This window comes from Streptomyces montanus, from assembly GCF_005786655.1.
Lineage (GTDB): Bacteria > Actinomycetota > Actinomycetes > Streptomycetales > Streptomycetaceae > Streptomyces > Streptomyces sporangiiformans.
The window spans coordinates 27,293-84,963 of record NZ_VBZC01000019.1; the positions used below are offsets into that span (position 1 = coordinate 27,293).

44 protein-coding genes and 2 pseudogenes are annotated in these 57,671 nt (G+C 70.2%); 22 read left to right on the forward strand and 24 right to left on the reverse strand.

The window, feature by feature from the left end; all coding sequences use genetic code 11:
- Nucleotides 1–884 precede the first annotated feature (884 nt).
- The 5 genes from FE633_RS18765 to FE633_RS18785 all read left to right on the forward strand — a co-directional run bounded on the left by FE633_RS18765 (nt 885) and on the right by FE633_RS18785 (nt 7,406).
- A complete protein-coding gene (locus FE633_RS18765; RefSeq protein ID WP_138046322.1) occupies nt 885–2,006 on the forward strand; it encodes an ROK family protein in 1,122 nt (373 codons plus the stop codon).
- A gap of 292 nt (nt 2,007–2,298) precedes the next feature.
- Nucleotides 2,299–3,630: an ABC transporter substrate-binding protein gene (locus FE633_RS18770; protein WP_138046323.1), complete on the forward strand. Its 1,332-nt coding sequence runs from the start codon at nt 2,299–2,301 to the stop codon at nt 3,628–3,630.
- Nucleotides 3,631–3,685: 55 nt separating this feature from the next.
- The gene (locus FE633_RS18775; protein WP_138046324.1) at nt 3,686–4,663 is read left to right on the forward strand and encodes a carbohydrate ABC transporter permease; all 978 of its coding nucleotides are present in this window, start codon (nt 3,686–3,688) and stop codon (nt 4,661–4,663) included.
- 19 nt (nt 4,664–4,682) lie between these two features.
- Entirely contained in the window at nt 4,683–5,561 is an 879-nt protein-coding gene (locus FE633_RS18780) for a carbohydrate ABC transporter permease (RefSeq protein ID WP_138046325.1), read from the forward strand.
- A gap of 3 nt (nt 5,562–5,564) precedes the next feature.
- Complete coding sequence (locus tag FE633_RS18785) at nt 5,565–7,406, forward strand: hypothetical protein (RefSeq protein ID WP_138046326.1); 1,842 nt, start codon at nt 5,565–5,567, stop codon at nt 7,404–7,406.
- A 32-nt stretch (nt 7,407–7,438) separates the two neighbouring features.
- Here the strand turns inward: FE633_RS18785 and FE633_RS18790 are convergent, their stop codons facing one another.
- Complete coding sequence (locus FE633_RS18790) at nt 7,439–8,734, reverse strand: MFS transporter (protein ID WP_138046415.1); 1,296 nt, start codon at nt 8,732–8,734, stop codon at nt 7,439–7,441.
- A 301-nt stretch (nt 8,735–9,035) separates the two neighbouring features.
- A complete protein-coding gene (locus FE633_RS18795; protein ID WP_138046327.1) occupies nt 9,036–9,701 on the reverse strand; it encodes a TetR family transcriptional regulator in 666 nt (221 codons plus the stop codon).
- A 181-nt stretch (nt 9,702–9,882) separates the two neighbouring features.
- On the opposite strand from FE633_RS18795, the gene FE633_RS18800 reads away from it, so the two are divergent.
- From FE633_RS18800 to FE633_RS18815, 4 genes are all read left to right on the forward strand, one after another.
- Nucleotides 9,883–10,758 (forward strand): shikimate dehydrogenase, encoded by an 876-nt coding sequence (locus FE633_RS18800; protein ID WP_138046328.1) that lies wholly within the window; start codon nt 9,883–9,885, stop codon nt 10,756–10,758.
- Nucleotides 10,759–10,888: 130 nt separating this feature from the next.
- Nucleotides 10,889–12,685: a bifunctional sugar phosphate isomerase/epimerase/4-hydroxyphenylpyruvate dioxygenase family protein gene (locus tag FE633_RS18805; protein ID WP_138046329.1), complete on the forward strand. Its 1,797-nt coding sequence runs from the start codon at nt 10,889–10,891 to the stop codon at nt 12,683–12,685.
- An 87-nt stretch (nt 12,686–12,772) separates the two neighbouring features.
- Nucleotides 12,773–13,987, forward strand: a complete 1,215-nt coding sequence (locus FE633_RS18810; RefSeq protein ID WP_138046330.1) for a sensor histidine kinase — start codon at nt 12,773–12,775, stop codon at nt 13,985–13,987.
- Nucleotides 13,984–14,640 carry a response regulator gene (locus tag FE633_RS18815; protein WP_138046331.1) on the forward strand — a complete coding sequence of 219 codons (657 nt, stop codon included), beginning with the start codon at nt 13,984–13,986 and terminating at the stop codon, nt 14,638–14,640. The genes FE633_RS18810 and FE633_RS18815 overlap by 4 nt, the downstream gene beginning before the upstream one ends.
- A gap of 117 nt (nt 14,641–14,757) precedes the next feature.
- Here the strand turns inward: FE633_RS18815 and FE633_RS18820 are convergent, their stop codons facing one another.
- From FE633_RS18820 to tkt, 7 genes are read right to left on the reverse strand one after another with little or no spacing between them, the layout of a single operon-like run.
- The gene (locus FE633_RS18820; protein ID WP_138046332.1) at nt 14,758–15,351 is read right to left on the reverse strand and encodes a histidine phosphatase family protein; all 594 of its coding nucleotides are present in this window, start codon (nt 15,349–15,351) and stop codon (nt 14,758–14,760) included.
- 11 nt (nt 15,352–15,362) lie between these two features.
- Entirely contained in the window at nt 15,363–16,241 is an 879-nt protein-coding gene (gene gnd, locus FE633_RS18825) for a phosphogluconate dehydrogenase (NAD(+)-dependent, decarboxylating) (protein WP_246113707.1), read from the reverse strand.
- Between the two features lie 16 nt (nt 16,242–16,257).
- Nucleotides 16,258–17,907, reverse strand: a complete 1,650-nt coding sequence (pgi, locus tag FE633_RS18830; protein ID WP_138046334.1) for a glucose-6-phosphate isomerase — start codon at nt 17,905–17,907, stop codon at nt 16,258–16,260.
- Nucleotides 17,900–18,832 (reverse strand): glucose-6-phosphate dehydrogenase assembly protein OpcA, encoded by a 933-nt coding sequence (opcA, locus tag FE633_RS18835; protein WP_138046335.1) that lies wholly within the window; start codon nt 18,830–18,832, stop codon nt 17,900–17,902. Before opcA ends, pgi begins: the two co-directional genes overlap by 8 nt.
- Nucleotides 18,829–20,472 (reverse strand): glucose-6-phosphate dehydrogenase, encoded by a 1,644-nt coding sequence (zwf, locus tag FE633_RS18840; RefSeq protein ID WP_246113700.1) that lies wholly within the window; start codon nt 20,470–20,472, stop codon nt 18,829–18,831. Before zwf ends, opcA begins: the two co-directional genes overlap by 4 nt.
- Nucleotides 20,469–21,638: a transaldolase gene (gene tal, locus FE633_RS18845; protein WP_138046336.1), complete on the reverse strand. Its 1,170-nt coding sequence runs from the start codon at nt 21,636–21,638 to the stop codon at nt 20,469–20,471. The genes zwf and tal overlap by 4 nt, the downstream gene beginning before the upstream one ends.
- A 19-nt stretch (nt 21,639–21,657) precedes the next feature.
- Complete coding sequence (gene tkt / locus FE633_RS18850) at nt 21,658–23,733, reverse strand: transketolase (RefSeq protein WP_138046337.1); 2,076 nt, start codon at nt 23,731–23,733, stop codon at nt 21,658–21,660.
- Nucleotides 23,734–23,879: 146 nt separating this feature from the next.
- On the opposite strand from tkt, the gene FE633_RS18855 reads away from it, so the two are divergent.
- Nucleotides 23,880–24,767: a helix-turn-helix domain-containing protein gene (locus FE633_RS18855; protein WP_138046338.1), complete on the forward strand. Its 888-nt coding sequence runs from the start codon at nt 23,880–23,882 to the stop codon at nt 24,765–24,767.
- A 54-nt stretch (nt 24,768–24,821) separates the two neighbouring features.
- On the opposite strand, the gene FE633_RS18860 is transcribed toward FE633_RS18855, so the two are convergent.
- Entirely contained in the window at nt 24,822–26,216 is a 1,395-nt protein-coding gene (locus tag FE633_RS18860) for a glycoside hydrolase family 16 protein (RefSeq protein ID WP_138046339.1), read from the reverse strand.
- Nucleotides 26,217–26,521: 305 nt separating this feature from the next.
- On the opposite strand from FE633_RS18860, the gene FE633_RS18865 reads away from it, so the two are divergent.
- The gene (locus tag FE633_RS18865) at nt 26,522–27,523 is read left to right on the forward strand and encodes a hypothetical protein (RefSeq protein WP_138046340.1); all 1,002 of its coding nucleotides are present in this window, start codon (nt 26,522–26,524) and stop codon (nt 27,521–27,523) included.
- Nucleotides 27,524–27,580: 57 nt separating this feature from the next.
- Here FE633_RS18865 and FE633_RS18870 read toward each other — a convergent pair whose 3' ends face one another.
- The 5 genes and pseudogenes from FE633_RS18870 to FE633_RS18890 all read right to left on the reverse strand — a co-directional run bounded on the left by FE633_RS18870 (nt 27,581) and on the right by FE633_RS18890 (nt 31,561).
- Nucleotides 27,581–28,141, reverse strand: coding sequence for a DoxX family protein (locus FE633_RS18870; RefSeq protein ID WP_246113701.1), 561 nt, complete (start codon nt 28,139–28,141; stop codon nt 27,581–27,583).
- Nucleotides 28,142–28,404: 263 nt separating this feature from the next.
- Nucleotides 28,405–29,352, reverse strand: a pseudogene (locus FE633_RS18875) (glycoside hydrolase family 16 protein); the annotation flags it as partial.
- 394 nt (nt 29,353–29,746) lie between these two features.
- Nucleotides 29,747–30,333, reverse strand: a pseudogene (locus tag FE633_RS18880) (MMPL family transporter); the annotation flags it as partial.
- A gap of 23 nt (nt 30,334–30,356) precedes the next feature.
- On the reverse strand, nt 30,357–31,136 hold the full coding sequence (locus FE633_RS18885) for an IclR family transcriptional regulator (protein ID WP_138046341.1): 780 nt from the start codon (nt 31,134–31,136) through the stop codon (nt 30,357–30,359).
- A complete protein-coding gene (locus FE633_RS18890) occupies nt 31,136–31,561 on the reverse strand; it encodes a MarR family winged helix-turn-helix transcriptional regulator (protein ID WP_138046418.1) in 426 nt (141 codons plus the stop codon). Before FE633_RS18890 ends, FE633_RS18885 begins: the two co-directional genes overlap by 1 nt.
- 264 nt (nt 31,562–31,825) lie before the next feature.
- On the opposite strand from FE633_RS18890, the gene FE633_RS18895 reads away from it, so the two are divergent.
- From FE633_RS18895 to FE633_RS18910, 4 genes are read left to right on the forward strand one after another with little or no spacing between them, the layout of a single operon-like run.
- Complete coding sequence (locus FE633_RS18895; protein ID WP_138046342.1) at nt 31,826–32,743, forward strand: SDR family NAD(P)-dependent oxidoreductase; 918 nt, start codon at nt 31,826–31,828, stop codon at nt 32,741–32,743.
- A gap of 2 nt (nt 32,744–32,745) precedes the next feature.
- Nucleotides 32,746–33,630: an amidohydrolase family protein gene (locus FE633_RS18900; RefSeq protein ID WP_138046343.1), complete on the forward strand. Its 885-nt coding sequence runs from the start codon at nt 32,746–32,748 to the stop codon at nt 33,628–33,630.
- Between the two features lie 10 nt (nt 33,631–33,640).
- Nucleotides 33,641–35,143 carry an o-succinylbenzoate--CoA ligase gene (gene menE, locus FE633_RS18905; protein ID WP_138046344.1) on the forward strand — a complete coding sequence of 501 codons (1,503 nt, stop codon included), beginning with the start codon at nt 33,641–33,643 and terminating at the stop codon, nt 35,141–35,143.
- A gap of 47 nt (nt 35,144–35,190) precedes the next feature.
- The gene (locus FE633_RS18910; RefSeq protein ID WP_119099179.1) at nt 35,191–35,646 is read left to right on the forward strand and encodes a MaoC family dehydratase; all 456 of its coding nucleotides are present in this window, start codon (nt 35,191–35,193) and stop codon (nt 35,644–35,646) included.
- A 107-nt stretch (nt 35,647–35,753) separates the two neighbouring features.
- On the opposite strand, the gene FE633_RS18915 is transcribed toward FE633_RS18910, so the two are convergent.
- The 4 genes from FE633_RS18915 to FE633_RS18930 all read right to left on the reverse strand — a co-directional run bounded on the left by FE633_RS18915 (nt 35,754) and on the right by FE633_RS18930 (nt 43,360).
- On the reverse strand, nt 35,754–37,421 hold the full coding sequence (locus FE633_RS18915; RefSeq protein WP_138046345.1) for a CehA/McbA family metallohydrolase domain-containing protein: 1,668 nt from the start codon (nt 37,419–37,421) through the stop codon (nt 35,754–35,756).
- Nucleotides 37,422–37,492: 71 nt separating this feature from the next.
- Nucleotides 37,493–39,337: a LamG-like jellyroll fold domain-containing protein gene (locus tag FE633_RS18920; protein ID WP_138046346.1), complete on the reverse strand. Its 1,845-nt coding sequence runs from the start codon at nt 39,335–39,337 to the stop codon at nt 37,493–37,495.
- An 88-nt stretch (nt 39,338–39,425) separates the two neighbouring features.
- Complete coding sequence (locus FE633_RS18925) at nt 39,426–42,338, reverse strand: glycoside hydrolase family 2 TIM barrel-domain containing protein (RefSeq protein WP_138046347.1); 2,913 nt, start codon at nt 42,336–42,338, stop codon at nt 39,426–39,428.
- Nucleotides 42,335–43,360: a carbohydrate kinase family protein gene (locus tag FE633_RS18930; protein ID WP_138046348.1), complete on the reverse strand. Its 1,026-nt coding sequence runs from the start codon at nt 43,358–43,360 to the stop codon at nt 42,335–42,337. Before FE633_RS18930 ends, FE633_RS18925 begins: the two co-directional genes overlap by 4 nt.
- A gap of 107 nt (nt 43,361–43,467) precedes the next feature.
- Here FE633_RS18930 and FE633_RS18935 point away from each other — a divergent pair, with 107 nt between their 5' ends.
- The 4 genes from FE633_RS18935 to FE633_RS18950 all read left to right on the forward strand — a co-directional run bounded on the left by FE633_RS18935 (nt 43,468) and on the right by FE633_RS18950 (nt 49,751).
- Entirely contained in the window at nt 43,468–44,238 is a 771-nt protein-coding gene (locus FE633_RS18935) for a DeoR/GlpR family DNA-binding transcription regulator (RefSeq protein WP_484422048.1), read from the forward strand.
- A gap of 39 nt (nt 44,239–44,277) precedes the next feature.
- Nucleotides 44,278–45,615 carry a 6-phospho-beta-glucosidase gene (locus FE633_RS18940; protein ID WP_138046349.1) on the forward strand — a complete coding sequence of 446 codons (1,338 nt, stop codon included), beginning with the start codon at nt 44,278–44,280 and terminating at the stop codon, nt 45,613–45,615.
- 44 nt (nt 45,616–45,659) lie between these two features.
- Nucleotides 45,660–48,710 (forward strand): alpha-mannosidase, encoded by a 3,051-nt coding sequence (locus FE633_RS18945; RefSeq protein WP_138046350.1) that lies wholly within the window; start codon nt 45,660–45,662, stop codon nt 48,708–48,710.
- 156 nt (nt 48,711–48,866) lie between these two features.
- A complete protein-coding gene (locus tag FE633_RS18950; protein ID WP_246113702.1) occupies nt 48,867–49,751 on the forward strand; it encodes a sulfotransferase family protein in 885 nt (294 codons plus the stop codon).
- A 32-nt stretch (nt 49,752–49,783) separates the two neighbouring features.
- On the opposite strand, the gene FE633_RS18955 is transcribed toward FE633_RS18950, so the two are convergent.
- Nucleotides 49,784–50,893 (reverse strand): ATP-grasp domain-containing protein, encoded by a 1,110-nt coding sequence (locus tag FE633_RS18955; protein ID WP_138046351.1) that lies wholly within the window; start codon nt 50,891–50,893, stop codon nt 49,784–49,786.
- 404 nt (nt 50,894–51,297) lie between these two features.
- Between FE633_RS18955 and FE633_RS18965 the strand changes: the two genes are divergently transcribed.
- Nucleotides 51,298–52,206, forward strand: a complete 909-nt coding sequence (locus tag FE633_RS18965; RefSeq protein WP_138046352.1) for a metallophosphoesterase family protein — start codon at nt 51,298–51,300, stop codon at nt 52,204–52,206.
- On the forward strand, nt 52,154–52,840 hold the full coding sequence (locus tag FE633_RS18970) for a 4'-phosphopantetheinyl transferase family protein (protein ID WP_138046353.1): 687 nt from the start codon (nt 52,154–52,156) through the stop codon (nt 52,838–52,840). Before FE633_RS18965 ends, FE633_RS18970 begins: the two co-directional genes overlap by 53 nt.
- 38 nt (nt 52,841–52,878) lie before the next feature.
- Here FE633_RS18970 and FE633_RS18975 read toward each other — a convergent pair whose 3' ends face one another.
- Nucleotides 52,879–53,106 (reverse strand): hypothetical protein, encoded by a 228-nt coding sequence (locus FE633_RS18975; RefSeq protein WP_138046354.1) that lies wholly within the window; start codon nt 53,104–53,106, stop codon nt 52,879–52,881.
- A gap of 262 nt (nt 53,107–53,368) precedes the next feature.
- Here FE633_RS18975 and FE633_RS18980 point away from each other — a divergent pair, with 262 nt between their 5' ends.
- Nucleotides 53,369–54,391: an alpha/beta fold hydrolase gene (locus FE633_RS18980; RefSeq protein WP_138046355.1), complete on the forward strand. Its 1,023-nt coding sequence runs from the start codon at nt 53,369–53,371 to the stop codon at nt 54,389–54,391.
- Nucleotides 54,392–54,433: 42 nt separating this feature from the next.
- On the opposite strand, the gene FE633_RS18985 is transcribed toward FE633_RS18980, so the two are convergent.
- The 3 genes from FE633_RS18985 to FE633_RS18995 form a co-directional block, all read right to left on the reverse strand.
- Entirely contained in the window at nt 54,434–55,792 is a 1,359-nt protein-coding gene (locus tag FE633_RS18985) for an NAD(P)/FAD-dependent oxidoreductase (protein ID WP_425473193.1), read from the reverse strand.
- Between the two features lie 109 nt (nt 55,793–55,901).
- The gene (locus tag FE633_RS18990; RefSeq protein ID WP_138046357.1) at nt 55,902–57,110 is read right to left on the reverse strand and encodes an MAB_1171c family putative transporter; all 1,209 of its coding nucleotides are present in this window, start codon (nt 57,108–57,110) and stop codon (nt 55,902–55,904) included.
- A 13-nt stretch (nt 57,111–57,123) separates the two neighbouring features.
- The gene (locus tag FE633_RS18995; RefSeq protein WP_138046420.1) at nt 57,124–57,654 is read right to left on the reverse strand and encodes a toxin-antitoxin system, toxin component; all 531 of its coding nucleotides are present in this window, start codon (nt 57,652–57,654) and stop codon (nt 57,124–57,126) included.
- Nucleotides 57,655–57,671 lie beyond the last annotated feature (17 nt).

Sequence of the window (57,671 nt, forward strand, 5' to 3'; positions counted from 1 at the left end):
GTGCGGGTTTCCTGAGAAAGGCTGTACGCGACGGCCGATGACGCACCGGCACACGCCCCCTCCCGTGCGCTGGCGACTGCGGGAGCCGGGGGGGCGACCCCTGAGGGGGCGCTGGACGACTGCGGGTGAGCGGGGGCGCCCCTCCAGGGTTCGCTGGGTGCCTGAGGGTGAGTGGGACGCGCCCCTTCAGGGGCGCGGGGAACTGCGCGACCAGCCACAATCGACCCGCACTCGAAGCACGAAGCCCACCCACCCCCACCTGCCCGAGGGCGACCGCGGGCACGGGGGTCTGGGGGCGCAGCCCCCAGGGATGGTGGGGGTCCCCCCTGCTCGAGCGAAGCCGAGAGCTTGGGGGAGGGTGGGGGCGGCGGGGGCGAGGAACCTCGGGGGCAGCGAGGGCACTTCGGACGCCCCTGCGCAAACCACCTGCGCGCACGAGGCGCACGCGCCCGGCGACCACAAGGCCACAACCCACCACACCCGGCCCGGCGCCGGAACCGGCGCGGGGTCCGGCGCCCGCGCGGAGGCGGGTCGTGGTGCCGCCGACGCCGATGCCGACGGCGACGAACGCGGAGTCCCGCACGGATCCCCTTTCGTCGTCGCGCGGTATGGCGATGCGTAGCGACGGCGGGCGAACCGTGTCCGGACAGGCGGGAGTCGACCTCGCGACAGGCGCCGCGGAGCGGCAGCGTCGACGCGCGAAGCGGTCGAAGGCGAAGCGGTCGGGAAGCCCCGGGACGGGCTTCTGGCGGATGCGGCAGGCGAGTACCGCTCAAATTCGTTAGGAAGTTTACTAACGAAGTAGGGTGCGTCAAGAGGCGGGGGAATGCCCCTGCCGCACGAACCCTGCGGCCCAACCGCTGTGGCGTGAACTGGGGGAGAGCATGCACCTGAGCGAGAGTGCCCGCGCGGTGTTCGCCGTGCTGGCCGCCGCGGGCACCGCGACCCGGCCCCAACTGGCCGCCGGTGCGGGCCTTTCCAAGCCGACCGTCTCCTCCGCCGTGGCCGAGCTCGAGGCCGCCGAGCTCGCCGCCTGCTCCGGCACCGTCTCCGGGGGCACCGGCCGTTCCGCCGCCGTCTACGGTCTCGGGCCGGCCGCCGGCGCCGTGCTCGCCGTCGATCTCGGCCCCGCACAGACCCAGGTGCGCGGCTGCGCACTGGACGGCACCCTGCTCGCCCAGAGCACCGGCTCCCGGGAGGAGGCCGCCGGCACGGTACGCGAGGCCCTCGACGCGCTGCCCGCCGACGCCCCGTTGCGCGCCATCGTCGTCGCCGTCGGTGATGTCACCGCACAGGACCGGGCGGGCACGGGTATGCGTCCCGCGACCGCCAAGGCGGGCCCCGTCTTCGACGCCGTGGCCGTCGCGCTGCCGCCGGGTGTCCCCGTGCATCTCGAGAACAACGTCAACTGTGCCGCGCTGGCCGAGTTGCACGAGGGTGCTGCCCGCGACCGTCACACCTTCGGCTACCTGCGGATCGGGGTGGGCATAGGCCTCGGCATCGTCGTCGGCGGCCGGGTGCTGCGCGGCGCGAACGGGGCCGCCGGAGAGGTGGCCCGGCTGCCCTACCCGTGGGACGAAAGACGCGAACCGGGCTATGAGGCGCTTGAAGAGCACATCGGCGCACGCTCCCTCCTGCGCCGGACCGTGGAGGCCTGGCAGGACGTCGACGGCCCGTGCCCGCGCACCACCGAACGGCTCTTCGCCCTCGCCGAGGAGGGTCACGCCACGGCCGCTGCCGTGGTCGGCCGCCACGCCGCCGAGGTGGGCCGACTGGCCGCCGCCGTGGCCGCCGTGCTGGACCCGGGACTGATCGTTCTGGGCGGCGCCACGGGCGCGGACCCGCAGCTCCTGCCCGGTGTACGGGCCGAACTGGCCCGGCTGAGCTGGCCCACCGAAGTGGTCAGCAGCACAGTCGGCGACAGCGGCACCGTGGCGGGCGCGAGCAGGCTCGCGGTCGCCCAGGGAATCCAAACCGTGATCTCGCCGATGGAATTCAAACCGTGACCGGTGGTACGCGAGAGAAGCATTGACGGGTTACCCGTTGGTCTGCCAATGTCCGGACAAGCGCTTTCCATGGCCGGCGGGACCCGGCCCAGGATGAGGCGTCTCGCCGTACGTGACGTACGGCAGCCGTACGAGGGCGCGCTCGTGCGACTGAGGCCCCCAGTGGCCGGAGACCCTCACCCGACAGTGCGGCGCGGCCGGGCGAGGCCGCGCGCCGGGAGGCGTACCCCAGGGAATAGACCCGAGCCGCTCGACGGCCAGGGGATCCGTCACGCACATCCAGGAGGACCCGGTGGGTCACCAGATATCGCGCAGAACCCTGTTCCGCACCGCGAGCGGCGTCGCCGCGGCGACCGCGCTCGGCGGCACACTCAGTGCCTGTGGCGGAGGAACCGGAGCCGGCACCTCAAGTGACAAGCTGACCATGACCTGGTGGGGCAGCGACGACCGGCACAAGGCCTACAAGAAGGCGCTCAAGTACTTCCAGGAGAAGAACCCGAAGATCAAGATCGAGGAGCGCTACTCGGGCTACGACGGCTTCTTCGACCGGTTCAACACCAACGTGGCCGGCGGCAGTGCCCCCGACCTGACGCAGATGGACACCGCGTTGGTGGCCCAGTACGCGCGCAAGGGCGTCATCGCCCCGATCGACGAGTACGTCGGCAAGTCGCTGGACCTGACCGGCTTCTCCAAGACGCTGCTCGCGGCCGGCACCGTCGACGGCAAGCTGTACGGCGTGCCGTCCGGCATCGGCGTCAACCAGCTGACCATCAACGTCAGCGGACTGGAGAAGCTGGGCCTGGAGCTGCCGGACCGGGAATGGACCTGGGCCGACCTCAAGAAGATCGCCGTCGAGGTCAACAAGAAGAGCGGCGGCAAGATGTTCGGCGTCGACGACGGTGGCGGCGGCACTCTCCAGGCGTTCGAGGTCTTCGCCCGCGAGAAGGGCCAGCCCTTCTTCTCCTCGGACGGCAAGAAGCTCGGCTTCACCGCTGACACCCTCCAGGAGTGGTGGGAGTACTGGGTCGGGATGCGCAAGGACAAGGCGTGCCCCGGGCCGGAGATCACCTCGGCCGCCCACAACAACCTCACCAAGAACGGCCTGGTCATCGGCAAGACGCTGATCACCTTCGACATCGGTGTCTACGGCGCGGGCGGTTCCATCACCGAAGCGAAGCTGGACTTCCTGCCCAGCCCGCAGGGCGACTGGTCGGGGGCCCGTGAGGGCAACTTCGTCAACGGCGGTGTGCTGCTGAGCGCCACCAAGGCCAGCAAGCGCATCGAAGACTCCGTGAAGATCATGAACTTCTTCGCCCAGGACAAGATGGCGATCGAGACCATGCAGCTGCAGCGCGGCATCCCGCCGACGGAGAAGGCCCGTTCCATCGTCGCCCCGGACCTGTCCGACATCGACAAGCGGAACATGGAGGCGGCCGACTACATCTCCAAGCGGGTCGCCAAGGCGTCGAACGCCCTGCCCGCGCCCGTGCCCCCGCCGAAGGGCGCTGACCAGATCTGGGACCTGCTCTTCCAGTCCAACCTCGCCGTCGCCTTCGGCAAGAAGTCGATCAAGGCGCAGATCGGGGAGTTCTTCGACCAGGCCGAGGGCATCCTGGGCGGCTAGGGCCCGGACCGCGCCGTACGTCTGAATCACGGGAGTTAGGGCCAGGGAGATGAGTATGACCACCGCGAAGGCCGACGAGGTCGTGAAGGAGCAGTCCGCTCCAGCGACCCCGTCCGATCAGCGGGAGCGCGACCGCATGCGCCGCCGCCTCGCCAGGAGGCGGGGTGGCGGCTGGTGGCCGTACCTCTTCCTGGCCCCCTGGTTCGCCGGCCTGTTCGGCCTGACGATCTACCCGATGCTCGACTCGCTGTACTTGTCCTTCACCGACTTCGATCTGCTGACGCCCGCGCAGTGGGTCGGCATGGACAACTACGAGCGCATGTTCACCGACGACCCCGTCTTCTGGGACTCGGTGCACGCCACTCTCCTGTACGTCGTCGTCTCCGTGCCGCTGAAGCTGGCGCTCGCCCTCGGTGTGGCGATGCTGCTCAACCGCGACCTGAAGGGCGTCGGTCTGTACCGTGCCGCGTTCTACCTGCCGTCGCTGCTGGGCGGGGCGGTGGCGATCGCCATCGTGTGGCGGCAGGTCTTCGGCGGTGAGGGCCTGTTCAACGAGTTCCTCGGCTGGTTCGGCATCAAGGGCCAGGACTGGATCTCCAGCCCCGACTCCGCGATCTACACGCTCGTCCTGCTGGCCGTCTGGCAGTTCGGCACCCCGATGGTCATCTTCCTCGCCGGTCTGAAGCAGCTGCCGAAGGACGTGTACGAGGCGGCCGCCATCGACGGCGCGAGCAACGTCACCCGCTTCTTCAAGATCACCCTGCCGCTGCTGACCCCGATCGTCTTCTTCAACGTCGTCCTGCAGATCATCGACGCGTTCAAGACGTTCACGCCTGCCTTCGTGGTCAGCAACGGCACCGGCGGACCGCTCAACTCGACGATGCTGTACTCCCTCTACCTGTACAAGAAGGGCTTCACCGACCTTCAGATGGGGTACGCCTCGGCGCTGGCCTGGGTGCTGTTCCTGGTCATCGCCGGCTTCACGGCGGTCAACTTCATCGCCAGCCGCTACTGGGTCCACTACGACGACTGAGCGAGGAGCCCTTCACCCCATGTCCGCCATCACCTCGAACGCGTCGCCGCTGCAGAAGCTCCGCTCGCTCACCGGCTCCCGCCGCATCTTCGTCCACACCCTTCTCGTCGGCGTGACGGTCGTCATGCTGTACCCGCTGTTCTGGATGCTGAGCAGCTCACTCAAGCCCGACACGGAGATCTTCACCCAGCCAGGGCTCATCCCGAACACGCTGCGCCCTGAGAACTACTCCGAGGGCTGGAGCAGCTCCGGCAACTCCTTTTCCCTCTACATCACCAACTCGCTGATCGTCACGATCGGCGCGGTGATCGGCAACGTGATCTCCTGCTCGCTGGCCGCCTACGCCTTCGCGCGCTTCGAGTTCCGCGGCAAGAAGATCTGGTTCGGCCTGATGCTCGGCACGCTGATGCTGCCCACGCAGGCCGTCCTGATCCCGCAGTACACGATCTTCTACAACCTGACGTGGATCAACACGTTCCTGCCGCTCATCGTGCCGAAGTTCCTCGCGGTGGACGCCTTCTTCATCTTCCTGATGGTCCAGTTCATCCGCTCCATCCCGCGCGAGCTGGACCAGGCGGCCATGGTGGACGGCGCCAATCCCCTGCAGATCTACTGGAAGATCATCCTGCCGCTGATGAAGCCGGCCCTGATCACCACCACGATCTTCACCTTCATCTGGACGTACGACGACTTCCTCCACCAGCTCGTCTATCTCCAGCAGAACAACCGCTTCACCGTCCCCCTCGGCCTGACCCTGTTCATGGACCAGACCAGCGGATCCTCCTACGGCCCGATGTTCGCGATGGCGACGCTCGCGCTTCTGCCCACGCTCATCTGCTTCCTCATCTTCCAGAAGAGGCTGGTCGAGGGACTGGCTACCTCCGGTATGAAGGGCTGAGCAGTGCATCTCCCTCACCAGCGCGGCCCGTTGCACGACCTGGCCGACGATCCGGCCGCCTACGACGCCGTGCTGGCCGATGTCGTCGGCCAGGCGCTCGCCCGCCTCACCTCCGAGGGCAGCCTCGAGAACCCGGCCGCCATCGAGGACATCGGCGACACCTCGCTCGGCATCACCTCGCTGCTGGGACTCGCCTGGCAGCGCACGAAGGACCCGCGCCTGCCGGAGGCCCTGCTGCGCAGCCTCCGCTTCCATCTGCGCGAGCGGGTGTTCACGGAGGACAACCCCGGCTACCCGAACCTGACGGTACGCAACTCCGGTCTGCCGTACGCCCGTTACGTACTCGCTCCCGGCGCGCACCCCATCGGAGACTGGCCGAGCACGGTGTGGGCGCTGCTGCAGGCAGTCAACGTCGTCGAGACCGCGGACGGGCTCATCCACGATGAACTGCGGTACGAACTGGTCGAGTTGGCGCACGGCTACTGGCGCTGGCTGACCGAGGTCACGGTCTTCAATCCGCAGGACGCCGCCAACCAGGCCATCGGCTGCGTGGTCGGCGGACTGATGCTCGCTCGCCATCTCCCCTCGGGTGAGGGCGAGTCGGTGCGCAAGCGGGCCATGGATCTGTACCTGAACGAGATCCGGGCCCGCCGCATACGGGACCGGGGTGCCGCGCTGCCTCCCGAGCACGGCGGCGCGTACGACAACAACTACGGGCCGATCTCCCTCTCCTTCCTCGCGCAGGCCCACCGGGTCAGCGGTGAGGAGGTCTTCGCCGAGGACGGCGACGCGCTGGCCCGCTACATCGACGCACGGCTCTGCGGCAGCGGGTTCGACATCGGTGGCCCGCGCTACAGCGAGCAGCACTCCGCGTTCGAAGCGGTCCTGGGGCTGCGGTACTTCGGCCGCCGGATCGGCGCCGATCTCGGCCGCTACAGCGGGGACACCCGCTGGGGCCGGCACGCGGTGGGCCAGGACGGCGGCGTCGACGGGCACTTCGCCTTCATGCTCGTGTGGCAGATCCAGGACACGGCCGGCTGGCACCGCACGCCGCGAACGGAACCCGTCCGCCATCAGCTGCGGGCGGGCACGGTCACGGTGTCGTTCGACGACCGGATGACTCCGTCCGTCATCGAGGCGGGCGGCACGGTGCTGGTGGCGGCCGCCGTGGAGCGCCGGCACGGGTTCGGGCCGGTGACGGACGGCTTTCTGCTCTGCCGTCCGATGGGCGCGGTGCGCGTACGGGACCACCGCTCGGGGGACCTCGCCGCGAAACTCGTGAGCAAGCCCGTGGTCGGGCGCGATCACGTGCTGCGCCATGTCCAGTCGCTCTACGTCTCCGACGGTACGCGGCTGTGGATGACGGTTGTCGTCGAACGGCTCGACGGGGAACGGTACTTGCTCGCCGGAATGCCGTATGTCGTCGCGGAGGCAGGCCGGTTCCGCAGGACCGGTGACCTCCCGCCCGTCGCCTCGGCCGGTGACGTGCGGCTGACGCACCCTCGGGCGGACGTTCCGGACTGCTTCGACGCCCGGCACGACGTCACCCAGCAACAGGCGGCCTTCGCGCTCGCCCTCGATCCGCGCGGCTACGGAAACCCCGACGAGGGCTGGAGCCACGTCCGCACGACCACCGCCCTCGAAGCGGGCCCCGCACCGGACGCACCGGAGGGACTCGACGTCTTCGCGGTTCGCTACGGGGCGGGGACGGAGCCCTTGAGCGTGCTCTGCGAGCACTCAGCGGAAGGGCTGACCGTGCGCACGGAGGCGTTCACGGCGGTGCTCGGCGGGCCCGACGCGCACGGCGAACCGGAACTGACGCTGGTTCGCGGTGCGCGTCGTTGACCTCGGGTGAGGCGCTGCCCGCCGGCTGAGACTCAGGCGGTGACTTTCTCCGCGGCGGGCGTCCCCTGCCCGGTCCGCTCACCGAGCTCCTCCGTCGGGACCTTGTGCGTCTCGCGCGCCGTGAGCGCGGCGATCACGGGCGGGACGCACAGCGCGGCGGTGAAGAGGGCCACGGCCGACCAGTTGTCGCCGTCCGGGCCCGCGATCTGTGCGGCGAAGGTCACGGCGAACCCGGCGATCGCGAAGCCGATCTGGGTGCCGATCGCCATGCCCGAGAGGCGGACCCGGGTGGAGAACATCTCGCCGTAGAAGGAGGGCCAGACGCCGTTCGCGGCGCTGTAGACGACACCGAAGGCGACGATGCCGAGGATCAGGACGAGCGCGTACGAGCCCGTGGAGACGGCCCACAGGTAGGCGAACATCGTCACGGCACTGCCGGCGGCCCCCAGGAGGAAGACCGGACGGCGGCCGACGCGGTCGGACAAGGTGGCCCACAGCGGGATCGCGCCCAGAGCGACCAGGTTGGCGAGCGCGCCCACCCACAGCATGGAGGAGCGGTCCATGCCCACCGAGTCGCTGGTCGCGTACGCCAGCGCCCACACGGTGAAGATCGTGCTGACCGAGGCGACGAGAGCGGCCGCGACCACCCGGAGCACATCCGCCCAGTGCTCACGCAGGAGCACGGCCAGCGGCATCTTCGGGACGCCTTCGGTGGAGGCCTGCTGGGTGAAGCTCGGGGTCTCTTGGAGCGTGCGGCGGATGACGTAGCCGGCCACGGCGACCGCGATGCTCAGCCAGAAGGGGATGCGCCAGCCCCAGGCGAGCAACTGGTCCTCGGGGAGCGCGGCGACCGGGATGAACACGAGGGTGGCGAGAAGCTGTCCGCCCTGGGTGCCACTGAGCGTGAAGCTGGTGAAGAAGCCGCGACGGTTCGGTGGCGCGTGTTCCAGCGTCATGGAGTTGGCGCTGGCCTGCTCGCCGGCGGCCGAGATGCCCTGCAGGACACGGCAGAGGACGAGCAGGACCGGGGCCAGCGTGCCGACCTGATCGCGTGTGGGCAGACAGCCGATGAGGAAGGTCGACAGGCCCATCAGGATCAGCGTGAAGACCATGATCTTCTTACGGCCGAGCCGGTCGCCGAAGTGACCGAGGAACAGCGCGCCGATCGGACGGGCGGCGTACGCGACACCGAACGTGGCCAGCGACAGCAGGGTCGCGGTGGCCGGGTCCGACTCGTCGAAGAAGACCTCCGGGAAGATCAGCGCGGCCGCGCTGCCGTAGATGAAGAAGTCGTAGTACTCCAGGGCACTGCCGATCCAGGCGGCCATGGCGGCTTTCTTCGGCTGGCCTGGGGGTGCGTCGGGTGTTGCGGCGGGGACTGGCACGACGTGCTCCTTCGAGGGAGCTCCAACATACGTGGAGTGAGCGGAGGGGAGAGGTGCCGGAGCCCTGGGGTGATGGGTCGGCCGCACCGGGCGCGCTACCCGGTTAATTAACCCACTGGATAGTTAGTAGTGGTTGGCTAGGGATGTTGCGCCCGCGTTTCCCGGGTGTCAAGAGGTGGTGCCGAGGGATCTTCTCGTGCCCGGCCGAGGACCCGGTCCGACAAGGCCTGGTCCGGTCGAGGGCTCAGTCCGCCGAGCGGTCCGCCGTCAGATAGGCGATGACCATGTCGCCGAGCATGGTCCGGTAGTGATCCCGCTGGTCGGCGGCGACCAGGTCCCGGCCGAAGAGCGCGCCGAAGGTGTGCCGGTTGGAGACCCGGAAGAAGCAGAACGAGCTGATCATCGCGTGCAGGTCCACCGCGTCGACATCGGCCGTGAACAAGCCCGACTCGCGCCCCGTCGCCAGGATGCGGCCGATCACGTCGAGCGCCGGCGAGCCGATGGCGCCCAGTGCCTCGGAGGCGGCGATGTGCTCCGCCTCGTGGATGTTCTCGATGCTGACCAGGCGGATGAAGTCGGGATGCGCCTCGTGGTGGTCGAAGGTGAGCTCGGCGAGTCGCCGGATGGCCGCGACCGGGTCCAGGTGCTCGACGTCCAGCTGCTGCTCGGCCTGCCGGATCACGGTGTAGGCCCGCTCCAGCACCGCTGTGAACAGCTGCTCCTTGCCGCCGAAGTAGTAGTAGATCATCCGCTTCGTGGTGCGGGTCCGGGCGGCGATCTCGTCCACCCGGGCCCCGGTGAAACCGGCCCGGGCGAACTCATGGGTCGCCACGTCGAGGATCTCGGCCCTGGTGCGGGCGGCGTCGCGGATGCGGCCCCCGGGTCGCGCCGGCTCTTCGACAGTGGTCATCGGATTCCTTCGGGAGACGTCCGGGCCCGTGACGTCGGGTGGGGCCCGATGTCCGCGATTGTAGAAGCAGGCGCCCGATGGACGGAGGCGCGGGGAGTCCAGACGGAAGGGGACTCTTCCCATCCGGTCCCGGTCTTGGTATGACTAACGAACCAGTTCGTACATTGGCCAGGAGGTCGCCTTGCCCCAGGACTCGTATCTGATCGGTCTGATCGGATCCGGCATCGGCCCCTCACTCAGCCCGGCCCTGCACGAGCGCGAGGCCGACCGGCAGGGGCTGCGCTACACCTACCGGCTGATCGACCTGGACACCCTCGGTGTCTCCCCGGAGGCCGTGGGCGACCTGCTGCGCGCCGCCCGCGACCTGGGTTTCGACGGGCTGAACATCACGCACCCCTGCAAGCAGCTCGTGGGCGAGCACCTGGACGCGCTCGCTCCCCAGGCCGAGGCGCTCGGCGCGGTCAACACCGTCGTCTTCGCGGACGGCCGCGCGATCGGCCACAACACGGACGTCACCGGGTTCGCGGCCTCCTTCGCTCGTGGCCTGCCCGACGCCCCGCTGGAAAGGGTCGTCCAGCTCGGCGCAGGCGGCGCGGGCGCGGCGGTCGCGCACGCCACGCTCACGCTCGGCGCCGGGCACATCACCGTGACCGATGCCCTGCCGGACCGTGCCGCCGAGCTCGCCGCGTCCCTCAACCGGCACTTCGGCGCGGGCCGCGCGGCCGCCGCGACCCCGGACCGGCTGGCCGCGCTGCTGGCCGGAGCCGACGGCATCGTGCACGCCACGCCCACGGGTATGGCAGCCCACCCTGGGCTGCCGCTCCCTGCCGGGCTGCTGCATCCCGGACTGTGGGTGGCCGAGGTCGTCTACCGGCCCCTGGAGACGGAGCTGTTGCGTGCCGCCCGCGCGGTTGGCTGCGCCACGCTTGACGGGGGCGGGATGGCCGCCTTGCAGGCGGCCGATGCGTTTCGCCTGTTCACCGGCCGTGAGCCGGACGCCGGTCGGATGCTGGCGGACATCGCCCAGCTGGGCGGTGTCGTGAGTGTGCGTGACTGAGCGCCGTGCGGCTGGAGCGGTATGACACCTGCGGGCCGTCTGTGGCTTGTCGCATCCACGCGGCGGAGCCGCATATGTCACAGCCCCGCGCCCCTGATGGGGCGCTGTGAAGTTTCGAAGGAGCACCACCATGCGTACCTCCATCGCCACCGTCTCCCTCAGCGGTTCCCTCACCGAGAAGCTCACGGCCGCGTCCAGGGCCGGCTTCGACGGGGTCGAGATCTTCGAGAACGACCTGCTCGCCAGCCCCCTCACCCCCGAGGAGATCCGCGCGCGCTGCGCCGACCTCGGCCTCACCATCGACCTCTACCAGCCGATGCGCGACATCGAGGCCGTGCCGTCGGACGAGTTCGACCGCAACCTTCGCCGGGCCGAGCACAAGTTCCGGCTGATGCGGCGGCTCGGCGCCGACACCGTCCTGGTGTGCTCCAGCGTCTCGCCGCTCGCCGTGGACGACGACGCGCTGGCCGCCCGCCAGCTGCGCCGACTCGCCGAACTGGCCCAGGACTTCGGCATCCGCGTCGCCTACGAAGCGCTCGCGTGGGGCCGTCATGTCAGTACGTACGACCACGCCTGGAGCATCGTCGAGCAGGCCGGTCACCCGGCGCTCGGCACCTGCCTGGACAGCTTCCACATCCTTGCCCGCGGTTCCGATCCCAAGGGCATCGAGGACATCCCCGGCGAGAAGATCTTCTTCCTCCAGCTCGCCGACGCCCCGCTGATGGCGATGGACGTCCTCCAATGGAGCCGCCACTACCGCTGCTTCCCCGGGCAGGGCGGCTTCGACATCGCCGGGCTCGTCGGGCACGTGATCCGTGCCGGATACCAGGGACCGCTCTCGCTCGAGGTGTTCAACGACGTGTTCCGGCAGGCCGAGGCCGGGCCGACCGCCGTCGACGCCCGGCGTTCGCTGCTGGTCCTCCAGGAGGCGGTGGGCCTCGCCGAGCCGCCCGCGCCCGTCGTACCCAGCGGCATCGCCTTCGCCGAACTCGTCACGCCCGACGCCGAACCCGTCTCCGCGGTCCTCGAGGCGCTCGGCTTCACCCGCACGGCCCGGCACCGCGGCAAACCCGTGGACCTGTGGCAGCAGGGCGAGGCCCGCGTCCTGCTCAACACGGGCCCGGCAGCCCGCCGCGACGGCACCTCGCTCGCGGCCATCGGCCTGGAGTCCCCGGACCCGGCCGGCGCGGCCCGGCGCGCCGAGGCACTCCTCGCCCCCGTACTGCCGCGCCGCCGCGCCCCCGAGGACGCCCCGCTCGACGCCGTCGCCGCCCCCGACGGCACGGAACTGTTCTTCTGTGTCACTGAAGGCGACGAACATCCCAGCTGGACAAGCGACTTCGAGCCCGCCGAGCGTCAATCGCCGCCAGGTGAAGGCGTCCACCACATCGACCACCTCGCCCTCACCCAGCCCTGGCACCAGTTCGACGAGGCGGCGCTCTTCCACCGCAGCGTCCTCGGGCTCGGCGCGCAGGAGAGCGTGGACGTGGCGGACCCGTACGGACTGCTGCGCAGCCGCGCCGTCACCAACGCCGACGGCAGCGTACGCATCGCCCTCGGCGTCGGCCCCGCCCCCACCGCCGACGAGGGCGGCCGCGCCCAGCACATCGCACTCGCCACCGACGACGTGGTCACGGCCGCGCGCCGATTCCGGGCCGCGGGCGGACGGTTGCTGCCGATGCCCCCGAACTACTACGACGACCTCGCCGCCAGGTACGAGTTCACCGACGACGAGCTGGCGACATACCGCGAACTCGGCATCCTCTACGACCGGGATGCGGGCGGCGAGTTCCGCCACTGCTATACGGAGACCGTCGACCGGGTCTTCTTCGAACTGGTCCAGCGTGACGGGGACTACCGCGGCTACGGCGCGCAGAACGCCCCGGTGCGGCTCGCGGCACAACACGCGCGCCGACCGGTCGGCTGAGCCACGGCTGACCAAGGCAGGGCTCAACTCGCGTGGTACCGCACGAGTTTGACCCCCGCCCGCCGCGACCGGCGTTACGCTGCCGCGATGCGGATCCGCCCCCGAGGCCCCTTCTGGTCCATCTCCGCGGCGTCGCGGAGCTCCACCAGAAGGGGTATCGCCGTCGACACGCTGATCGCGGCGGCGCTGACCAGTGTGGCCCTGCTCCTGGGACCGGAGGCCGCGCGCCAGGGGCAGAACCCGCTCGACGCGACCGCCTACACACTGGTGGTCCTGGTCCATCTGCCGCTGGTGCTCCGCGGCCGGGCCCCCGTCGTGGTCTGCTGCCTCGTGCACGCGAGCTGGCTGGTGTACATCACCGCCGGCTACTGGCCCGTCGTGTGCAGCTTTGGCCCCATGCTCGCCGTCTACACGGTCGCCTCCCTGCGCCCCTTGCGTATCTCCGTGCCGTGCGCGGCCCTGATGGGCGGGGTCTGGATCTACGCGGGCGCGGTGAGCCACCATGTCTCCTGGCCGTCCGTCGTCGGGCAGGCCGTGGTCTATCCGGCGGTGCTGTGGCGGTTCGGCGTCGTCGCCCGCCGCTCGGCCGAACTGACCCTGCAGCTGCGCCGGGAACAGGCCGAGCGGGCCCGTCGCGAGGTGGCCGAGGAACGGGGCCGGATCGCCCGAGAGCTGCACGACGTGGTCGCCCACCACATGTCCGTGATCTCCGTGCAGACCGGTCTCGCCCGGTTCGTCTTCGACACCGACCGCCTGACCGTGCGTACCGCGCTCGACACCATAGACGCCACCGGCAAGGAGGCACTCGAAGAGCTGCGCCGCATGCTCACGGTGCTGCGCACCGCCGACGACGGCACCTCCGGTGCCCCGGCCGGTCCGATGCCCGGCCTCGCCCGCCTCGAGGAGATGACCGAACGCGTACGCACCGGTGGCGTCCCGGTCGCCCTGACCGTCGAGGGCACCCCGCGCCCGCTCGCCCCCGGTGTCGAACTGTGCGCCTACCGGGTGGTGCAGGAGGCGCTCACCAACGTCCTCAAGCACGCGCCCGGCGCGAGTGCGGAGGTACGGCTGAGGTACGAACCACATCAGGTGTCCGTTTCGGTCACGGACGACGGAGAGGGGGTGATTCCGGACAGAGTACGAGCGGACGGGGGACACGGCTTGATCGGCATGCGCGAACGGGCCAAGCTCTACGGCGGGCAGATCAGCATCGGCCCGCAGGAGCAAGGTGGCTTCGCCGTGCGGCTGCTGCTGCCGACCTCCGCGCGGGCCGCAGCGCAGGGGGACGACGCCACCACATGACCACCGTGCTCGTCGTCGACGACCAGTTCCTCATCCGGGCCGGACTGGTGGGGTTGCTGCGCGCCGCACCCGGCATCGAGGTGGTCGGCGAGGCGAGCGACGGCGCGGAGGCCGTGGCGCTCGCCGCCGAGACCGCCCCCGAGGTGATCCTGATGGACATCCGGATGCCCGGCATGAACGGCATCGACGCCACCGAACGCATCCTCGCCCAGGCTGCCGACCCCACGCCCCGGATCCTCGTGCTGACCACCTTCGACCTGGACGAGTACGTGTACGGGGCGCTGCGCGCCGGAGCCTCCGGATTTCTGCTCAAGGACTCCGGCCCGGAACGGCTGCTCGCCGCGGTGGCCGCGGTCGACGGGGGCGACGCGCTCTTCGCGCCCAGCGTCACCCGCCGCCTGGTCGAGGCGTACGCGCGCCAGACCGCCGGCGAACAGCCCACCGATCTCGATGTGCTGACCTCCCGCGAACTGGAGGTCCTGAAACTGATCGCACGCGGCCTGTCCAACCTGGAGATCGCCGACCGCCTCTACATCAGCGAGGCGACCGTGAAGACCCACCTCAACCGCACGATGACCAAGCTGGACCTGGACAGCAGGGCACAGGCCGTGGTGGTGGCGTACGAATCGGGGCTCGTGACCCCGGGCGGATAGCGGCGGTCGATGTCGTTGCAGTTCTTGGTGGCGTAGGCGTACGTGCCCGTTTCGTGGCCGAGGCACTGGCCTTGCCGGTCGTCGCAGCGGCCACTCCTCCCTCCAGCAGTGATACCTCTACGCGGTGGCGTTCCACTCCGCGAGCACCGGGCGGCCGTGCTCGGTGGAGAGACGGCTGACCGTTCCCGTCTCGAGTCGGAACAGGCGCCCGTCCTCGGGCGGGAGGCCGAGGCGGCGGGCGGTCAGGACCCGGAGGAAGTGGGCGTGAGCCACGAGGGCCACGTCGCCACCGCCAGGCCCCAGCGCGCTCGACACGCGGGCCAGCACGCGGTCGGCGCGCAGGCCGACGTCGGCCGCCGACTCGCCCGGGTGGCCGTCCGGGCCGGGCGGCACGCCGTCGGTCCAGAGGTACCAGTCGGGGCGCGTGCGGTGGATGTCGGCGGTGGTGACGCCTTCGTACGCGCCGTAGTCCCACTCGTGGAGATCGGGTTCCCGCACGGCCGCCGTCAGCCCCGCGAGTTCCGCGGTCCTGACGGCCCGGTCGAGCGGGCTGGTGAGCGCGCGGGCGATGGTCCGCCCGGCGAGCAGCGGGACGAGCGACTTGGCCTGTTCCTCGCCGCGCTGGGTGAGGGGCAGGTCCGTCCAGCTGGTGTGCTGTCCGGACGCGCTCCACTCGGTCTCGCCGTGGCGGATCAGCAACAGGTCTCCCATGACCCCGACCGCTATTCCGCCGACTCGACGGCGTGGCCGCCGAACTGGTTGCGCAGCGCCGCGACCATCTTCATCTGCGGCGAGTCGTCCTGCCGGGAGGCGAACCGCGCGAAGAGGGAGGCCGTGATCGCCGGCAGCGGCACCGCGTTGTCGATGGCCGCCTCCACCGTCCAGCGACCCTCACCGGAGTCGTCGGCGTAGCCGCGCAGCCTCTCCAGGTGCTCGTCCTCGTCCAGGGCGTTGACGGCGAGGTCGAGCAGCCAGGAGCGGATGACCGTGCCGGCCTGCCAGGAGCGGAAGACCTCGCGCACGTCCGTGACGGAGCCCACGGTCTCCAGCAGCTCCCAGCCCTCGGCGTAGGCCTGCATCATCGCGTACTCGATGCCGTTGTGGACCATCTTGGAGAAGTGGCCGGCACCGACCTTGCCGGCGTGGACGAAGCCGGCGTCGCCCTCGGGCTTCAGCGCGTCGAAGATCGGCTGGACCTTCGCGATGTGCTCGGCGTCGCCGCCCACCATCAGCGCGTAACCGTTCTCCAGTCCCCAGACGCCGCCCGAGACGCCCGCGTCGACGAAGCCGATGCCCTGGGCCGCGAGCTCCTCCGCGTGCTTCTCGTCGTCCGTCCAGCGGGAGTTGCCGCCGTCGACCACGGTGTCGCCGGGCGCCAGGAGACCCGCGAGTTCGTCGATGACGGACTGGGTCGGGCCGCCGGCCGGGACCATCACCCACACCACGCGCGGGCCCTCGAGCTTGTCCACCAGTTCGGCCAGGCTGCTGACATCGGCGCGATCGGGGTCGCGGTCGTAGCCGATGACGGTGTGGCCCGCGCGGCGGATCCGCTCGCGCATGTTGCCACCCATCTTGCCGAGGCCGATGAGGCCCAGTTGCATCGCTGTCATATCAGTTTCACTGCTTCCTGAGGGTGCGGTAGGTGGCGACCAGGGCGGCGGTCGACGGGTCGAGGCCGGGGACCTCGGCGCCTTCCGTCAGCGCGGGTTCGACGCGCTTGGCGAGGATCTTGCCGAGCTCTACGCCCCACTGGTCGAAGGAATCGATGTTCCAGATCGCGCCCTGGACGAACACCTTGTGCTCGTAGAGCGCGACCAACTGGCCGAGGACGGACGGCGTCAGCTCGGGGGCCAGGATCGTGGTCGTGGGGCGGTTGCCGCGGAACGTCTTGTGCGGCACTAGTTCCTCGGGCACGCCCTCCGCCCGTACCTCGTCCGGCGTCTTCCCGAAAGCCAGCGCCTGCGTCTGCGCGAAGAAGTTGGCCATCAGCAGGTCGTGCTGGGCCCTGAGCGCGGGGCTCAGCTCGTCCACCGGGTTGATGAGGCCGATGAAGTCGGCGGGGATCAACTTCGTGCCCTGATGGATGAGTTGGTAGTAGGCGTGCTGCCCGTTGGTGCCGGGTGTGCCCCATACGACCGGTCCGGTCTGCCAGTCCACCGGATGGCCGTCGCGGCCTGTGGACTTGCCGTTGGACTCCATGTCCAGCTGCTGCAGATACGCCGTGAACCTCGACAGGTAGTGCGAGTACGGCAGCACCGCGTGCGACTGCGCTTCGAAGAAGTTGCCGTACCAGATACCCAACAGCCCCATCAGCAAAGGCGCGTTGGACTCGGCGGGCGCGGTGCGGAAGTGCTCGTCGACGATCCGGAAACCCTCCAGCATCTCGCGGAACCGGTCCGGGCCGATCGCGATCATCAGCGACAGACCGATCGCAGAGTCGAACGAGTACCGCCCGCCGACCCAGTCCCAGAACGCGAACATGTTGGCCGTGTCGATACCGAAGTCCGCGACCTTCTCCGCGTTCGTGGACAACGCCACGAAGTGCGCCGCGACGGCGTCCGGGCCGGCCTTCAGCTCGGTCAGCAGCCAGTCCCGCGCCGACGTCGCGTTCGTGATCGTCTCGATGGTGGTGAAGGTCTTCGAAGCGATGATGAACAGCGTCTCGGCCGCGTCCAGGTCCCGTACCGCCTCGTGCAGATCCGCGCCGTCCACATTGGAGACGAAGCGGACCGCCAGCTCACGGTCGGTGAACGAGCGCAGCGCCTCGTACGCCATCGCGGGGCCCAGGTCCGAGCCGCCGATGCCGATGTTGACCACGGTGCGGATCCGCCTGCCGGTGTGGCCCCTCCACTCGCCGGAGCGGACCTTCTCGGCGAAGGCGCTCATCTTGTCGAGCACGGTGTGCACCGCCGGTACGACGTTCTCGCCGTCGACCTCGACGACCGCGTCCCGCGCTGCGCGCAGCGCGGTGTGCAGCACGGCGCGGTCCTCGGTCGTGTTGATCTTCTCGCCGCGGAACATGGCGTCGCGCAACCCGAACACATCGGTGGCGGTGGCGAGTTCCTGGAGCAGGGCGAGCGTCTCGTCGGTGATCAGGTGCTTGGAGTAGTCGATGCGCAGATCGCCGGCGCGCACGGTGTAGCGCTCCGCGCGCCCGGGGTCCGTGGCGAACAGGTCGCGCAGCTGAGGGTGGAGCATGCTGTCCGCGCGGTGGTCCTCCAGCGCTGTCCACTCGGGGCGGCGGATGAGCCTGGGCGTGTCAGGCACGGCTGGTTCCTTCCTTGCCGTCGGGGCGCAGGGCGACGGCGTACATCTCGTCCGCGTCGAGGCGGCGCAGCTCCTCGGCGATCAGCTCGGAGGTGCTGCGGACCTTCAACGCGAGGGTGCGCGGGGGCTGGCCTGGCAGGGAGAGGGTGGCCAGCGGGCCCTCGGGGCGGTCGATCAGGATCTCGCCGTTCTCCGTGCCGAGCCGTACGGCCGTCACGACCGGTCCGGCGGTGACGACACGCTCGACCGGCACCCCGAGCCGGGTGCCCAGCCAGCGGGCCAGCAGCTCGGCGCTCGGGTTCTCGGCCTCACTCTCGACGGCGGCCGAGATCACCTGCGCACGCGCCTGGTCGAGAGCCGCGGCCAGTATCGAGCGCCACGGTGTCAGCCGGGTCCAGGCGAGGTCGGTGTCGCCGGGCGTGTACGAGGCGACGCGGACCTCCAGCGCGCGGAGGGGCTGCTCCACGGCGTACATATCGGTGATCCTGCGCTGGGCCAACGCCCCCAGCGGGTCCTTGGCGGGGAACTCGGGCGCGTCCACCGGCCACCAGACGACGACGGGCGCGTCCGGCAGCAGCAGAGGGAGGACCACCGAGTCGGCGTGGTCCCCGACCTCCCCGTACAGCCGGAGCACCACCGTCTCGCCGGTGCCCGCGTCCGCGCCGACCCGGACCTCGGCGTCGAGGCGCGAGTTCGTCCGGTCACGGGGCGAACGGGAGACGCGCCTGATGACGACGAGCGTGCGCGAGGGGTGCTCGTGCGAGGCCTCCTCGGCCGCCTTGATCGAGTCGTACGCGTTCTCCTCGTCCGTCACGATGACCATCGTCAGAACCATGCCCACGGCGGGTGTGCCGATGGCGCGGCGGCCCTCCACCAGGGACTTGTTGATCTTGCTTGCCGTGGTGTCGGTCAGGTCGATCTTCATGGCCTGCGCCAGCTCCGTCCGTCTCGTGCGAGCATCTCGTCGGCTTCCCCGGGTCCCCAGCTGCCCGAGGCGTACTGCGCGGGCCTGCCGTGGGAGTCCCAGTGGTCCTCGACCGGGTCGAGGATCCTCCAGGACTCCTCCACTTCCCTGTGGCGCGGGAAGAGGTTGGCGTCACCGAGCAGCACATCCAGGATGAGGCGTTCGTACGCCTCGGGGCTGGACTCGGTGAAGGACTCGCCGTAAGCGAAGTCCATCGTGACGTCCCGGATCTCCATCGACGTACCCGGCACCTTCGATCCGAAGCGCACCGTCATGCCCTCGTCGGGCTGGACGCGGATGACGATCGCGTTCGCGCCCAGCTCCTCGGTGGCGGTCGAGTCGAAGGGGGAGTGCGGGGCGCGCTGGAAGACGACGGCGATCTCGGTGACGCGGCGGCCGAGGCGCTTTCCGGTCCTGAGGTAGAAGGGGACACCGGCCCAGCGGCGGTTGTCGACCTCCAGCTTGACCGCCGCGTAGGTGTCGGTCGTGGAGGCGGGGTCGATGCCGTCCTCCTGGAGGTAGCCGCGCACCTGCTTCCCGCCCTGCCAGCCCTCGGCGTACTGCCCGCGGACGGTGTGCCGGCCCAGGTCGTCCGGGACCCTGACGGCCTTGAGGACCTTCAGCTTCTCGGCCAGCAGGGACTCGGCGTCGAAGGCGGCGGGCTCCTCCATCGCGGTCAGGGCCATCAGCTGGAGCAGGTGGTTCTGGATGACGTCCCGGGCCGAGCCGATTCCGTCGTAGTACCCGGCCCGGCCGCCGATGCCGATGTCCTCGGCCATGGTGATCTGCACATGGTCGACGTACGACCGGTTCCAGATGGGTTCGTACATCTGGTTGGCGAAGCGCAGCGCCAGGATGTTCTGAACGGTCTCCTTGCCGAGGTAGTGGTCGATGCGGAACACCTGGTCCGGGTCGAACACCTCGTGCACGATCGCGTTGAGCTCGCGCGCGCTCGCCAGGTCGTGGCCGAACGGCTTCTCGATGACGGCGCGCCGCCACGAGCCCTCCGGAGCGTCCGCGAGCCCGTGCCTCTTCAACTGCTGGACGACCTTCGGGAAGAACTTCGGCGGTACGGAGAGGTAGAAGGCGTAGTTGCCGCTGGTGCCCCGGGAGGCGTCCAACTCCTTGACGGACGCGCGCAGTTGCTCGAACGCGGCGTCGTCGTCGAAGTCACCCGGGATGAACCGCATGCCCTCGGCGAGCTGCTGCCAGACCTCCTCGCGGAAATCCGTACGGGCGTGCTCGCGCACCGCGTCGTGCACCACCTGCGCGAAATCCTGGTCCTCCCACTCGCGGCGTGCGAACCCGAGGAGCGAGAAGCCCGGCGGGAGCAGGCCGCGGTTGGCGAGGTCGTAGACGGCCGGCATCAGCTTCTTGCGGGCCAGGTCGCCGGTGACGCCGAAGATCACGAGCCCGGAGGGGCCGGCGATCCGGGGGAGACGGCGGTCGCGGGGATCGCGCAGGGGGTTGGTCCAGTCGCCGGCCGGGGTATCCGCCGCCGTCGGCGCGACCGGCGCTTCGGCGGCGACACCCGCGGCGGGCGCCCTCTCCGCCGTGAGCGCTTCGACCAGTGCCTCGACAGACGTGTCGCTCTTGCTCATTCCGCCACGACTCCCTTGCCGCTCAGCGACGCCGCGACGGCGTCCAGCAGATCGCCCCACGCGGCCTCGAACTTGGCGACGCCCTCGTCCTCCAGCTGCCGCACGACCTCGTCGTAGGCGATGCCGAGCCGTTCGACGGCGTTCAGGTCGGCACGCGCCTGGGCGTAGCCGCCGGTCACCGTGTCGCCGCGGATCTCGCCGTGGTCGGCGGTGGCGGTCAGCGTGGCTTCCGGCATGGTGTTGACCGTGCCGGGAGCGACCAGCTCGTCGACGTACAGCGTGTCCTTGTACGCCGGGTCCTTGACGCCCGTCGAGGCCCAGAGGGGACGCTGGCGGTGGGCGCCGGACGGGGCGAGGGTGGTCCAGCGGTCGGAGGACTGTGTCGAATTGTCGGCATAGCCGAACACGTCCTCGTACGCCTCATAGGCCAGGCGGGCGTTGGCGAGCGCCGCCCTGCCCCTCAGCGCGAGAGCCTCGTCCGATCCGAGCTTCGCGAGCCGCTTGTCGACCTCGCTGTCGACGCGGGACACGAAGAAGGAGGCGACGGAGTGGATGGCGGAGAGATCGAGGCCCGCGGCCCGCGCCTTCTCCAGACCGGCCAGGTAGGCGTCCATGACCTCGCGGTAGCGCTCCAGCGAGAAGATCAGCGTGACGTTGACGCTGATGCCGAGACCGATGACCTCGGTGATCGCGGGGAGACCCGCCTCGGTCGCCGGGATCTTGATCATCACATTGGGCCGGTCCACCAGCCAGGCGAGCTGCTTGGCCTCGGCGACCGTGGCCGCGGTCCGGTGCGCGAGGCGGGGGTCGACCTCGATGGAGACGCGGCCGTCGCGGCCGCCGGTCGCGTCGTACACGGGCCGCAGGATGTCGGCGGCGGCGCGGACATCGGCGGTCGTCATCATCCGGACGGCCTCGTCGACCGTCACGCCGCGTACGGCGAGTTCGGCGAGCTGCTCCTCGTAGCCCTCGCCGGAGCCGATCGCGGACTGGAAGATCGACGGGTTGGTGGTGACACCCACCACGTGCCGCTTCTCGATCAGTTCGGCGAGGTTGCCGGACGTGATCCGCGTGCGCGACAGATCGTCCAGCCAGATGGAAACGCCTTCGTCGGAAAGGGACTTGAGGGGCTCTACGGGTTCGGACATCTCAGTCACAGTGATCATCTTCTTTCTGGCGATCGGGTCAACCACGCGCGGCGGCGAGTGATTCCCGGGCGGCGGAGGCGACGTTCTCGGCGGTGAAGCCGTATTCGGTGAACAGGGTCCTTGCGTCGGCGGAGGCGCCGAAGTGCTCCAGCGAGACGATGCGTCCGGCGTCACCGACGTACCGGTACCAGGTCAGACCGATTCCGGCCTCGACGGCCACACGGGCCTTCACGGCCGGCGGCAGCACGCTCGCCCGGTACTCCGTGGACTGCTCCTCGAACCACTCCACGGACGGCATCGACACCACTCGGGTGCCCACTCCCTCTTCCTCCAGCCGCTCGCGTGCCGCGACGGCGAGCCCTACCTCGGAACCGGTGGCGATGAGGATGACGTCCGGGGTCTCGGTGGAGGAGTCCCGCAGGACGTAACCACCCCTCGCCGCCTCGGGGTTGGCCTCGTACGTCGGCACGCCCTGACGCGTGAGCGCAAGGCCGTGCGGGGCCGGTGCGGTGGCGTGCCGCCGCAGGATCTCGGCCCAGGCGATCGCCGTCTCGTTGGCGTCGGCGGGACGGACGATGTTCAGACCCGGGATGGCACGCAGCGAGGCGAGGTGCTCGACGGGCTGGTGGGTGGGGCCGTCCTCGCCCAGGCCGATGGAGTCATGGGTCCAGACGTACGTCACCGGGAGCTGCATCAGCGCGGACAGGCGTACCGCGTTGCGCATGTAGTCCGAGAACACCAGGAAGGTGCCGCCGTAGATACGGGTGTTGCCGTGCAGCGCGATGCCGTTCATCTCCGCGGCCATGGCGTGCTCTCGGATGCCGAAGTGGATGGTTCGGCCGTAAGGGTCGGCCTCCGGCAGGGGGTTGTCCTTCGGCAGGAACGAACTCGCCTTGTCGATGGTCGTGTTGTTGGAACCCGCGAGGTCGGCGGAGCCGCCCCACAGCTCGGGGATCACCCCGCCCAGCGCCTGGAGGACCTTCCCGGACGCGGCACGCGTGGCGACGGACGTCCCCGCCTCGAACACCGGCAGGGCCCGCTCCCAGCCCTCGGGCAGCTGACCGGCCACGACGCGGTCGAAGAGCTGGGCGCGCTCCGGGTGGGCGCCGCGCCACTTGTCGAGCCGCTTGTCCCAGGCGGCGTGCGCTTCGGCGCCGCGGTCGAGGGCCTCACGGGTGTGGTTCAGGACCTCGCCCGCGACCTCGAAGGTCTTCTCCGGGTCGAATCCCAGCAGCCGCTTGGTGGCCGCGACCTCGTCCGCGCCGAGCGCCGAGCCGTGCGCGGCCTCGGTGTTCTGCGCGTTCGGCGCGGGCCAGGCGATGATCGTGCGCATCGCGATGATCGAGGGGCGCTCGGTCTCGGCCCGCGCCGCCTCGAGCGCCGCGTACAGCGCGTGGACGTCGACATCACCGCCCAGCACCGGCTCGACCCGCTGGACGTGCCAGCCGTACGCCTCGTAACGCTTCAGGACGTCCTCGGAGAACGCGGTCTGCGTGTCGCCCTCGATGGAGATGTGGTTGTCGTCGTAGACGAAGACGAGGTTGCCGAGCTTCTGGTGGCCCGCGAGGGACGAGGCCTCGGCGGAGATGCCCTCCTGCAGGTCGCCGTCGGAGACGATCGCCCAGACGGTGTGGTCGAAGGGGGACTCGCCCTCCGGGGCGTCGGGGTCGAACAGGCCGCGCTCGTAGCGGGCGGCCATCGCCATGCCCACGGCGTTGGCGACGCCCTGGCCGAGAGGGCCGGTCGTGGTCTCGACGCCTGCGGTGTGTCCGTACTCGGGATGGCCGGGTGTCTTCGAGCCGTGCGTACGGAACGCCTTCAGATCGTCCAGTTCCAGCTCGTACCCGGAGAGGTAGAGCTGTGTGTAGAGGGTCAGCGAGGTGTGGCCGGGGGAGAGGACGAAGCGGTCGCGGCCGGTCCATTCGGGGTCCGCCGGGTCGTGCCGCATCACCTTCTGAAAGAGGGTGTACGCGACCGGGGCGAGGCTCATCGCGGTACCGGGGTGGCCGTTGCCGACCTTCTGCACGGCGTCGGCCGCCAGCAGGCGGGCCGTGTCGACGGCACGCCGGTCGAGGTCGGTCCGCTCGAGGTCGTCGTGTGAGTGCGTACTCATCTTCAAGAGGTCCTCAGTGAGGGAGAAATGGGAGGCCGAACGACTTCAAAACTAAAAGTCAGACCTTTAACGCGGAAGGTGGGCCTGTGTCAGGCTTCGGTGAAAGTGGGACACGGAGCGCAGGGCCGAGCCGCCGCGAGAGGGACATGGCAGACAGATCCATGCAAGACGGGGACGGGATCAAGACCTTCCCCTTTCCCGTCGACCAGAGCCTCTCCGGCGTCGGTATGCAGGTCGGCCCGATGGGCCCCGGCCACACCTGGCACGCGGACGCGCCCCTGGAACGCGTGCACCGCATCGACTTCCACGTCGTGATGCTGTTCAGTGGCGGCCCGGTGACCCATATGATCGACTTCGCCGCGTACGAGGTCTCGGCCGGCGACCTGCTGTGGATCCGCCCCGGCCAGGTCCACCGCTTCTCCCGGACGGCCGGGTATCGCGGGACGGTGCTGACCATGCAGCCGGGCTTCCTCCCGCGCGCGACCGTGGAGGCCACGGGCCTCTACCGCTACGACCTGCCACCGCTGCTGCGACCGGAACCGGACGAGCTGACCGCGCTCCACCACTCGTTGGCACAGCTGGAACGCGAGTACGTCGACACGACGACGCTGCCGCCGGGCGTGCACACCGCGGTGCTGCAGCACTCCCTGACCGCGTTCCTGCTCCGGCTGGCCGACCTCGCGGCGCGCTCCGCGCGGCCTGCGCTCGACCAGGCCGACACCACCTTCACGCGTTTCCGGGAGGCGGTCGAGAACGGCTTCGCCACCAATCACAGCGTCAGCGCGTACGCCGATGCCCTCGGCTACTCCCGCCGCACCCTGGTCCGCGCGGTGCGCGCCGCGACGGGCGAGACGCCGAAGGGCTTCATCGACAAGCGGGTCGTCCTGGAGGCCAAGCGTCTGCTCGCCCACACGGACATGGCCATCGGACGCGTCGGCGCGGCCGTCGGCTTCCCCGACGCCGCGAACTTCTCCAAGTTCTTCCACCAGCACACCGACTCGACCCCGGCGGCGTTCCGGGCGGAGTTGCATTGAGAGGGGCGAGCCGGCCGGCCCGCCCCTCTCGCTGGGCTTGGTCGAACTCCTCGGTCAGCGGCCGAAGTTGAACCAGTTCACGTTCACGAATTCCGCCGGCTGGCCGCTGGTGAAGGTCAGGTAGACGTCGTGTGTTCCGGTGACGTCGCGGATGTTCGCCGGGACCGTCTTCCAGCTCTGCCAGCCTCCGGTGTTGGCCAGCGAGAAACTGCCGATCGGGGCGCTGGTGCGGCTGTCCAGGCGGACCTCGACCAGGCCGCTGACGCCGGAGGGGGCACCGCTGGCGACGCGGGCGTAGAACTGCTTGGCGGGTGTAGAGCCGAAGTTGACGCCCTTGTAGAGGGCCCAGTCGCCGCCTGCGAGGGAGCCGATGTTCTGGCCGCCGCCGGAGTCGGTGGTCGTCTCCGTGCTCACGCCGCTCTGGCCGTCGTGCGACTCGGCCTGGATCGCGCTGTACGCGTCACGGTTGCCGGTCGGGGGAGGTGTGGTGCCGCCCCCGCCGGCCTGCAGCACCTGGACGTAGTCGACGACGAGCGGGTGGCCGGGCACTGTGGCGCTGTCCGGGCCACCGCCGTACGCGGCAGGGAAGGCGCCGCCCATCGCCACGTTCAGGATGATGAAGAAGCCGTGGTTGGTGGCGTTGGCCCAGGTCGTCGCGTCGACCTGGTTCGCTCGTACGGTGTGGTAGTTGGTGCCGTCGACGTAGAAGCGGATCTCCTCAGGGCTCGTCGACCGGTCCCACTCCATGCTGTACGTGTGGAAGCCCGCCTGACAGGTCGTGCCGGGGCAGGATGTGGAGCCGCCGAGGCCGGTCGTCTCGTTACAGGGACCTCCCGGGTTGGTGCCGCAGTGCATGGTGGCCCACACGGTGTTGACGCCCTGGACGTTCTCCAGGATGTCCAGTTCGCCGACGCTCGGCCAGTTCTGGTAGTTGCCGCGGTAGGGCGCGCCCAGCATCCAGAAGGCCGGCCAGTAGCCCCGGGCGGCGGCGCCCGTCACGTTCGGCATCTGGATCCGGGACTGGACACGCAGTTTGCCTCCGGCGGGCGGCTGGAAGTCGGTGCGGTTGGTTTCGATGCGGCCTGACGTCCAGTTGCCGGAGGCGTCGCGCCGCGGGGTGATCCGGAGGTTCCCGGAGCCGTCCAGCGCCACGTTGTTGGTACTGGAGGTCATCGTCTCGACTTCGCCGGTACCCCAGTTGGCGGGGCCGCCGGGATAGCCGGTGCCGGTCGCGTACTGCCAGTTCGAGGTGTTGACGCCGGTGCCCGCGGCGCCGTTGAAGTCGTCGACGAAGACCTGGGTCCAGCCGGCCGGCGGCGCGGGCGCGTCCGCCTGGGCGGCCGGCGCCCCGGCCGCCGCCAGGCTCAGGACGCTGGCGAGGGCGATGAGCGTACGCCGAAACGGACCGTGTCTACCGCGTCTGACTTGTGTGCCGGAAGTTTCCCTCATGGGTGCCTCTTCGGGTACGGGATGGAGGTGCGCGGGTGTTTGTGAGAGCGCTCTCATCACAGCTGCGCGGCCAATGTGCTCTTCGGTACTCCGGTCGTCAAGAGGTAAAGCAGCGAAAGCCCCCCGAGGAATGGGGAGTTCACACTGTGAAGGAGGGACGCCCCGTTCGACCACGGTCCGGTTCGACCATGGTCCGGGGTCTGTTCCATCACGTATCGGACAAGGGGTGTGCCCGGGGTCGGCGGCTGGGGGAGTCTGCCGGAGTGGCGAGACGCGGGGGATGTCTGATCAATGGTTGCCTGACCATGCTGGTGCTCTCCCTGGTGGTGGTCGTTGGCGTGATGGCGTGGATCGGGACGAGCGGCTGGCGTTACGGCAACCAGGCGCGGGACGATCTGAAAGAGAGCGTGGACCGGACGCGGGCCGCCCTGGCGCGGGCGGCCGCCGATGGCGTCCTGCTCGGTACCGAAATCGACCGGGCGGTGGTGGGGTACGCGAAGCCGCACCCCGAGGTCCGGCGTCAGGCCCGGACCGTCACGGTCACCGTGCGGCTGTCGGCTTTCGTGGGTGCCGGGTTCGTCGGCAGCGGGGACGCCGACGGGTGCTACCGGTTCGAGGCCGTCCCCTCTGCCGGTTCGCCTTCCGTCTCCGTACGCGAAGTGCCCGCGCGGTCCTGCCTCGACCGTTCGCCCTGGCCGTACCGGAAGCCGACGGAGGTCGCCGACGACGTGATCGTGGAACTGCGGGCCGCGGTGGCCCGTGGCGGGGTCGAGGGCGCGGGCACCGCGCAGGTGTGGAAGACCTCGGGCATCAGGATCCAGGACACCGAGACCGCGAGCGGCCGGCTGACCACGCTTGCGTGGCTGGATGGCGGCACCGGACCTGGGGGCAAGGACTGCTATGAGTTCCGGGTGACCACGTTCTCCGTCACCGCCAAGCAGCTGAAGCCGGACGGCTGTTACCGCTTCCAGCGCGAGCGCGACGCCCAGGCGGGAAACGCCCGCCGGGCCGAACTCGAAGCGGGCGCCGAGAAGATCGAACGACAGATGGAGGACGCGATGGCCGACGGACGGTTGACCGATGCCGAGATGCAGTTGGCCCTGGCCCTCCCGAAGCCCGACGGGATGGGCGGCGAGACGATCGACGCCTCGGTTGACCGGCTGGAAAGTGTGGAGCGCTCGCCCACCGAGGTGACCGCGGTCGCCCGGGTGGAGACTGTCGGAGCCATGTGGTGCTACGAGTTCCGCGCGCATCTCCCGACGGAGGCCGTCACGCGCCACTACCTGGAGCAGGGCTGCTCGTTCTAGCCACGACTCCCACCACGAGGCCAGTCACGACGAAGGCCCCCATTCCGGACAAGTTCTCTAGCCGAATATCTGCTGGCCCCTCCGCCGTCGCCGCACCGCCAGCAACGATTCCAGCGAGTACGTCGGCGCCCCCGACAGCAGCAGCGGCAGCCAGGACATCAGATAGGCAAGGTCATTGCTGTAGTAGTAGTGCTCGGTCTCCCAGCTGACCGTCAGCCAGAAGGTGAGCGAGATCAGCCCCCCGCCGAATGCGGCCAGCCGGGGCCACAGGCCCAGCAACGTCCCCGCTCCCACGGCGATCTCGCCCGCCGCGATGGCATAGCCGAAACCCTCCGGGCTCTTCAGCGCGAGGTCGATGAGCCAGGGCACGGCCGCCGTCTGGTGCACGCTCTCCAGCAGCGAGGCGAGCGAGCCGTCACCGCTGCCGGCGAGGAAAGCGGAGTCGGTGAGCTTGTCCAAACCGGCGTAGACGAAGGTGATGCCGAGGAAGAGCCGTAGCGGCAGCAGCGCGTGACGCCCGGCCGAGGTCCTGTTCCCCCCACCGACCCGGGCATCGCCGAAGCCGTCGATGGCCTTGGGGCCGCCGCCCTCGCCGCCCATCCGCTCCGCCAGGGACATCCGTCCACCTGCCTCTCCGCAAGTGCGTTCGGGGTATGTGCGGAGGTGATCCTTCCCCTTCGTCCGCGGCTCAAGGCGAGCATGGTGCGAACTGTGCGGGGAAATTACGTGCGTCCTAAGTGATCGAATCCAAGGGGTAACCAGGCCCGGGTCGGTGGCGAGGGGGTCGCGAGGGTGTCCAACTCTTTCTCCACACACCGACGTTGGACTGATGGACACCCTCGTCCCATGCACTCGGCTCATCCCTTGGAATCGATCACCTAGCCGGCCGCCTGGAGAACCTGGACGTAGTCGACCACGAGCGGGTGGCCGGGTTCCGTGCCGCTGTCCGGGCCGCCGCCGTGCGCGTTCGGGAAGGCGCCGCCCATCGCGACGTTCAGGATGATGAAGAAGCCGTGGTCGGTGGCGTTGGCCCAAGTCGTCGCGTCGACCTGGTTCTCCCGCACCGTATGGAAGTTGGAGTCGTCGACGTAGAAGCGGATCTCTTCCGTGCCGGTCGACCTGTCCCACTCCACGGCGTACGTGTGGAATCCGGCCGTGCATGCCGTGCCGGGACACGGGGCGGATCCGCCGATGCCGGTGTTCTCGTTGCAAGGGCCGCCCGGGGCGGTGCCGCAGTGCATCGTGGCAAACACCGTGTTCTGGCCCTGGGTGTTCTCCATGATGTCCAACTCGCCGACGCTCGGCCAGTTCTGATAGTTGCCGCGGTAGGGCTCGCCCAGCATCCAGAACGCGGGCCAGTAGCCCTTGGCGGCGGCGCCGGTGACGTTCGGCACCTGGATCCGGCCCTCGACGCGCAGCTTGCCTCCGGCGGGCGGCTCGAAGTCGGTGCGGTTGGTTTCGATGCGGCCCGAGGTCCAGTTCCCGGAGGTGTCGCGGCGTGGCGTGATGCGCAGGTTTCCGTTGCCGTCGAGGGCGACGTTGTCCGTGCTGTCGGTCATCGTCTCGATCTCGCCCGTGCCCCAGTTGGCGGGCCCGCCCGGGTAGCCGGTGCCCGTCGCGTACTGCCAGTGGCCGGTGTCGACGCCGGAGCCCGCGGAGCCGTTGAAGTCGTCGACGAACACTTCTGTCCAGCCCGTCGGGGGAGGGGGCGGCGACGCGTTGGCGGGCAGGGTGACGGCCGCGGCGGCGCCCGCGGCCAGGCCCAGTGTGCTCAGGACGGCGATGAGCACACGCCGACGAGGTTTGCGTTTGCTGTGAGTTCCGCTCATGGGTGCCTCTTCAGTGAGGGTGGGGGGAGGTGCGGGTGCGCTGAGAGCGCTCTCAATTCAGCTGCGCCGGACAATGTGCTCTCTGTGGCGCCAGTCGTCAAGAGATAAAGCCGAGAAAGTGCTTGCGGGGAAGGGGAGTTCACGCGGTGAACGATCGCGAAGGCCCTGTCCGAGGGGACGCTGTTGGCCCATCACCCTCTGCCGGGACACCAGCTGCGAAAAGCGTGAACACTTTCCGGGAAAGTGTTCACGCTTTCGCTGGGTGCATGCCTGGGATGGCGCGCCGCCGGCCGGGATCAGGACAGGGCTGTCAGTTGGGGCTCAGCGGGTGCAGCCTCCTCGTGGAGGCCGAAGCGGTCGTGTGCTTGACGCAGCCCCTTCGGGGCCCACCAGGCGAGCCGGTGAAGGCGAAGAGCAGTGTGAAGATGCCGGCGAGCACGGTGAGGGCGGCCCAGGGCGCGCGGTCGCCGAGCATCGTGCGGAAGTCGACCAGTCGGGCCGCCACACCGGTGACCTCGGGCTCGTCCCCGCGTACGTCCCGTACACGCTGGACCAGATCGGTTGCCGCCTTGCCGCCTACCGGTTTGCTGCGCGTCGGGGCGAACCGGGCGAGCAGCGCGGGCAGCAGCGTGAGCGCGGCCAGCATGTCGACGACCCGAGAACAGCACTGTGCGTCCGGCGCGCGCGACCGTGCGGTGCATGGCCTCCACGACGTTGTCGGTGGTCCTGCGCTCCTCGCGGAGGCGAACCACCATCAACAGCGCGTAGTCCACGGCGAGTCCGAGTCCGAGCATCGTCGTGACCTGGATCGCGAACATGGAGATGTCGGTGAACTGGCTGACCCCGAACGGCGCCAGGAACGCGCCCGCGACTCCGCTGACCGCGATAAGCAGCGCCCTTCAGCGTAACGGGGATGACCAGGGCCTGCCCGTCCTCCGAGGTGAGGCCGCGCGTGGTGTACGGGTCGGGCACAGTGGCTATCCGTCTGACAGGTCAGTATCCCGTCACTCGCCCGTCAGCCCGCCCGGCGGCTTGTCCGGCTCCGGCTGCCAGCCGAGTGCCCGGGAGATGCCGCGCGCCGCGAGCCGCACCGCCGGGATCAACGCCGGGGTCTGGGCGTCGCGTTGGGGCACCACCACGGAGACGGCCGCCACGACCGAGCCGTCCGCTCCTCTGACCGGAGCGGCCACCGACAGCGCGTCCTCGGTGACCTGACGGCTGCTCACCGCCACGCCCGAGCGCCGGACTTCGGCGAGGGCGCGGCGCAGGGTCACCGGGTCCGTGATGGTGTGCGGAGTGAACCGGGCGAGCGGCTGCGCGCAGTACGCGTCCTGCGAAGCGACGTCGCTGTGCGCGAGCAGCGCGAGCCCCACCCCGGTCGCGTGCAGCGGCCAGCGCGCGCCCACCTGGATCCGTACGCCGACCGCGGAGCGCCCGGAGATCCACTCGATGTAGACGACCTCGGAGCCGTCGCGCACCGCCAGCTGCACGTTCTCGTGCGTGGCCTCGTACAGATCCTCCAGATACGGCAGCGCGATCTGCCGCAGGGCCAGGCCGCGCGGGGCGAGCGCGGCGACCTCCCACAGGCGCAGCCCCACGTGGTACACCCCGGACTCGTCGCGTTCCAGGGCGCCCCATTGGCTGAGCGCGCTCACAAGACGATGGGCGGTGGTGAGGGAGAGCCCGGCCCGGCGGCTGATGTCCGTGAGGGAGAGCGCCGGGTGGTCGTGATCGAAGGCGGCGAGCACGGAGAGGAGGCGGTCGGGCGCCGAGCGTGCGGTCATCAGCTGAGTTCGGTCTCGGCGATCCGTTGCAGGAGCTTGTGCAGCGTGTCCCGCTCGGTGGCGTCGAGGGGGCGGAGCAGGGTGCTTGTCGCGCGCAGCCCCGCCTCGTCGGTGTCACGCAGGAATGCCCGGCCGTCCTCGGTGAGGACGACGATCCGGCTGCGGCGGTCGTCGGGCGACGGGCGACGGGCGGCGAAGCCGAGCTTCTCCAGGTCGTCGACCAGGCCGACGATCGCGCTCGGGTCGTACCCGAGCCGGGTGCTCAGCTCCCGCTGCAGCGCGCCCTCGGTGGTGGCCAGGAAGCGCAGCAGCGCGTAGTGACGCAGCCGCAGCCCCGACTCCTGGAGGAACGCGTTGAACAGCTGCCCCGAGCGCAGACCGATCCGGTACAGCAGGTAGCCGGTGTCCGCGTGCAGCCCGCGCATCCACGGCTCCTGCGCGTCGATGGCGTCGGGGTTCGTTGCGTGCTGCTGGCCGGTGATGACGGGCTCCCTGGTCGAGGCCCCGGGGCGGGGCGGTCCTGCGTACTGCTGGGGGTCCTGCGTGGTGCGGTCCTGCGTACTGCGGCGGGTCCTGCGTACGGGAGACAGCATGACGCACAACTGAGCGACCAACAACTATTGACGTCGACAATTATTGTCCTTAGCTTCGATCTCGTAGCCGCAGCTCCTTCTCGAAGGGACCCCCTCGTGCCCAGCATCGATCTCACCGGCAAGGTCGCCGTCGTCACCGGCAGTGGCCGTGGCCTCGGCCTGGCCTACGCGCACGCCCTGGCTGCCGTAGGCGCCTCCGTGGTCGTCAACGACATCGACGAAGCCGTGGCCGAGCAGGCCGTCAAGTCCATCACCGAGGCCGGCGGCAAGGCCGTCGCCGAGGTGGTCGCGGTCGGTACGTCCGAGGCCGCGGACCGCCTGGTCACTCGTGCGGTGGAAGAGTTCGGGCGCCTCGACATCCTGGTCACCAACGCGGGCATCCTGCGCGACAAGGTCCTGTGGAAGATGTCCGACGACGACTTCGACGCGGTGATCACCACCCACCTGAAGGGCACCTTCACCTGCGCCCGCGCCGCCGCCGTACGCCTGCGCGAGCAGGGCGAGGGCGGCAGCATCATCCTGGTGGGCTCCCCGGCGGGGCAGCGCGGCAACTTCGGCCAGACGAACTACGCCGCCGCGAAGGCCGGCATCGCCGCCATGGCCCGTACGTGGTCGATGGAGCTGGGCCGCGCGGGCATCACCGTCAACGCGATCGTGCCCGTGGCGGCCACCGCGATGACCGAGACCATCCCGGCCTTCGCCCCCTACATCGAGGCGATGCGCCAGGGCGAGCCGCTGCCGGACTTCCTGCGCAAGGGCGAGGGCTTCGGCACCCCCGAGGACTGCGCCGCGCTGATCCCGTTCCTGGCGTCCGAGGCCGCCCGCGGCGTGACCGGCCAGGCCATCGGCATCGGCGGCGACAAGGTGACCCTCTGGTCCCATCCGCAGGAGATCAAGGCGGCGTACGCTGACGGTGGCTGGTCGCCCGATGCCCTCGCCGAGGCCTGGCCCACCTCGCTGGGCGCCGAGCCGCAGACCGTGGGCATCCCCGCGCCGAAGTTCCCGGAGGCGTAACCATGACGACCCTCAACGTCGAGGAACTCGTCGCGATCGACGTCCACACGCATGCCGAGGTCTCCTCCAAGGGCCACTCGTCCCTGGACGACGACCTCCACGACGCCTCCAGCGCCTATTTCAAGGTCGAGGGGAAGCGCAAGCCGACCCTGGAGGAGACGGCCGCGTACTACCGCGAGCGGAAGATGGCCGCCGTCATCTTCACCGTGGACGCCGAGTCGGCGACCGGCACCGAGCCCGTCCCGAACGAGGAGGTCGCCGAGGCCGCGGCCGCCAACCCGGACGTGCTCATCCCCTTCGCCTCCATCGACCCCTTCCGCGGCAAGGCCGGCGTCAGGCAGGCCCGCCGCCTGGTCGAGGAGTACGGGGTCAAGGGCTTCAAGTTCCACCCCAGCATCCAGGGCTTCTTCCCCAACGACCGCTCGATCGCGTACGACCTGTACGAGGTGATCGAGGAGACCGGCACCATCGCCCTCTTCCACACCGGCCAGACCGGAATCGGAGCCGGCGTCCCGGGCGGCGGCGGAATCCGGCTGAAGTACTCGAACCCCCTGCACGTGGACGACGTCGCTGCGGATTTCCCGCATCTGAAGATCATCCTGGCGCACCCCTCCTTCCCCTGGCAGGACGAGGCCCTCGCGGTCGCCACCCACAAGCCCGGCGTCCACATCGATCTGTCCGGCTGGTCGCCGAAGTACTTCCCGCCGCAGCTCGTGCAGTACGCGAACACGCTGCTCAAGGACAAGGTGCTGTTCGGCTCCGACTACCCGGTCCTCACCCCGGACCGCTGGCTCGCCGACTTCGAGAAGCTCACCATCAAGGACGAGGTCAAGCCGAAGATCCTCAAGGAGAACGCGGCTCGGCTGCTCGGACTGACGACGGAGTAAGAGGCCACCGATGCGCAATGAGGGACTGGGATCGTGGCCCGCGCGCCGGGCCCGCAAGACGCCCCACCGCACCGCCCTGATCCACCATGACACCGAAGTCTCGTACGCCGAGCTGTACGAGCGCACCACGCGCCTCGCCCACGCCCTGCGCGCGGGTGGTGTGCGACGCGGTGACCGGGTCGCCTACCTCGGCCCGAACCACCCCTCGTACCTGGAGACACTGTTCGCGGCGGGCACGCTCGGCGCGGTCTTCGTCCCCCTCAACACCCGTCTCGCCGGGCCCGAGATCGCCTACCAGCTCGCGGACTCGGGGGCCAGGGCACTCGTCTACGCGCCCTCGCTGTCCGGAATCGTCGCCGGTCTGCCGGGCAGCACCGACGTGCGCTCGTACGTCGAAGTCGGGGCCGAGTACGACGAGTTGATCGCCGAGGCGTCCGCCGAGCCGATCGACGAACCCGTCACCGCCGACGACACCTGCATCATCATGTACACCTCGGGGACGACGGGCCGCCCCAAGGGCGCGATGCTCACCCACGGAAACCTGACCTGGAACGCGTTCAACGTCCTCGTCGACCAGGACCTGATCACCGACGAACGTGCCCTGGTCTCCGCCCCCCTGTTCCACACGGCCGGGCTGAACATGCTCACCCTGCCCGTGCTGCTCAAGGGCGGCACCTGCGTCCTGGTCGAGGCCTTCGACCCGGCCGCCACGTTCGATCTGATCGAACGGCACCGGATCACCTTCATGTTCGGCGTACCGACGATGTTCGAGCAGGTCGCGCGGCACGAGCGCTGGGCCGGCGCCGACCTGTCCTCGCTGCGCATGCTGAGCTGCGGCGGCTCCCCGGTGCCGACCCCGCTCATCGCCAAGTTCCAGGAACGCGGGCTCACATTCCTCCAGGGCTACGGCATGACCGAGGCCGCGCCCGGCACGCTCTTCCTCGACGCCGAACACGCGGTCACCAAGGCGGGCTCGGCGGGTGTGCCGCACTTCTTCAGCGACGTACGCGTCGTACGGCCCGACCTGGCGCCGGTCGAAGTCGGCGAGACCGGCGAGGTCGTCGTACGCGGACCGCACGTCATGCCCGGCTACTGGGGGCTGCCCGACGAGACGGCCGCCACGTTCAGCGACGGGTGGTTCCGCAGCGGGGACGCCGCGCGGGTCGACGAGGACGGTTACGTCTACATCGTCGACCGCATCAAGGACATGATCATCTCCGGTGGCGAGAACATCTATCCCGCCGAGATCGAGGACCAGCTCCTCGCCCACCCGGACATCATCGAGTGCGCGGTGATCGGCGTGCCCGACGAGAAGTGGGGCGAAGTACCGCGCGCGGTCGTCGTGCCCCGCGAGGACGTGGCGCTCGACCCCGACGAGATCCTCGCGTCCCTGGCCGGACGCCTGGCCAAGTACAAGATCCCGAAGTCGGTGGTGCTCGCGGACGAACTGCCGCGTACCGCCTCCGGCAAGCTCCTGAAGTCTCGGGTGCGCAAGCGCTACGGAAGTCGCTGACTCTCCGTCAACTCACTCATACTCAGTCTCAGTTGAAGGAACGCTATATGAGCATCACCGTGAACGGCATCGACGAACTCAAGAAGCTCGCCGGGAGCGACCTCGGCACCAGTGAGTGGATCGACGTCACGCAGGAGCGCATCAATACGTTCGCCGACGCCACGGGTGACCACCAGTGGATCCACGTCGACCCCGAGAAGGCGGCCGAGGGCCCCTTCGGGGCGCCCATCGCGCACGGGTACCTGACTCTCTCGCTGTTCATTCCGCTGTTCACAGAGCTGCTGGACGTCCAGGGCGTCACCACGAAGGTCAACTACGGCCTGAACAAGGTGCGGTTCCCCTCGCCGGTGAAGGTCGGGTCGAGGATCCGGCTGGTGGGGAAGCTGGCGGAGGTCGAGGACGTGCCGGGTGGTGTGCAGATCACGGTGGACGGCACGATCGAGGTCGAGGGTGGTGCCAAGCCTGCGGCTGTGCTGCAGAGCTTGTCGCGGTTCTACGCCTGATCGCTCCGCTGGGGCGCGGTCGAAGCTGCGGGCCGGCTGTGGCTGGTCGCGCAGTTTCCCCGCGCCCCTGAAGGGGCCGCTCGGCCCCCGCGGACTAAAAAGGGCACTCAGGCGCCCTCAACGTTCACGAACACCGGGTTCGAGTAGAACCATGTGTCCACCCACGGGTCGCCGTTGCCGGGCTCGTGGGGAATCGGACCGTGCGGGTCGACCGAGGCGCCGAGGTACCCCGCTCCGTTGCGGTTGCCGTCGCTGCCGCGCAGCCGCACGTAGAAGGACTCGTCGCCCGCGACCAGCGGGATGCGCAGGGTGTACGTTCCCTCGCGGCCGGACACGTCCGTCGTGTGCACGACCTTCGTGTCGGGCGCGCGCCACTCGTCGCGGTCGGCTGCCGGACCGCGCACCGCGCCGCGGATCACGTCGACATGGGCGAGCTCGGGCAGGATGCCGTGCGGGTTGGGCCGCGAGGCGGTGGTCACGGTCACGCTCAGGGTCAGTTTCTCCCCGGGGCGCACCCGCAGCCGGCCGCCCAGCGTGACGCCCCTGCCGCCGTCGCTGTCCCGCTTCAGCCGTACCTCGAGACCGTCCAGCAGATGCCCGTGGTCGAGCCAGACCCGGCCCGCGCGCAGTCCCGCCATCACCGCGCGGTAGCCGTAGCGGTTCACGCCCACGTGGGTGCGGCTGAACTGGCCGGGCCAGAAGTCGCCGCCAGGCTGTGGTTCGGTCGTGTTCACCGGGTCGGGCAGCCGGCCGGTGTTGTCGAAGTTCTGGCCGGGCAGCCAGTCGCCGTTCTTCCAGGTGTCGAACACCACCCGGTGCACATCGGAGTTGGTGGTGATCGTGAACAGCTTGCCCTCGGCGAGCATGGCGTCCCACAGGCCTCCGACGGTGGCCGTCATCCAGTCGAAGCCGCCGTACGTGACGTACGCCTCCACCGGGTAGCCGGGCCAGGAGTTCTCCGAAGGCTTGTTCTCGTACTCACCGCGGATCGAGGTCGGACCGCGCCAGCCGGGGATGCCGCCGCCCTGGGCGCCGGGCGCACCCTCCACGCCGATCATGATCTCGGGAGCCGCGTCCCGCCAGTTCCGTATCTCGTGGGGTGAGTCGATGCCCAGACGCAGCGGGTGGTTGGCGAGGACGAGCACGTCGTCGATGAAGCCGCTGCGGCGCTGTTCGGCGAGCCACTGGATGGCCTTGACGGCGTGCGCCTCGTTGCGGGGAGTGTCGGGGTGGGTGGGACCGCCCGCCGCGTAGCCCAGCAGCTTGCCGTCGTAGGCGAGCTCGAACTGCGTGAGGATGTCGACCTCGTGCGGACCCGGCGCGGCGAAGACCGTGCAGTGCTCGGCGCCCGGGATGTACCACTCCAGGCCCTGGAAGATCAGCTGGCGCGGGTTGGCGGCGCGTGCCTTGAGGATCTGCTCGTGCTCCATCTGCGCGCCGATGTACGCGTGTCCGAAGTTGGAGTGCTCGTTGAACACCATCCAGTCCAGGCCGTACTGGGCGCCGGCCTGGGCGAGCTGGTCGAATCGGTACTTGGCGTCGTGGCTGTAGACGCTGTGGACGTGGTGGTCGCCGACGAGGTAGGCGAGCCTTGGGTCCTCGCCGCCGAGCACGGTGGTCTGCGCGGCCGCGGGAGTCGCGAGGGAACCGACCGCGAACGCGGCGCCGAACAGGCCCGCACGGCGAATGAGCTGACGTCTGGAGAGGCCCTGCGGATCGAGGGCGGCGGGGGAGACGGAAGGATCCGCCCAACTGGGCAGCTGTTGCTCGGACATGGGGTGATCTCTTTCTCAAGGAGTCGGACACGCATCGAGCATGGGGGGGTGGTGGGGCTTTTGAGGGGTTCTCAGTGGTTCATGAACGCCGAGACCGGCAGTGCCCGCTCGACGATCCGGACGTCGCCGAGCCGCCCGTGCAGGATCTGGTCGATCTTCCCGGCGTACTCGTAGCCGCCGAGCAGCCACGGCAGACCGAGCGAGGTGAGTCCGATGGAGACCGCGGTGGGGTTGCGGGCGACGGGGCAGCCCTGGACGTACATCGTCGTGTGCGAGCCGTCATTGACGACGGCTACGTGCCACCACAGCTCCCGGGCCGTCTCATCACCCCAGTTGGTGGCGATGCCCTCCTGGTTGAGCGGTCGCACCGCCCACTGCGGGCCGGGGCCGTCGGACAGCGACAGGGTGGCGAGCGGCTCGTCCGGGTCGCTTTCCGTCTTGCCCGCGGCCCCGCCCGTACCGGTCCGGCTGATCAGCCCGGACCAGGCGTTGCGGGACGGATCCCAGTCGTCGGGCAGCTGGTAGAAGGCCTCGAAGGTGTAACCAGCGCGGAAGGTCGCCGAGTTGAGCGGCGCGTTCTCGGCCGTCCGCAGATAGGCGCCCCGCAGCGGCGACTTGGTGCCGTGGAAGGAGAGGCTGCCATGGCCCGGCTGGTCGGGGTGGTGTGCCGACGACCACGTGAGGGAGCCGTTCTGGACCCTGACCACGGTCAGGTCGTTGCCGCGCCCCGACAGGTCACGGACCGTGCCGTCCACGGCCGCGCCGTCCTTGTGCCCGTCGAAACGCCAGTACGCGACCGTCCCCGGGACCAGCATCTCGGAGGCGGGCCGAGGCGCCCGCGGAGATATCGGGGCGAAGCCGGAGAAGCGCTTCTCGAAGTCGATGGCGACCGAGAAACGGTCCTCGGGACCGGTCAGCTCGATCTCCTGCCGCTCCAGTTCGTTGAGCCCGTCGGCAGCCCGGCCCAGGATCCACGGGGAGATCGTCTCGACGTCGATGGTGTCGCGGTCGAGGTCGAAGCGGTAGAGGCGGATCATCGCCGCGCCGCCGTAGTAGCGGTTCTGATAGTTCGTCAGGTGCAGGTGGACGTCGTTCCCGGCCGCGTTCTTGCGGACGGCACGTCCGGCCGGCCAGTTGTGCCCGTTGAGGGTGAGGAAGATCTGGTCGTGCTCCTCGATCAGCTGGTCCCAGAGTTGCTGGCCGTAAGCCGAGAGCGTGTCGTCCTCGTAGACCAGTTCATGGGTGGTGAGGATGACCGGTGTCTTCGGGTGCCGCGCGATGACGTCCTTGGCCCATGCGTACCCCTGCGCCGACAGTCGCCAGTCCAGAGCGAGGACGAGCCACTGCCGGCCGCCCGCCTTGAAGAGGTGGAAGGTGTTGTAGCCGTCGGGCGAGGCACCGCCGAAGGTCGGCTTGCTCTTGAACCGCTGCGGGCCGAAGGTCTCCAGATACGGGGTCGGGCCCCGCTGATCGTCGGTGGACGACCGGACGTCGTGGTTGCCCGCGAGCACGCTGTACCCCACACCTTGCTGATCGAGCAGCTCGAACGCCTTGCCCGCCGCGGCCATTTCGGCCTGCGCGCCGTTCTCGGTGAGGTCTCCCAGGTGGGAGAGGAAGGCGATGTTCTCGTCCTCCCCCTGCTCCAGGATGTAGCGCAGCGACGCCTCGATCGGCGCGGGGTTGATGCTCGGCCCGTCGAAGAGGTACTGCGTGTCGGGCATCACGACGAGCGTGAAGCGGTGGCTGTCGGGGTCGGGGCTCCATGTCCTCGACTCCGGTGCCGCCTGCGCCGTGGCAGTCGGCAGCGTCATCGTTGCCGCGGCCGCGCCGATCAGCGCGGTCGCCCGCAGGAAGTTCCGTCTGCCGGCGCCCGCCTGCTCGGCCTCGGCCTGGTCGTGCTCATGCAAATTGCACACTTCTGCTCCGTAAAGGGGGATGCGTAGAAGGGGGTGCCAAGGGGGGTGCTGAGGAGGGGGGTGCCTGGATAGGGATGCGTTACCGGGGTCAGAGCACGCGCAGGGTCCAGGACCAGCGGTGGGTGCCCGGCGCGACTAGGTACTGAGGCGAGGTGTCGGGCCCGCAGGAGGCGGTGCCCAGGCCGCGGTGCGCGGCGTCCAGGTGCACGACGCAGCCGGGCCGTGGCACCAGCTCGTCGTGGTGGGTGGCGGCGGCCAGGTCCTCGGCGCGGTACCGGGTGACCGAGACCTGGCTCGGCGCCCCGAGTTGCACGGTCAGTCCCGTGGCGTCCGGCGCCGACAGCGTGAACCAGCGCACTCCGTGCCGCCCGCCGCTCTCCTGCGGCCGGAGATACGGCGTGAACAGCTCGTTCACCGGGAGGGAGTGGTGCCCGACGGGCGGACCCGCGCTCCGGTCCGGGTACGACTCCCAGGGGCCCTGCCCGTACCAGTCCAGGACATCGAGCCCGGCGACCGTCTCGAAGACCGTGCCGACCCGCGCCGCGTCGTCCAGCTCCTCCGGCAGCTCGGCCGTCTCCTCGATCCGCAGGCCCCCGGCGATCGGCGTGATCACCTGCTCGTGGTGGACGGTCCCGGCACCCGTCGCGTACTCGGCGACCACGGTCACCCGGGAAGCCTCGCGCTGGACATCCACGACCTTGCGGACCAGCGCGTCGAGTCCCCAGTCGCGCCAGCGGGCCGCGATGCCGCCGAGTTCGTCGTTGTCGGTGGGGGCGCGCCACAGCGAGAGGACAGGGGGCGAGGCGAGGAGCGGGTGGAGCAGCAGCCCGTCTTCGTCCACCTCCACGGGCGGACCGGCCACCGGCTCGGGCAAGCGGGTGTTTCCCGTACTCAGCCGTACCTGCGGCAGACACACCTCGGTGCCGCGCGGCGCCCACGGTTCGTCGTCGGCCGTCGTCACCCGCAGCGTCAGCCAGGCCTCGCCCTCGGGAAGCGGGAACGGCATCGGAATCGTCTCCGACCCGCCCGGCGGTACGTCGGGCAGTGCGGCTGTCGCGGTGCGCGTCGTGCCGTCCGCCCGCACGAGAATCCACTCGGCGGCGAGCCAGTCCAGCCCCCGGAAGTGCTGCCGGTTCTGGACCAGGAACACCCCTTGGCGGTACCGCAGCCGCACCGGTGCCGCGATCTCCCGGTGTTCGTACATCGCCGGTTTCGGCGTCCGGTCCGGGAACACCATCCCGTCCGCGCAGAACACCCCGTCGTTCGGGCTGTCCCCGAAGTCGCCGCCGTACGCCCAGCGGTGGCCGGGCGCGGCTACGCCGTTGTCGTACAGCCCGGCGCCCGCGCGCCCGACCGGTCTTCCATCGCTCACCCGCTGGAGAATGCCGTGGTCCCAGAACTCCCAGATGAAGCCGCCCTGAAGTCCTGGGATGGACTCGATGGCCGCCCAGTGGTCGGCCAGTGTCCCGTTGCTGTTGCCCATGGCGTGCGAGTACTCGCACTGGATGAGCGGCTTGGTCTGCTCTCCGGACAGGGCGTGCACGACGCATTCCTCGATCGGCGCGTACATCGGGCAGACGATGTCGGAGGCCGGCGACGGATCCGCCCAGTCCAGCTTGGCCGCGCCCTCGTACTGCAGGGGACGGGTGGGGTCGTGGCGACGGACCCAGCCCGCCGCCGCGTCGTGGTTCGCGCCGTAGTCCGACTCGTTGCCCAGCGACCAGATGACGACGGACGGGTGGTTCTTGTCCCGCAGCACCATGCGCGAGACCCGGTCCACGAAGGCCCCCAGATACCGGGGGTCGTCGGCGATCTCGTGGGCGTGGTCGTGCGACTCGATGTTCGCCTCGTCGACGACGTAGAAGCCCAGTTCGTCGGCGAGGTCGAGGAGGGTGGGGTCGTTCGGGTAGTGCGCCGTGCGGATCGCGTTGAAGCCGAAGCGCTTCAGGACGACCAGGTCCGCGCGCATGTCGTCCGCCGAGACCGTGCGTCCGGTCAGCGGGTGGAAGTCGTGCCGGTTCACGCCCCGGATGAAGACACGCGCGCCGTTGACGAGCAGGTCCCGGCCGCGTATGTCCACGTCCCGGAAGCCGACCCGGTGGGACGAGGTGTCGGCGACCGAACCGTCGGCGCGGTGCAGCCGTACGGTCAGCTCGTACAGCTCGGGGGTCTCGGCGGTCCACGGGCGCACGTCGCGCACGGTTGTCGACAGCCGGACCTCGCCGAGGAAGTCGGACACGCGCAGGTCCTCGGCGTTCAGGCGGTCGAACTCGGCGTCCTGGGCGAGCAGCCGGCCGTCCAGCGCCCCGGTGGCGTACCAGCCCTCGGGCAGCGCGCCCGCCGTGTTCCGCACCTGGCAGTCGACCCGTAGCTTCCCGTTCTGCCGCGCTCGTACGGTCACGTCGGCGAGATGCAGCGGATCGGTCGCGTACAGCAGCACCGAGCGGGTGATCCCGCCGTGCCACCACTGGTCCTGGTCCTCGATGTGCGAGGCGTCCGACCACTTGATGACGGTGAGCCGGACGGTGGCGGGATCCCCGGGGCGTACGACGGCGGAGAGGTCGAACTCGGCCGCGAGGTGGGAGTCCTTGGAGATGCCGACCGGCGTGCCGTTCACGTGGACGAGCAGCACGCTCTCGGCGGCGCCCACCTGGAGTACGATCCGGCGGCCGGCCCAGTCGGCGGGTATGTCCACGGAACGCTCGTACACGCCCGTCGGGTTCTTGGCGGGCGAGGAGGGCGGGAAGTCGTCCCACGGCATACGGAAGTTGGTGTACTGCGGCAGGTCGCCCACGCCCTGCGTGGTCCAGGCGCCGGGGACCTCGATCCGTGTCCACTCGCCCGAGGAGGCGCCCGGAGCGGGCACCAGCTGGAAGTGCCAGGAGCCGTCCAGCGACAGCGCGCCGTCCCGGTGGTCCACGGCGTTCATCGGCAGCCGCCTCCAGGAGGTCACCTCGGGTGCCTCCCAGGGCCGCAGGGCGAGCAGGGGATCGCGTCTCATGAGCGGACGGCTCCAGCGGGTGGCGTGACGGGGGCGGGGCGGGGCTGTGGGCCCGGGTCCGTCGGCAGGCGGTCGGCGAGGAAGCCGTACGTGCGCCGCAGCCCGGGATCGTCGAGGGCGTGCCACCACTGGTGGATGCCGTACCAGCCGGGCGCGGCGAGGGCCCCGCCGTGCCGTCGTACGGAGAGCCCGGCGGCCAGGACCGCGAAGCGCAGCCGTTCCTCGAGCGGCCAGCCGCCGAGCGAGGCCGCGACGAAACTCGCGCCGAAGACGTCTCCGGCTCCCGTCGCGTCGAGGACGTCGAGGTCGAGGGCGGGCACATCGGCGTGCTCGCCCGTCGTCTGGTCGACGGCGACCGCACCGTCGGGGCCGCGCGTGACCACGGCCACCGGCACCAGGTCGGAGAGCTTGGCGAGCGCGGCGGCCGCGGTGTCGGTGCGGGTGTAGGCGGTCGCCTCGGTCTCGTTGGGGAGGAAGGCGTGGCACAGGGACAGCTGGTCGAGGAGGTCCGAGGACCACTGCTGGGTGGGGTCCCAGCCCACGTCGGCGTAGATCAGCGTGCCGTTCGCCGCCGCCTTGGCCAGCCATGCGCGGGGCTCGGCCTCGATGTGTACGAGGGCGGTGCGCGCTTCGGGCGGGTCGCCCATCAGCGCGTCCTGCGTCAGGGGCGGTTCCTGGCCGTGGGTGACCAGGGCCCGGTCGTGGCCGTAGGCGAGCGCGACGGTGACCGGGGTGTGCCAGCCGTCCGCGGTACGGGAGAGCGAGAGGTCGATGTGCTCCTGGTTCGCGAGGACGTCACGGAGGTGGGCGCCGTAGTAGTCGTCCCCGAAGACCGTGGCCAGGGAGGTTTTGAGGCCATACCGGGCCGCCGCCACGGCCAGGTTCGCGATCCCGCCCGGGCCGGCGCCCATACCTTCGGTCCAGATCTCCTCGCCGGGAGTCGGCGGTTTGCCCAGACCGGTCAGGACGAGGTCGTAGAAGAGCAGCCCGGTCAGCAGGACATCGGGCCGTTCGTCACCCACGAGCACATCCTCTCGTCAAAAGTCTTCAATTTCGGTGCACAGGATCGTGCGCGCATCCCGCCTATTTGGCAAGAGTCGAGCAGAACTGAGCATGGAATTGATTGGAGATGACGAGTAGTGTTCGTCGTGTGCTGGCAGAGCGAAGACATCAACTCATCCTGCGGGCCCTGCGCTCCGGCGGCCCCGCGGCCGTGACCGATCTTTCGGAGCAGCTGGGCGTCAGTCCCGCCACCGTACGCCGTGACCTGGTGAAACTGGAGGAAGAGGGCCTGCTCACTCGGGTGCACGGCGGGGCGGTCGCCGAGGAGGGCGACCAGCCCTTCGCCGAGGTGGCCGAGATGCGCGTCCCCGAGAAGGACGCCATCGCCGAGCGGGCCGCGGCGATGATCGAGGACGGCCAGTCCGTGCTGCTCGACATCGGCACCACCGCCTACCGCCTGGCCCGGCAGCTGCACGGCCGCCGGATCACCGTGATCACCAGCAACCTGGTGGTCTACGAGGAGCTCGCGGACGACGAGGGCATAGAGCTGGTGCTGCTCGGCGGCATGGTCCGCCGCGAGTACCGCTCCCTGGTCGGCTTCCTCACCGAGGACAACCTGCGCCAGCTGCATGCGGACTGGCTCTTTCTGGGCACCAGTGGAGTGCGGCCCGGCGGGCAGGTGATGGACACGACGGTCGTCGAGGTGCCGGTGAAGCGCGCCATGATCGCGGCGGCCGACCGGGTCGTGCTGCTCGCGGACCGCGCCAAGTTCCCGGGGACGGGGATGGCGAAGGTCTGCGGGCCCGAGGAGCTGGACGTGGTGGTGACCAACGGGTCGGCGGACGCCGGAACCCGTGCCGCCCTGGAGGAGGCTGGCGTGCGCGTGGTGCAGACATGAACCGCGTGGTGCGGACATGAACGTGGAAAGGGCTGTGGCGTGAAGCTGACGATTCTGGGTGGCGGCGGATTCCGGGTGCCACTCGTGTACGGGGCGCTCCTCGGGGACCGCGCCGAGGGTCGCGTCACCGACGTCGTGCTGCACGACCTGGACGCGGGGCGGCTCTCGGCCGTCGCCCGCGTCCTCAGCGAGCAGGCGGCCGGTGTCCCGGGCGCGCCCGCCGTGACCGCCACCACCGATCTCGACGAAGCGCTGCGCGGCGCCGACTTCATCTTCTCCGCGATCCGCGTGGGCGGCCTCGAAGGACGGGCCGCCGACGAGCGGATCGCGCTCGCCGAGGGTGTGCTGGGCCAGGAGACGGTCGGCGCGGGCGGCATCGCGTACGGCCTGCGCACGGTGCCCGTCGCCGTCGACATCGCGCGCCGGGTCGCCCGGCTCGCCCCCGATGCCTGGTTGATCAACTTCACCAACCCGGCCGGCCTGGTCACCGAGGCCATGTCCCGCCACCTCGGCCACCGCGTGATCGGCATCTGTGACTCGCCGGTCGGCCTCGGCCGCCGTATCGCCCGTATCCTCGGCGCCAACCCGCGCGAGGCCTGGATCGACTACGTCGGCCTGAACCACCTCGGCTGGGTCCGCGGCCTGCGTGTCGCCGGACGCGACGAGCTGCCGCGACTGCTCGCCGACCCCGATCTGCTCGGCTCCTTCGAGGAGGGCAAGCTCTTCGGCGCCGAGTGGCTCCGGTCCCTGGGCGCGATCCCGAACGAGTATCTGCACTACTACTACTTCAACCGGGAAGCCGTACGCGCCTACCAGGAGGCCGAGAAGACCCGCGGCGCCTTCCTGCGCGACCAGCAGGAGCGTTTCTACGAGGCGATGAAGCGTCCCGACGCGGCCGCGCTCGCGACCTGGGACAACACCCGGGCCGAGCGCGAGGCCACGTACATGTCCGAGAGCCGCGCCGCGGCGGGAGCCGGCGAGCGCGAGGCCGACGACCTCTCCGGCGGCTACGAGAAGGTGGCACTCGCCCTGATGCGGGCCATCGCCCGCGACGAGCGCACCACGCTGATCCTCAACGTCCGCAATCAGGGCACCCTGTCCGTACTCGACGCGGACGCCGTCATCGAGGTGCCGTGCCTCGTCGACGCCAACGGAGCACACCCCGTCGCCGTCGATCCGCTCCCGGACCATGCGACCGGCCTGGTGTGCGCGGTCAAGGCGGTCGAGCGCGAGGTGCTCGCCGCGGCCGAGTCGGGCTCCCGGACGACCGCCGTGAAGGCCTTCGCCCTGCACCCGCTGGTCGACTCCGTGAACGTCGCCCGCCGCCTCGTCGAGGGCTACACCGGGGCGCACCCCGGCCTCGCGTACCTGACGTAAGCACCGCGTCCGACCTGACCACCCGCGCGTACCTGGAGAGTTTCATGCATGACGAACGCCGCCGGATCGAGGAGCGCGTCGCGCGCGTTCACGACCAGCGCATCAAGGCCGCGATCTACGCCGCCTCCGTGGCCTTCGAGGTCGAGGCCTGGCAGGCGCCGGGGGAGCCCGTCCCCTTCGAGGAGGCCGCGTCGGCCTCGTACGCGCCCTTCGCGATGGACACCCCGTGGGGACCGCCGTGGGGGACGACCTGGTTCCGGATGCGCGGACAGGTCCCCGCCGAGTGGGCCGGCCGGCGCGTCGAGGCCGTCATCGACCTCGGGTTCGTGGGCGACTGGCCCGGCAACCAGGCCGAGGCGCTGGTCCATCTCGCGGACGGCACCCCGCTCAAGGCCGTCAACCCGCTCAACCAGTACGTGCCGATCGGCAACCCGGTCACCGGCGGCGAGGAGATCCACTACCTCGTCGAAGCGGCGTCCAACCCGGACATCCTGGCCGACAACTTCTCCGCCCCGACCCCGCTCGGTGACGTCCTGACCGCCGGCGACAAGCCGCTCTACACCTTCCGCCGCGCCGACCTCGCCGTCCTGGACGAGGACGTGTTCCATCTCGACCTGGACCTCCAGGTGCTGCGCGAACTGATGGTCCACCTCGAGGAGCACGACCCGCGCCGCCACGAGATCACGCACACCCTCGACCGGGCCATGGACGCCCTGGACCTGGACGACGTCCCCGGCAGCGCCGCGGCCGTCCGCGAAGTGCTCGCGCCCGCACTGGCCAAGCCCGCGCACGCCAGCGCCCACACACTCTCCGGCGTAGGCCACGCGCACATCGACTCCGCCTGGCTGTGGCCCATCCGCGAGACCAAGCGCAAGACGTCCCGCACCTTCTCCAACGTCACGGCACTCGCCGACGAGTACGAGGACTTCATCTTCGCCTGCTCGCAGGCCCAGCAGTACGAGTGGGTGCGCGACAACTACCCGCAGGTCTGGGCCCGCATCCAGGAGTCGGTGAAGAAGGGCCAGTGGGCGCCGGTCGGCGGCATGTGGGTCGAGGCCGACGGCAACCTGCCCGGAGGTGAGGCGCTCGCCCGCCAACTCGTCCACGGCAAGCGGTTCTTCATGGACCACTTCGGTGTCGAGACCAAGGGCGTGTGGCTGCCGGACTCCTTCGGCTACACCGCCGCCTATCCCCAGCTCGCCAAGCTCGCCGGCAACGACTGGTTCCTGACCCAGAAGATCTCCTGGAACCAGACCAACAAGTTCCCGCACCACACCTTCTGGTGGGAAGGCATCGACGGCACCCGCATCTTCACGCACTTCCCGCCCGTCGACACCTACAACGCCCGGTTCAGCGGTGAGGAGTTGGACCGCGCCGTGCGCAACTACCAGGAGAAGGGCGGCGGCACGCGCTCCCTGGCGCCCTTCGGCTGGGGCGACGGCGGCGGTGGTCCCACCCGCGAGATCATGGAGCGGGCGCGGCGGCTCGCCGACCTGGAGGGTTCGGCGAAGGTCGTCGTGGAGCACCCCGACGCGTTCTTCGCGGCCGCCCGCGAGGAGTACCCGGACGCCCCCGTCTGGGTGGGCGAGCTCTACCTGGAGCTGCACCGCGCCACCTACACCTCCCAGGCCCGTACCAAGCAGGGCAACCGGCGCAGCGAACACCTGATGCGCGAGGCCGAGTTGTGGGCGACCACGGCCGCGCTCAACGCGCCGGGCTACTCCTACCCGTACGAGAAACTCGACCGGCTGTGGAAGACGGTCCTGCTCCACCAGTTCCACGACATCCTGCCGGGCTCGTCGATCGCCTGGGTGCACCGGGAGGCGGAGGCGGAGTACGCGCGGGTGGCGAAGGAGGTCGAAGCCATCACCGCCGAGGCCGTGGCAGCGCTCGGCTCCGGTCAGGCGCGGGTGTTCAACACCAGCCCGTGCGACCGCGCCGAGGTCGTGCGCACCCCGGCCGGTGCCCCGGTGTACACGGAGGTCCCCGCGAACGGCAGCGCGCCGCTCGGAGCGGGCGAGCCCCCGCAGCCGGTGACCGTCAGCGGTCGCGTCCTCGACAACGGCCTCGTCCGCGTCGAACTGGCGGAGGACGGGACCCTGGCCTCCGTACGCGATCTGCGGGCGGACCGCGAAGTCCTCGCCGACAAGGGCAATCTGCTCCGGCTGCACACCGACCTCCCGAACTACTGGGACGCCTGGGACGTCGACAAGCACTACAAGAACCGCTACACGGACCTGCTGGAGGCGGAGTCCGTGAGGGTGGTCGAGGAGGACCCGCTGCGGGGCGCGATCCGCGTGGAGCGTTCCTTCGGGAAGGGCTCGCGCATCACGCAGACGATCACCCTCCGGGCCGGCAGCCCCCGTATCGACTTCGAGACGGACATCGACTGGCACGAGGCCGAGAAGTTCCTCAAGGCGGGCTTCCCGGTGGACATCCGAGCGCCCCACTCCTCCGCCGAGATCCAGTTCGGCCACATCCAGCGCCCCACCCACACCAACACGAGCTGGGAGGCGGCCCGTTTCGAGGTCTCCGGCCACCGCTGGGTGCACATCGCTGAGCCCGGATACGGCGTCGCGGTCATCAACGACTCCACCTACGGCCACGATGTCTCCCGCACGGTCCGCGAGGACGGCGGGACGACCACCACGGTCCGCCTCAGCCTGGTCCGCGCCCCGCGCATCCCCGACCCGGAGGCCGACCAGGGCAAGCACCGCTTCATGTACGCGCTGCTGCCGGGCGCGACGATCGACGACGCGGTCGCGGAGGGCTACGCGCTCAACCTGCCGCTGCGGGTGGCGGACTCGGCCGGTGCGCCCGGTGATCCGGTCGTGAGCGTCGAGGGCGAGGGCGTGACCGTCGAGGCGGTCAAGCTCGCCGACGACGCGTCGGGCGATGTCGTCGTACGCCTCTACGAGTCCCGTGGCGGCCGGGCCCAGGGCACCCTGCGCACGGGCTTCCCCCTGGCCGGGGCCCAGATCACCGACCTGCTGGAACGCCCCCTCACAGAGGCCGGCGCGGCCGGCGACGCGGTGTCGGTGTCGCTGCGCCCCTTCGAGGTGCTGACGCTCCGGCTGGCCAGGCGGAAGGACTGATCCCGTTTCCATGAAGAATTAAGAAAGCGGTAAACGGCCTGCTCACGGCGGGTTTTCCGCCCGCCGTGAGCACGCCCCGTCGCTTCCACGACACCTGAAGTTCGCCCGGCACCCCTGAGATGGCGCGGCAAGGCGAAGGAAAAGAGAGGTGTCACCGTGCGGGACCCACGTATGTCCGCGATCCGCAATGGCCTGAAGCGTCGCGGCAGACTGATGGCCCAAGCGGTGAGCCCGCCGCGCCGGAACCTCGACGCCGTGCCCGCCCCCCGCCGCCCCGCCGAGGAGGCGAAGGACGCGTACGTCGCCCCGCGGGCCCCACGCCTCGTCGACTCGCCGGTCTTCGTGCTCTCCTCGGTACGCTCCGGCTCGACCCTGCTGCGGGTCCTGCTGAACAGCCACTCCCGGATCCGTGCCCCGCACGAGATGCATCTGCGCACCCTCCACGTCCATCTGTCCCGTCACTTCACGGCGGACGCCATGGAGGCGCTGGAGCTGGACAAGGACGAGCTGGAACATGTGCTGTGGGACCGGGTGCTCCACCTGGAGCTCACCCGCAGCGGCAAGGACGTCATCGTCGACAAGACCCCGCCGAACACCCTCATCTGGCCCCGGCTGCAACGATGTTGGCCCGACGCGCGCTACATCGTCCTGCTCCGTCACCCGGGCGCGGTCGTCACCTCTCTCACCCGTCGCCGCACCGACCCGGACCACGAACAGATCCGCGCCGAGGTCCTCGACTACAGCGAGAAGCTGGACGAGGCCCGCCGTGGTCTCGACGCCCACGTGCTCACGTACGAGGAACTCACCACCGAGCCCGAGACGGCCACCCGGGACCTGTGCGGCTACCTCGGGGTCCCGTGGGAGCCGGCCATGCTCGACTACGGCAAGAAGGACCACGGCACGTTCCGCCCCCAGCTCGGCGACTGGAGCACCACCATCAAATCAGGCCGTGTCCAGCCTGCCCGCCCGGCCGACCCGACCGCTGAACTGCCACCGCGGCTGGTCGAGTTGGCGCGGGCCTGGGGGTACCCGGTCGACTGACCGGGCACGATCGCGGTGATCGGGGCGAAGGGTCAGGCCGGGGCGGCGGCCGGTGCCGTGGCAGGGGCGGGCGCGGCCGGCCGCGCGGGCGGGAGGTCATGGCGCTGCTGCGGAAGAGACACGGCGCGTACCGCACGAGGTCCCGCGACCACCGCGTAGTCCGGACCGAGGAACGGGGGAGTCAGATCCCCGGGATCCTCGCCGAGTGCCAACCGGACCGCTGCCCAAGGGGCGTTGAGGCCGCACAGGGAGAGCTGGTGCAGACCGCCGGCCGGGCGCGTGTTGACGTCCATGAGCACCGGCTTCTCCCCGTGCACACGGAACTGGATGTTGGTCAGGTAGTGCAGCCCGAACGACTGGGCGATGAGCCGCGCCGGTTCGGTCCACGACGGGTGCAGGGTGAAGCCGCGCCGCCGCCCGTTCTTGGTCCGGCCCACCGCCATCCGCACTCGTCCGTCCGGTCCGGTGAGGCAGTCGACGGAGACCTCGGGCTCCTTCAGAAGCGGCATCACCAGCCAGTCGACCGGCCCCTCGGCGTGCCGCAGCGCGTCGACGACCAGGTTCAACGGCACGTACGGGCTGGGGAATCCATTGAGGTGCATGAGTGAGAAGGAGGCGCGCGTGATGATGCGGAAGCCGACTCCGCCCGCCCCTGCCGCCGGCTTGAAGCACGCCTTGTGGCCGTCCGCCTCCAACGCGTCGACCGCCGCGAGCAGTTCGTCCTCGGTTCGCACCCGCCACCACGGCGGCACCGGCACCCCGAGCGCCTGGACCGCCTCGTACGCGGTCACCTTGTCCTGGAACGTCGTCACGGCCTCGGCGGGCGGCGCGAGCAGGGCCGTACCGACCGCGGCGAACTCCTCGCGGTGCGCGGCGACGGCCGCCTGGTGCAGGACCGGCACGAACACGTCGATCGCGTGCCGGGCGCACTGGTCGAGGGCGTACTCGACGTACGCGGCCGGGGACAGCCCCTCCGGCTCCGGCGCCGCGGTGTCGGCGGCGGCCAGGATGGGGGAGGCGGGGTCGCCGTGGGTCGCATGGATCTCGACCGGGCGGCCGCTGGGATTCTCCCGCAACTGATCCATGAAGAACACGTTCTCCGCGTACGTGCGGTTGAGCCAGACGCGTACGCGAGAAACCATGCAGGCCGCCTTTCAGGGTTCGCGGGCACGGCGAAGCAGACCGTGCCCGGCCAGGGAGTATGGAGGTACACGAAACCGCCGTTCGGAAACGGAATGCGTGGCGGTTGTGTTGGGCCCGATCATAGGGCCTCGAAGGCGGGTCTGCTGCTACGTCGGTGTTACGAATCTCCGGATGTGCCCCTTCAGGCACTTTCGGGGGCACTCAGGGCCTCTCCGGGCGTCTCAGTTCTCTCGGGCCCGGCCTGCTTGTAGGACTGACTGGCGGTGGCTTGGCTCGGCGAGGTGACGGCGGTCATGCCGCGCGAGCCCGGCGGAAGGCCTCTTGTACGGTGGCGTACGGATGTGTTCATGCGTTCCCACCCGGGTTCATGGTGGGGGCGCCAGGATTCCCGGAGGGGGCGAGGGTGATGTCAACGGCTGACCGCCCCGGCCGGCTGCTGGCCATCAGCGATCTGCACATCGGATACGCCGAGAACCGCGCCCTCGTCGAACAGATGCGCCCCGAGTCGGACGACGACTGGCTCCTGGTGGCCGGCGACATCGCCGAGACCGTGGCCGACATCCGCTGGACCCTCGAAACGCTCACCGGCCGCTTCCGCAAGGTGATCTGGGCACCCGGTAACCACGAGCTGTGGACCCACCCCAAGGACACCGTCACCCTGCGCGGCGTGGCCCGCTACGAACACCTGGTCGCCCTCTGCCGCGAACTCGGTGTGACGACTCCCGAGGACCCGTACCCGGTGTGGGAGGGCGCGGGCGGACCCGTCGCCGTCGCACCGCTGTTCCTCCTCTACGACTACTCGTACCTGCCCGCGGGCTGTGCGACCAAGGAGGAGGGCCTCGCCTACGCCCACGGGACCGGGGTCGTCTGCACCGACGAGCATCTGCTGCACCCCGATCCGTACCCGAGCCGCGAGGCCTGGTGCCGGGCGCGGGTCGCCGAGACCGAGCGCAGGCTCGAAGAGCTGCCCGCCGAGCTGCCCACGGTGCTGGTCAACCACTATCCGCTGGACCGGCACCCGACGGAGGTCCTCTGGTACCCCGAGTTCGCGATGTGGTGCGGCACCCTCCTCACCGCGGACTGGCACCGCCGATACCGCGTCGCCGCGATGGTGTACGGGCACCTGCACATTCCCCGGACCACCTGGCTCGACGGCGTCCGATTCGAAGAGGTGTCCGTGGGCTACCCCCGCGAGTGGCGCAAGCGCCCCGGACCACCGGGTACGCTGCGCCGCATTCTGCCGATGGAGGTCGGATCCAGTGATCGAGGAGTTGCTCCCGGACTCGGTCGTGGCCGTGGAGGCACACGGTGACGAGGAGGTCGAGGGAGCGACGCTGTACCCCGAGGAACAGGCGCTGATCGCACGGGCCGTGGAGAAGCGTGTCCGTGAGTTCACCGTGGTGCGCGCCTGTGCCCGGCGCGCCATGGAGAAGCTCGGCGTACCCCCGCAGGCCATTGTGTCCGGCCACCGAGGAGCCCCGCAGTGGCCCGCCGGTCTGATCGGCAGCATGACGCACTGCGAGGGCTACCGCGCCGCGGCCCTGGCCCGCGCCACCGATCTGGCCTCGCTGGGCATCGACGCGGAACCCCATCTGCCGCTGCCGGCCAACGTGCTGCCCTCCGTGGCGCTGCCCACCGAGGACCGCCGCCTGGGCGAACTGGCCGCGGCCCACCCGACCGTCCACTGGGACCGACTCCTGTTCAGCGCCAAGGAGTCGGTCTACAAGGCGTGGTTCCCCCTCACCGGGGAGTGGCTCGACTTCACCGAGGCTGACATAGAGGTCGAGACGAACGCCGGGCACACCACGTCGGGTGGCTTCCGCGCCCAACTCCTCGTACCCGGCCCGGTGGTGGACGGCCGCCGCGTCGACCATTTCCTCGGGCGCTGGACAGTGGGCCGGGGTCTGGTGATGACGGCGGTGACGGTGGAGTACGCCCGGGGCTGAGCGGGGCCCAGCCCCGGGTAACAGCAGAGCGAGGCTCATCACGGCTCCGGGCACCAGGCGTGCAGCAGCTGGAAGAACGACTCCTCGTTGCCCGCGAGACCCGCCGCGGCCAGCGCCCGCTCGGCCTCGGCCAGGGCGGCGGGCGGCACGACGGGTGGACGGCCCGCACCGACGGGCCCGTCCAGCGTGGCCCGTACTGTCTGCAACAGGCGCAGATAGGCCTGCACGGCGGTGCGTTCGTGGTCGGTCAGCACGGCGGTCGGCATCGGACGACTCTCCCGGTTCGGCTCGGCTCGGTTCGGCTCTTGCGGTTCACGCGCCGTCGCACAGCGGTGGCGCTGAGTACAGCTTGCCGTCCACCACTGACAATCACCTTTCCGCACGCGTCGGTTCGCCCGGTTAGCCGAGGCGAAACCTCACGGAAATCCCTGGTGGGACAAGCGTTCCTAGGCTGTTGTCCATTGGCTGGGAGCCGCCCTCCCAGCGGCTTGTGCAAGGGCGGTGAGGGAGGGAAGGGAAGGTGAGCCGATGGCCGGCATCCCGCCGGAGCGTGCGCGGCGCGCCATGCGGCTGCGGCCGGTGGGCGACGGAGAACTGCGGCTGCACCACCGTGTCGTGCACGGCTACCGGCGCGCCTACCGCATGGCCGGTGATGGCCCGGCGCTCGTCCTGATCCACGGCATCGGCGATTCCTCGGCGACTTGGGCCGAGCTCATCCCCGACCTTGCCCGCAGCCACACCGTCATCGCCCCCGACCTGCTCGGCCACGGCGCCTCGGACAAGCCGCGGGCCGACTACTCGGTGGCCGCGTACGCGAACGGGCTGCGCGATCTTCTCTCCACCCTCGACATCGAACAGGCCACGCTGGTCGGGCACTCGCTCGGCGGCGGAGTCGCGATGCAGTTCGCGTACCAGTTCCCGGAGCGCACCGAGCGGCTGATCCTGGTGAGTGCCGGCGGCGTGGGCCGCGAGGTGAATCCCGTGCTCCGGGCGGTGTCGCTGCCCGGCGCGCATCTGATGCTGTCCGCACTGCGGTTGCCCGGCATGCACCTGCAAGCGGGCCTGTTCGCCCACCTGATGAGGCTCCTCGACACCGATCTGGGCCAGGACGCACCGGAGTTGCTGACCCTCGTGGACGCGCTGCCCGACGCCACGTCCCGCAGCGCTTTCATCCGCACCCTGCGTGCCGTGGTCGACTGGCGTGGCCAGGTGGTGACCATGCTCGACCGCTGCTATCTGACCGAGGGCATGCCCACGATGCTGATGTGGGGCGACCGGGACAGTGTGGTGCCGGTGCGGCACGCGTACGGGGCGCACAAGGCGATGCCCGGCAGCCGGCTGGAGATCTTCGAGGGCGCCGGGCACTTCCCCTTCCACACCGACCCCGTCCGCTTTCTCTCCCTGGTCGAGGGCTTCACGCGTACCACCCGTCCGGCCGACTGGAGCCGCGAACACTGGCGCGACCTGTTGCGCTCCGGCCGCCCCGGCGCGGCCCGGAGTACCGCGGCGGACCAGAACCTGAGAGAAGCGAGCGAACGCAGCGCGACGTGAACCTCCGCGCGTCCGGCCCGCGTCGTTGTGACGGGGGCCCCGTCAGCCCACGCGTTCCCGCTCCATGAGCGGTGGTTCCGTGAGGGGTGTGCGGCGTGGGCCGCGTAGGACCGCGAGGACGACCTCGGGCTTGAGTAACGTGTTGAGCGGCTGTGACAGGGTGAAGACGCCGAGGAACTCCTTGGCGACCAGCGGCCGGCCGGTCGAGGTGAGCATGAGACGGTTCACGTAGCGGTTGAGCAACTGCTGTGCGAAACCGGGCTGCTTGCCGATCGCACCGGGGTAGCGCATGTCCGTGGCGGTGGCCAGTTCCCAGGCGATCGTCACCGGACGGGCCACGGCGCGCTGTACCCGTCGCGCCAGCCCCGGCGAAGCCAGGCCGTGCTCGGACACCTGCTCGCGCAGCGCCAGTGCGCTCTGTGCGGCCACGGACATGCCGTGTCCGTAGATCGGGTTGTACGTGCAGACGGAGTCGCCGATCGCGACGAAGCCCTCGGGCCAGGCGTCGACCTTCTCGAAGAAGCGCCGCCGGTTGGCCGTGCTGCGGGTGACGACGACGTCCGTCAGCGGCTCCGCGTGGGCGATCAGTTCGCCCACCAAGGGATGCCGGATCTCGCGTGCGAACGCCTCGAACTCCTTGGCGGAGCCGGTCGGTTGACCGCCCCGCGTGCCCGCCAGCGTCACCAGCCAGCGCCCGCCCTCGATGGGCACGATGGTCGCGCTCTGCCCCGGCACGGGCCGGCGCGCGTCCGGCTGCACGTTGATCACGGGATAGTCCTCGGTGCCCGCGGGCGCGCGGAAGATCCGGCTGGCGTAGGCGAGCCCGGAGTCGACCTCCTCCATCGGCGCCTGCGGGACCCCCAGCGCGTCGAGCCAGCTGGTGGCCCGCGAACCGCGACCCGAGGCGTCGACCACGAGATCGGCGTCCAGGACGCGTTCTTCGCCCACCGCGTCGCCCTCGGGTGCTGTGCGGATGCGTACGCCGGTGGTCCGGGAGGCGTCGCCTTCCAGTCCCAGGAGCTCCGTGCGCTCCAGGACCGTGATCCGTGCGCTCTTGGTGACCTCTTCACGGATCACCGCGTCGAGCAGATCACGACTGCAGCTGATCATGAACTGCATCTCGGGCCAGCGCCGCAGCCAGCCGTGCGGCTGCAGACTGACGAGACCGGTCGGCAGCGCGATGCGCCGGGCGCCGGCGGCGAGCCAGGCGTCGGTCACCCCGGGCAGCAGGTCCTCCATCGCGCGGGCCCCGCCGGACCACAGCAGATGGGCGTGGCGGGCCTGGGGGAGGCCCTTGCGCGGCTCGGGCCCGCCGGGCAGGGCGTCGCGCTCGACGACGGTGACGTCCGCGTATGCACGGAGGGCGGCGGCGGCCAGCATGCCGGCCATGCCTCCGCCGATGACGACGGCACGTCGGGTGGTCGCACGGGAAGATGCGGCGGCACTCGACGATGCAGCGGCATTCGACGATCCGGCCCCATGGGAAGAAGCAGCCGAGCCGGGGGAGGTGCTAGCGGATTCGCTCATGGAAGTCTCTCCCTGACCTGGTCACGGCCTGCCCGCGGGCGGTCGCGACGACGGGTGACTGACGCAGGGCGAGGGACATCCGCACGAGGTCGCGGCGCCCCTCGGCGGACGCGGGCGGCGCCGCGGGCGTCGCCACCGAGCTGATGACCCTGCCCTCCGGGTCGGCGGCCCTGGCCCGCACCGCCGCCGCCACCATGGCCGCGTCGGCCTCGGCCTGTGCCTGGACGGGGTCGGAGCCGGCGGCCACGGCCGCGTCGTAGGTGTGGGCACGCACCTCGGAGTCGAAGTACGGGCACAGGCTGAGCATGCCGTCGCGGATGTCGGACTCCCGCTGGGTCACCTGGAGTTCGGCGGGCGACCACCAGGAGATACGTACGGCCCGGTCCTCGGGCACGGCGACCGGCCGCAACTCGCGCCACAGCGGCCCGAGCCGGCGATAGGTGGACCAGATGTGCCAGCTGTCCCCGATGCGCTGGCCGATCAACGGGAGACAGAACCCGACCGCGCTGATCTGCGCCCCGGCGGAGGCCAGCGCGGGTGCCACGTAGGTGCTCAGGTCGTCCAGGTTCCCGCCGTTCCACCGGGCGACCACGGCGATGAACTTGGTCGCCGAGTAGGGGATGTTGAACAGGAAGCCGAACGCGATGATCAGCAGTCCGGCCCGCAGCCAGCCGTGCACCCGAAGCGCCCAGCGACAGCACATGACGATCATCGCGACGCCCGCGACCGTGAGCGCCGCAAGGTAGAGCACGACCATCTCGCGGATGAACGGCGTGTTGGCGTAGTACGTGTCGAGATCCCGCCGCCGTTCGATCGGCGCGTCCCCGAGCGCGAACAGCGTGACCAGCGCGACGATCACCACGCCGTACCCGGCGATCCACCGGCGGGAGGTCCGCCGGGTCACCTCCGGCGGACCGCCGCGCCAGTTGATGATCAGCACCAGACAGGCGGCGCTGAAGGCGCTCAGCAGGCCGTAGACCAGCGGCGCGGAGACATTCGCGATGCCGGTGATGCGGTTGACCTCGGAGATCGTCGGCGGGGCCGCGAAGAAGAACACGAGGCCCGCGAGCGCGAGCAGCGTGCACACGGACCGCAGCAGCGGGTCCCGCCAGGAGCGCAGCAGCGCGGGTGCCTTGCAGCCGAAGGCGATCGCCATGACAGCGGCCGGGAGGTAGTAGCTGGAATCATCCATGGCGTCGGCGGCTTCAGCCCCGCGGCCCGCGATAACCCAGGGACGCCCCGATCCGTCCGGCGACCCCGTCCCGCCGCACCGGGCCACGCAGTGCCGAACCGGCCAGCCACGCACGGCACTTGCTCGCCAGCAGCAGTCCGAAGCTCTCGGCGTCCTGCTCGTCCTTGAGGTCGAACCGGGTACGGGCGGCCACCTTCAGGACGGTCGCCTGCAGATCGGCGTCGTCCGACAGTAAGCGGGCGGCGACGGCCGCGCCCTCGACGTGGTGGCTGCAGTGCCCGGAGTTCATGTGCCACAGCTCATGGCCGAGGATCACCAACTGGTGGTCGGGCGCGGTGCGTTCCTCGATGACCACGAGGTCCTGCTCGGCCATGTCGAGCCAGAGCCCGCTGGCGGTCCCGGGCGGGAAGGCGGCCGTGCGGAACTGCACGGGGCGGCCACGGCGTCTGCTCATGGCGTCGCACAGCGCTGCGTAGAGGTCGGCGGGATCCGCCGGTGCCGAGAGCGAGAGCTCGCCCACCAACTCGCCGCACAGGCGGCGCATTTCCTTTCCGATGCCCA

Bases quoted from the DNA above. Each gene is read 5' to 3' on its own strand.
- FE633_RS18955 (WP_138046351.1), bottom strand. From the start codon at position 50,893: ATGGTTTCTCGCGTACGCGTCTGGCTCAACCGCACGTACGCGGAGAAC.
- FE633_RS18860 (WP_138046339.1), bottom strand. From the start codon at position 26,216: ATGAGGGAAACTTCCGGCACACAAGTCAGACGCGGTAGACACGGTCCG.
- FE633_RS18815 (WP_138046331.1), top strand. From the start codon at position 13,984: ATGACCACCGTGCTCGTCGTCGACGACCAGTTCCTCATCCGGGCCGGA.
- FE633_RS18990 (WP_138046357.1), bottom strand. From the start codon at position 57,110: ATGGATGATTCCAGCTACTACCTCCCGGCCGCTGTCATGGCGATCGCC.
- tal (WP_138046336.1), bottom strand. From the start codon at position 21,638: ATGATCACTGTGACTGAGATGTCCGAACCCGTAGAGCCCCTCAAGTCC.
- opcA (WP_138046335.1), bottom strand. From the start codon at position 18,832: ATGAAGATCGACCTGACCGACACCACGGCAAGCAAGATCAACAAGTCC.
- FE633_RS18765 (WP_138046322.1), top strand. From the start codon at position 885: ATGCACCTGAGCGAGAGTGCCCGCGCGGTGTTCGCCGTGCTGGCCGCC.
- FE633_RS18975 (WP_138046354.1), bottom strand. From the start codon at position 53,106: ATGCCGACCGCCGTGCTGACCGACCACGAACGCACCGCCGTGCAGGCC.
- FE633_RS18945 (WP_138046350.1), top strand. From the start codon at position 45,660: ATGCATGACGAACGCCGCCGGATCGAGGAGCGCGTCGCGCGCGTTCAC.
- FE633_RS18885 (WP_138046341.1), bottom strand. From the start codon at position 31,136: ATGACCGCACGCTCGGCGCCCGACCGCCTCCTCTCCGTGCTCGCCGCC.
- FE633_RS18995 (WP_138046420.1), bottom strand. From the start codon at position 57,654: ATGCGCCGCCTGTGCGGCGAGTTGGTGGGCGAGCTCTCGCTCTCGGCA.
- FE633_RS18890 (WP_138046418.1), bottom strand. From the start codon at position 31,561: ATGCGCGGGCTGCACGCGGACACCGGCTACCTGCTGTACCGGATCGGT.
- FE633_RS18910 (WP_119099179.1), top strand. From the start codon at position 35,191: ATGAGCATCACCGTGAACGGCATCGACGAACTCAAGAAGCTCGCCGGG.
- FE633_RS18855 (WP_138046338.1), top strand. From the start codon at position 23,880: ATGGCAGACAGATCCATGCAAGACGGGGACGGGATCAAGACCTTCCCC.
- FE633_RS18790 (WP_138046415.1), bottom strand. From the start codon at position 8,734: ATGGCCGCCTGGATCGGCAGTGCCCTGGAGTACTACGACTTCTTCATC.
- FE633_RS18780 (WP_138046325.1), top strand. From the start codon at position 4,683: ATGTCCGCCATCACCTCGAACGCGTCGCCGCTGCAGAAGCTCCGCTCG.
- FE633_RS18775 (WP_138046324.1), top strand. From the start codon at position 3,686: ATGACCACCGCGAAGGCCGACGAGGTCGTGAAGGAGCAGTCCGCTCCA.
- menE (WP_138046344.1), top strand. From the start codon at position 33,641: ATGCGCAATGAGGGACTGGGATCGTGGCCCGCGCGCCGGGCCCGCAAG.
- FE633_RS18805 (WP_138046329.1), top strand. From the start codon at position 10,889: ATGCGTACCTCCATCGCCACCGTCTCCCTCAGCGGTTCCCTCACCGAG.
- FE633_RS18980 (WP_138046355.1), top strand. From the start codon at position 53,369: ATGGCCGGCATCCCGCCGGAGCGTGCGCGGCGCGCCATGCGGCTGCGG.
- FE633_RS18865 (WP_138046340.1), top strand. From the start codon at position 26,522: ATGCTGGTGCTCTCCCTGGTGGTGGTCGTTGGCGTGATGGCGTGGATC.
- FE633_RS18820 (WP_138046332.1), bottom strand. From the start codon at position 15,351: ATGGGAGACCTGTTGCTGATCCGCCACGGCGAGACCGAGTGGAGCGCG.
- FE633_RS18935 (WP_484422048.1), top strand. From the start codon at position 43,468: ATGACGAGTAGTGTTCGTCGTGTGCTGGCAGAGCGAAGACATCAACTC.
- zwf (WP_246113700.1), bottom strand. From the start codon at position 20,472: ATGAGCAAGAGCGACACGTCTGTCGAGGCACTGGTCGAAGCGCTCACG.
- FE633_RS18925 (WP_138046347.1), bottom strand. From the start codon at position 42,338: ATGAGACGCGATCCCCTGCTCGCCCTGCGGCCCTGGGAGGCACCCGAG.
- FE633_RS18795 (WP_138046327.1), bottom strand. From the start codon at position 9,701: ATGACCACTGTCGAAGAGCCGGCGCGACCCGGGGGCCGCATCCGCGAC.
- FE633_RS18900 (WP_138046343.1), top strand. From the start codon at position 32,746: ATGACGACCCTCAACGTCGAGGAACTCGTCGCGATCGACGTCCACACG.
- FE633_RS18915 (WP_138046345.1), bottom strand. From the start codon at position 37,421: ATGTCCGAGCAACAGCTGCCCAGTTGGGCGGATCCTTCCGTCTCCCCC.
- FE633_RS18870 (WP_246113701.1), bottom strand. From the start codon at position 28,141: ATGTCCCTGGCGGAGCGGATGGGCGGCGAGGGCGGCGGCCCCAAGGCC.
- FE633_RS18810 (WP_138046330.1), top strand. From the start codon at position 12,773: ATGCGGATCCGCCCCCGAGGCCCCTTCTGGTCCATCTCCGCGGCGTCG.
- tkt (WP_138046337.1), bottom strand. From the start codon at position 23,733: ATGAGTACGCACTCACACGACGACCTCGAGCGGACCGACCTCGACCGG.
- gnd (WP_246113707.1), bottom strand. From the start codon at position 16,241: ATGCAACTGGGCCTCATCGGCCTCGGCAAGATGGGTGGCAACATGCGC.